The following is a 56,263-nucleotide window of genomic DNA, read 5'->3' as shown; positions in this document are numbered from 1 at the left end:
GTGTGGACCTCCTTGGTAGGAGACCCGCTCGGGGCAACCGCTCAAACTTACCCGGTCGGCCCCGCAAGCGCAAGACCCAAGTCCTCCGCCGCACCGCCCAAGTTTTTCCGCGCTGAAGCCACCCTCAGCGGGTGGATCGTGTCGGATGGTCCCGCAGGCCGCCCGGAGATCACTCGGTGATCGATCCGCTCGGTTCCCCGCGAACCCGGTAAACCTTACCCGGTCGTTCTCGCTGGCGCAAATCGTTGTTCCGCTTCGCGTCAACCTCGCCCGGTGCCCCACAGCTTAGCGCTGCGGCAAGCGTGCCTCCGGCGACTCGTCAGATCGGCGACTTTCGTCCCCGTTCCTCCCGGTTCCCCGTGGGCAGAGAGAAAGTTACGTGGTCCCCCACCCGAAACGCAAATCGGCTCCCGTCCCGGTAACACGCACGAGCCCCGGGCCGTGCCAGAGTTGCAGGCATGGCCGGTGACCACACGTACGCAGCGGATGCGCTCTTCGACCAGCTGATGCCGCTGTCTCAGCTGGTCATCGGCGTTCTGGTGCTGGTGGCCGTCATGGTCTCGGTGCTCCGCCTAGCCCGGCGCGGCCCCTCCCGGATGGGCGGCGCGATGCTCCTGGCCGCCGGCGCTGTGGTGTGCGTCGCAGTCGTGAGCTACCTGCTGCAGACCTACTGAAGCCCCGCGCAGAGCTGAAGCCCGCGCAAGAGGCCGAAGCCCGCGCAAGAGCTGAAGGCCGCACAAGAGGCCGAGGCCCGCAAAGGAAGCCAAGCCCGCGAACGAAGCCAAGCCCGGGAACGAAGCGAAATCCCACAGCCGGACCTCCAGCACGCGGACGAAGCGGAAGACGAAGACCCCTACAACCGCCGGTTCGCCAAACTAGGCACCGTCGTCCGAATCTCCTCGACCCGCCCCAGATCCAGATCCGCGGTGACGACCCCCACGGTGTCCGGCGCCTGGGCGACCACCGTCCCCCAAGGATCAATGATCATGCTGCGCCCGAAGCACGTACGCCCCGGCTCATGGTCCCCGATCTGCCCCGCCGCCACCACGTAGCACTGGTTCTCGATCGCCCGCGCCCGCAGCAGCACCTCCCAGTGGTCCCGCCCGGTGTGCAGCATGAAGGCGGCCGGCACCACGAGCACCTTGGCGCCGGCGATGGCCAGCTGCCGGTACAGCTCCGGGAAGCGCAGGTCGTAGCAGATCGACAGCCCGACCGGCACCCCGTCCACCGCGGCGACGACGGGCGAGTCCCCCGGCGCCACCGTGCGGGATTCCTGATAGGAGACGCGCCCCGGGATCTCCACGTCGTACAGGTGGATCTTGCGATAGGTCGCCGTCAGCTCGCCCTGCGGGTTGAAGACCAGCGACGTGTTCCAGGTGCGCTCGGGGTCGGGGCCCGCCTCGTGGAAGGAGCCCGCGTGGACCCAGATGCCGAGCTCCCGGGCCGCACCCGCGAAGAAGGCGGCGAACTCCCCGTCGACGGTTTCCGGCTTCGGGGCGTCGGCGCCCGGGCCGAGATAGTCGACGTACTCCGGGAGGACCGCGAGGGTCGCGCCCGCTGCGGCGGCTCGGCCCAGAAGGTCCCGGGCCACGGCCAGATTGCTTGTACGGTCCTCGCGAGCATTCAGCTGACACACCGCAACACGCATGGCACCACCCTAAGACCGCGCAGGGGCGCAAAAACAGCACCACCGCCACGCGCGGGTGCGCGGGCGGTGGTGTCAGGGCACAGGACGGCTCAGGCCGACTTCTCCTCGCGCTCGCGCCGGGGGCGCCGGCCGCCGAACTCGCGCGGGACGATCGTCGGGATGACGTTCTCCACGACGACCTCGCGGGTGATGACGACCCGGGCGGCGTCGGGGTTGCTGGGCACCTCGAACATCACGTTCTGGAGGACCTCCTCCATGATCGCGCGCAGGCCGCGAGCGCCGGTGCCCCGGAGCATGGCCTGGTCGGCGATGGCTTCGAGGGCGCCCTCGTCGAACTCCAGCTCCACGCCGTCGAGCTCGAAGAGCCGCTGGTACTGCTTCACGTACGCGTTCCGCGGCTCGGTCAGGATCTTGATGAGCGCCTCGCGGTCGAGGTTGCGCACCGTGGTGATCACCGGGAGCCGGCCGATGAACTCGGGGATCAGCCCGAACTTCAGCATGTCCTCCGGCATGACCTTGCTGAAGATGTCGTCGGTGTTGCGCTCCGAGACCGAGCGGAGGTGGGCGCCGAAGCCGACGCCGCTCTTGCCGACGCGCGACTCGATGATGCGGTCCAGCCCCGCGAAGGCGCCACCGACGATGAACAGCACGTTGGTGGTGTCGATCTGGATGAACTCCTGGTGCGGGTGCTTGCGTCCGCCCTGCGGCGGCACGTTGGCGACCGTGCCCTCCAGGATCTTCAGCAGGGCCTGCTGCACGCCCTCGCCGGAGACGTCGCGGGTGATCGACGGGTTCTCGCTCTTGCGGGCAATCTTGTCGACCTCGTCGATGTAGATGATGCCCTGCTCGGCGCGCTTCACGTCGTAGTCGGCGGCCTGGATGAGCTTCAGCAGGATGTTCTCGACGTCCTCACCGACATAGCCCGCCTCGGTCAGGGCCGTGGCGTCCGCGATGGCGAAGGGGACGTTGAGCATCCGGGCGAGCGTCTGCGCCAGGTGCGTCTTGCCGCAGCCCGTGGGGCCGATGAGCATGATGTTGGACTTGGCCACCTCGACGTCGCTGCCCGCGCCGGGCGCGCCGTTCGACTCGGCCTGGATCCGCTTGTAGTGGTTGTAGACGGCGACGGAGAGAGCCTTCTTGGCGTTCTCCTGCCCCACCACGTAGTTGTCCAGGAACTGGCAGATCTCCATCGGCTTGGGAAGCTCTTCCCACTTCACCTCGCCGGTCTCGGCCAGCTCCTCCTCGATGATCTCGTTGCAGAGGTCGATGCACTCGTCGCAGATGTAGACCCCAGGGCCCGCGATGAGCTTCTTGACCTGCTTCTGCGACTTACCGCAGAACGAGCACTTCAGTAGGTCGCCACCGTCGCCGATCCGTGCCACCTACATACTCCCTGCGCTCATAGGCCGGCTCGCACCGGCCCTCGGCTGAGGACGATCTTCCTCGTTGCCAAATCATCGTCTTGCACAGTTCATCGTCTGCCGACGTGCGTTACTGAGGTTGCCGACTCGACGTTACCCGCAAAAGGGCTGTTCTCCGACCCCCCAAAACGGGCGTGTCAGGGGCCAGTCAGTCTAGCTTGCGCCGCGGAGGGCTCCGCGCTTGCTCCCGCTGGACCAGAACACGGCTCCGGCGGGCAGGTGGTTCAACGGATCGGGGCCCTTCACCCGCGGCGGGCGTCTGCAACACCCTACCCACGGAACGCCGACGGTGCCCGGGCCGGAACCCGGGCACCCGACGGACGAACGGCGACAGCTGTCGCGACCTGCGTCAGCTGCCGACGCCGGCGGCCTGCAGGCTCTTCTTGCGGGTGGCGAGCACCGTGTCGACGATGCCGTACTCCTTGGCCTCGGCGGCCGTCATGATCTTGTCGCGGTCGATGTCCTTGCGGACCTTCTCGATCGGCTGACCGGTGTGCTTGGCGGTCAGCTCCTCGAGCTGGGTGCGCATGCGCAGGATCTCGCGGGCCTGGATCTCGATGTCCGAGCCCTGACCGTAGCCGCCCTCGGTGGCCGGCTGGTGGATGATGATCCGCGAGTGCGGGAGCGCCATCCGCTTGCCCGGCGAGCCGCCGGCGAGCAGCACCGCCGCCGCGCTGGCCGCCTGGCCCAGGCAGACCGTGCTGATGTCGGGACGGATGTACTGCATGGTGTCGTAGATCGCCGTCATGGCCGTGAACGAGCCACCGGGCGAGTTGATGTACATGATGATGTCGCGGTCCGGGTCGGCGCTCTCCAGCGTCAGCAGCTGGGCCATCACGTCGTTGGCCGACGCGTCGTCCACCTGGACGCCGAGGAAGATGATCCGGTCCTCGAACATCTTGTTGTACGGGTTCGACTCCTTCACGCCGTACGACGTGCGCTCGACGAACGAGGGCAGGACGTAGCGGTTGTGCACCGGTGCGAACCCGGGAGGCATCGTCAGGTCTGTCATTGGTCAGCTCCTCAGTTCAGCGTTCCGGCGCCCTCGGGGACCTGCGTCGCCCCGGTGATCACCTTGTCGATGAAGCCGTAGTCCTTGGCCTCCTGCGCCGTGAACCAGCGGTCCCGGTCGGAGTCGGCTTCGATGGTCGCCTGGTCCTGGCCGGTGTGGTGGGCCACCCGCTCCTGGAACATGCGCTTGGTGTAGAGCATCTGCTCGGCCTGGATGGCGATGTCGGCCGCGGTGCCACCCACGCCGCCGGACGGCTGGTGCATCATGATCCGCGCGTGCGGGAGCGCGTAGCGCTTGCCCGCCGTGCCGGCGCAAAGCAGCAGCTGGCCCATCGACGCCGCCATGCCCATCGCGACGGTCGAGACGTCGTTGTCGATGAACTGCATGGTGTCGTAGATCGCCATGCCGGAGTAGACGGAACCACCCGGCGAGTTGATCCAGAGGTTGATGTCGCGCTCCGGGTCCTCCGCGGAGAGCAGCAGCAGCTGGGCGCAGATGCGGTTGGCAACCTGATCGGTCACCTCACTGCCGAGGAAGATGATCCGCTCGCGCAGCAGGCGGTTGTAGACCGAGTCGTCCAGGTTGCCACTGAGGGAGTCACCACGCAGCGTGGGACTCGCAGGGATGTGCAGATCGGTCATGGCAGCCCTTCACAGCTGACTGTGTCGGCCGAGCTTCCGGCCGGCAGGTTGTCCGTCGTACGACCAACCTAACCGGTCCTTTGCGCATCAGCTTCCCGCTCGGGCAGGTGTTCGCTGACAGCGCACCAGGGGTCCGGCGCCGTCACGAAGACGGAAAAGGCCGCCACATCACGCGGCGGCCTGCTCCGGAGGAAGATCAGTGGTTGTGACCGGCGTGGTCGTCGCTCGCCTCGCGCAGGTCGTCGAGGGTGAGGACGGTGCCCGCGGTGTCCTTCATCTCGACCTGCTCCATGACGCTGGCCAGCGCCTTGCCCCGGCGCACGTCGCCGAAGACGGCCGCGGCCGCACCCGACTGCACCAGCTGGTCGTAGTACTGCTGGGGCTGCATCTGGGCCCGCTGCGCGCGGTGCACGATCTCGTGCCCGAACTCGTCGTCGCTGACCTGGATGTCGTCGCGGTCGGCGATGGTGTCCAGCAGCAGCTGAATCTTGACGCCCTCGGTGGCGGCCTCGGTCAGCTCGGTGTCGATCTGCTCCTCGGTCTTCTCCTCGGAGGCGAGGTAGTCCTCGAGGGTCGCGCCGATCCGCTCCAGCTGGTCGGTCATGGCCTGCTTGCGACCCTCGACCTCGTCCTTGACGATGCCCTCGGGCGCGGGGATCTCGGCCGCCTCGACGAGCTGCTTGAGCGCCTCGTCCCGGGCCGCGTAGATCTGCTCGACCTTCTTGACCTTGCCCAGCCGCTCCTTGAGGTCGGCCTTCAGCTCGTCGAGGGTGTCGAACTCGCTCGCCATCTGCGCGAACTCGTCGTTGATCTCGGGGAGCTGCTTGTCCTTGACCGAGCGGACCTTGACCTCGACCTGCGCGTCCCGCCCGGCGAAGTCGCCGCCCACCAGCTGCGTGGTGAAGGTCGTCTCCGCGTCGGCGGACAGGCCGACCAGGACCTCGTCGAGACCCGGGAGCAGCTGCTTGCTGCCGACCTCGTGCGAGATGTTGGTGGCCGAGCCGCCCGGCACCTCCTCGCCGTCGACCGTCGCGCGCAGGTCGAGCTGGACGTAGTCGCCCTCCTCGGCCGGCCGCTCCACGGTCTTCAGCGTGGCGAAGCGCTCACGCAGGCCGTTGATCTGCTCGTCGATCTCGTTGTCGCCGATCTCGACGGCCGGCACCTCGACCTTGATCGCCGACAGGTCCGGGATGGCGATCTCCGGGCGGACGTCGACCTCGGCCGTGAACTTCAGCGGCTCGTTGTCGGCGAACTCGGTGATCTCCACCTCGGGACGGCCCAGGGTCTTCACCTCGTGCTCACGAACCGCGGCCAGGATCTGCTGCGGGATCGCCTCCTGCACGGCCTCGTTGAGCACCGCGCCCCGGCCGACCCGCTGATCGATGACGGCCGACGGGATCTTGCCCTTGCGGAAGCCGGGGATCTGGATCGAGGACCCGATCTCGCGGTACGCCTTCTGCAGGCTGGGCTTCAGCTCGTCGAACGGCACCTCGATGGCCAGCCGCACCCGGGTCGGACTCAGAGTCTCGACGGTGCTCTTCACAGGCGTACTCCTTGGATGGATCTCTTCGTATAGGTGAAAGTCGGGGTGGCGGGATTTGAACCCACGGCCCCTCGCTCCCAAAGCGAGTGCGCTACCAAACTGCGCCACACCCCGGAGGCCGCAGGCTAGTGTATGCGGTCGGCCCCGTGGCGTGTGCCTCGGCGTCGCCCGATGCGCCACGCGGGGGAACCGGTTAGCCAACCGCCCGAAGATTCAGTAGTCTGGCGGCGGCCCCGAGCACCGCTCGGGGCCACGCGGGCGTAGCTCAATGGTAGAGCCTCAGTCTTCCAAACTGATTACGCGAGTTCGATTCTCGTCGCCCGCTCGTTGGTGGGTTGGCCCTGTCCGCGGAGAGCGCGGACGGGGCCAACTCGCATTTTGCCGGGGGGCCGAGCCCCCCGAACCCCCACGGTGCGGTTGCTTGCGCTTGGCGCGGGGAGGTCTGGCGGTCACTTCACTGGTACGCGTTTCGGGGTGGGCGTCGTTGGTGGGGACGGGTGGTCCGACCCGAGTGGGTTGCTTGCGGCCCGGCGCGAGGAGAGCCCAGTGGGCCGGACCGGCGACGCGGGGCGAGCCGACGCGGGCGATACCGGACGAGGCGGGCGACGTGGGCGACACCGGATGAACCGACCCGGGCGACGCGGGCGAGCCGACCCGGGCGACGCGGGCGAGCCGACCCGGGCGACGCGGGCGAGCCGACCCGGGCGACGCGGGCGAGCCGACCCGGGCGAGACGACGCCCGACGAGACGACGCGGGGTGGGTTAGCTGACGGGTTTGCCGCCGGTGATGCCTAGGACTTCGCCGGTGGTGTAGCTGCTTTCGTTGGTGGCGAAGTAGACGTAGGCGGGGGCCAGTTCGGCGGGTTGGCCGGCTCGGGCCAGGGGGGTGTCGGAGCCGAAGGATTTCACTTTCTCCTCGGGCATGGTGGCCGGGATGAGGGGGGTCCAGATGGGGCCCGGGGCGACGGCGTTCACGCGGATGCCCTTGGTGGCGAGCTCCTCGGCGAGGGCCTTGGTGAAGGCGACGATGCCGCCCTTGGTGGTCGCGTAGTCGAGCAGCGAGTACGAGGACTGGTACGCCTGGATCGAGGCGGTGTTGATGATCGTGGCGCCCGGCTCGAGGTGGGGGACGGCGGCGCGGGAGAGCCAGAACATCGCGTAGAGGTTGGTCTTCATCACGCGGTCGAACTGGTCGGTCGTGATGTCCTCGATGCCGCCGGGCTGGGCCATCTGGTAGGCGGCGTTGTTGACGAGGATGTCGATGCCGCCCAGGTCGGCCACCGCCCGGTCGATGATGGCCTGGCAGTGCGCCTCGTCGCGGATGTCGCCGGGGACGCGGACCGCCTTGCGCCCCGCCTTCTCGATCAGCTGCGCCGTCTCGAGGGCGTCTTCCTCCTCCTCGGGCAGGTAGGAGATGAGGACGTCGGCGCCCTCCCGGGCGTACGCGATGGCGACGGCGCGGCCGATGCCGGAGTCGCCGCCGGTGATGACCGCCCGGCGTCCCGTCAGCCGGCCACTGCCCCGGTAGCTCTCCTCGCCGTGGTCGGGACGGTCCGGCATGCCGCCGGTGAGGCCGGGGTGATCCTGGTCGCCGCCGTCGAGCTCGGGCTTGGGGTACTGGCTCCGCGGGTCCTGACGCGTGTACTGGTCCTGGGTCATGGACGAACGCTTGCCCGGGCGCGGGGCGACTAATCGCTTACGCTGCGTTGACGTCTTGACCACGTCCGGGTGATGTGTCGTGGATAACTCCATGGATCGATCGCCTACGGGCAATCGCGGTCCGTGAGTGGAGCAGAGATCGGCGTGGTAGTCATCACCTGGAACCGGCGCGACGAGGCACTCGCAGCGGTGGAACGGTTGTGCGCGCTGCCCGAGCGGCCACCCGTGGTGCTTGTCGACAACGGCTCCACCGATGGCACAGCCGACGCGGTCCGCTCCCGGTTCCCCGAGGTGGACGTCGTCGCCCTGGGCGAGAACCTCGGGGCCGTCGGACGGACCGTGGGCGTACGCCGGCTCGAGACGCCCTATGTGGCCTTCTGCGACGACGACACGTGGTGGGAGCCCGGGTCGCTGGAGCTTGCCGTCAAGCTGCTCAAGGCGTACCCCCGGATCGCGGTCCTCAATGCCCGCATCGTGGTCGAGCCGTCCGGGATCGAGGACCCCGTGGTGGCCGAGTTGCGGGACTCCCCCGTGCCGGCGCCGCCGTGGCTGCCGGGGCCCGCCCTGGGCAGCTTCCTGGCCGGCGCGTCGGTCGTGCGGCGTGACGCCTATCTCGCGTGCGGCGGCTTCAACGCGCGGCTGTGGCTGGGCGGCGAGGAGGAGCTGCTCGCCACCGATCTGCTGAGTGCGGGCTGGGAGCTCTGCTACAGCGAGGAGCTGGTGGTGCATCACCAGGCTTCCCGGGTACGCGACTCGCGCCTGCGCCGCCGCAACGGCCTCCGCAACACGTTGTGGTTCACGTGGTTGCGCCGCCCGCTCGGTCCCGCGCTGCGCCGGACCGCCTTCCTCGCCCGGACCGTCCCCCGCGACCGGACCTCCGTGCTCGCCGCCTGGGACGCCGCCCGCGGACTCCCGTGGCTCGTGCGCGAGCGCCGGCCGCGCCCCCGCACCGTCGAGCGCCGCCTCCGCCCCCTCGACGAGGCGCAACGCCGCTCGGCAGCCCGCAAGTACGTGGGCTGACCCGCGCATTTCCGGCTTGATGCGGGGCCTTTCGCGGGAGAATGCGCACTATGTCCTACACCTCGGAGCACGAGCCGTTCCCCGCGCCCGACCCCGCGCGCAAGCCGGACTCGCCGCCGCTGCCCGACGAGCTGGCGCAGACGCTCGCCGGCCTCGGCCCCGCTGGGGATGCGCCCGCTCCCCGCAAGGCGCAGGTCCCGTGGACCCGGACGAGCGCCGTGTGGGCCGGCGTGTGGGCAGGTGTCGCCGTACTCGTCCTGCTCATCATCTTCGTGGCGCAGAACACCGGCGGGGCGCGCATCAGCTTCCTGTGGATGGAGGGCCAGATCCCGCTCGCGCTCGCCCTTCTGATTGCCGGCGTCGCGGGTGCCGTCATCGCCATGGCCGTCGCCGCCGCCCGGATCATCCAGCTGCGCCGCCTGGTGCGCAAAGGCCGCTGACGTAGCCCGCCCTCCCGGGGCGGGCTTTTCTCAACCTTGACATGTGACCTTTTGGTCACCTAACTTAGCGTCATGGTAGACGACGACAGGGTGTTCAAGGCGCTGGCCGACCCCACCCGGCGTCTGCTGCTCGACCTGCTGTTCGCCCGGGAGGGCCGCACGCTCACCGAGCTCGAGTCCGAGGTGACGATGAGCCGCTTCGGCGTCGCCAAGCACCTGAAGGTGCTGGAGGAGGCCGGGCTCGTGGTCACCCGCCGATCGGGCCGGGAGAAGCTGCACTTCCTCAACCCCGTGCCGATCCGGCTGATCCACGACAGGTGGATCGACAAGTACACCGAGCGTCACGTGACGGCGCTCGTCGACCTCAAGACAGCACTGGAGGACGAGCCATGACCGAGCCGCTGACCACCCAGGTGTTCCGGGTCTGGATCCGGAGCACCCCCGAGAAGATCTGGACCGCGATCACCGACCCGGAGTGGACCGTCAAGTACGGCTACGCGGCGCCGGCCTACTTCGAGCTGAAGCCCGGCGGGTCGTACAAGTCGGTGCCCACCCGGGAGATGCGCGACTTCGCCAAGGAGAACGGCTGGCCGATGCCGGACGTCATCGTCGACGGCGAGGTCCTCGAGTCCGACCCGCCCCGGCTGCTCAAGCAGACCTGGCGCATGCTCATGGACCCGGCGACGGCGGGCGAGCCGTTCACCACGCTGACCTACCTGATCGAGGAACTCAAGTCGCAGCCGGGCGTGTGCCGGCTGACGCTCACGCACGAGCTGACCGGGGCGCCGGCGACGTCGACGATGGTCGCGGGGTCGCCGCTGGACGAGGCCGGCGGCGGGGGCTGGGCCTGGGTGCTCAGCGACCTCAAGTCGCTGCTGGAGACCGGCACCGCCATGAGCGGCCGAGGCTGACCCACGCGTCCGGAGCTGAGCTGCTCAACCTGGGCAGACGCGCGCGGCCGGGACAAAGCGGCGCGGCCCGGGCTGAGCGCCGGGACTGAGCTGAGCGGCCGGGACTGACTCCCGCGCCGGGGCTGGCTCGCGCGCCGGGGCTGGCTTGCGCGGCCGGGGCTGGCTTGCGCGGCCGGGGGTGATCCGCGCCGGCGGCTTCGTGGGAGCACGGGCTCGCGGAAACGGCGACGGCGCACCGGATGTGATCGGTGCGCCGTCGTTGCGGGAAGGCGGCTGGTTGCGGGAAGGCGGCTGTCAGCCGAAGAGGCCGGTGACCCAGTGAACGGCGTCCATGACCCACTCGGTCTGCTGCAGGTGGGCGATGCCGACGCCGACCAGGAAGACCCCGGCGACGATGTGCGAGCCTTTAGCCGTGTGCCGCTCACGGCCCAGCTGGCGCTCGAGCACGATCCGGCCGATCAGCCGGGCCAGCGCGAAGACGCCCACCGCCACCAGCAGCGCCACGATGAAGGTGATGATCGGCGAGGTGAAGTCGCCGGTGTTCGTCGAGATGGTCCAGATGCCCCAGCAGACGAAGTCGAACAGCAGCCCGGCGAAGCTCCACTCCCCGCCGCGGCGCAGCTGGCTCAGGTGCCAGCCGAGCGGACGCTGCGGGCGCGGGGCCTCGGCGTCGGGCCAGCCGGTGCCGGTCGGCTCGTGCTCGGCGACATTCTCCTGCGGCCGGGACCGCGGCGTCACCGAGGCCCGCCCGCTCGAGAACGGCGACGGCGGCACGGGCTGCTGCGGCGCCACGCCCGGATAAGCGCCACTGCCCCCGAATGCCGCGGTGCCTTGCGGACCGCCACCCGTCAGCGGCGCGGTGCCCTGCGGACCGCCACCGCCCTGCAGCGGCGCGGTGCCCTGGTGCGGCGGCGCGCTGCCCGGATGGATGGCGGTCGGATCGGCGGACGCGCCACCGAAGCCGGACGCGGGACCGCGGTCCGAGCCCGGAGCGCGACCGGAGGCGGCCGAGCCCGGAGCACGACCGGAAGCAGGACCGCCGTCGAAGCCCGGAGCACGACCGGAGGCGGAGGCGCGGCCCGAGGCGGGAGCACGGCCCGAGGCGGGAGCGCCACCGGACACCGGCGCGTCGCTCGCACCCCACACGCGGGTCTTGGGCTGCTGCTCACCGGCGGGGCGCGGCTGCTGACCGGCGGAGCGCTGCTGCTGACCTGTGGGGCGCGGCTGCTGGCCGGCGGGGCGCGGCGGCATGTCCGTCGTGGGCGGATCGGCCCACGGATCCTGCGGCGGCATGTCGAGCGTCCGCTCGGGCCACTGCGGTTGCTCCGGCATCATTCCCCTCCCCCGGCACGGCCGTGCGCCGCCCTGCATCGAGAGTAACGAGCAAACAAATCGCTCGCCGCCGCGCGCGCCGTCCGTTACACAAACAGCATGGATGCCTCCGACATAGTGATCAGGGCGGGCACCGCGCAGGACTGGGACGCGATCTGTGATCTGCTGACCGGTCTTTTCCACGAGTCGTGGTCGCAGGAAACCCGCGACGCCGAACAGTCGGTCTGGGAGCCCGGGCGCTCCCTGGTGGCCGAGGACGGTGACGTGGTCGCCGGGCACGCGGCCGCGTACACCAGAGAATTGACCGTGCCCGGGACGATCGTGCCCGCCGCGCACATCTCCCTGGTCGGCGTCGCGCCGACCCATCGCCGCCGGGGGTTGCTCACCCGGATGATGCACCGCCAGCTCGGCGAGATCGCGGCCGCCGGGCGCGAGCCGATCGCGGTCCTGTGGGCCAGCGAGACCAAGATCTACCCCCGATTCGGGTACGGCCACGCCGCTCAGCGCCTCCGGCTGAACATCGCCACCCCCGAGGTACGTCTCCCCGCCGCCGATGCGGCCACGTCGGCCAAGGGCCGGCTCCGGGCAGTCGACCCGCGGACCGGGTACGCCGATTTCGCCGCCGTGCGCGACCGGTTGCGCGCCGAACGGACGGGCTGGTCGGGGCGGGACGACACGTGGTGGAAATTCGTGCTGTTCGACGACGAGTCCCAGCGCGGCGGCGCCACACGACTGCACGGCGTCGTACGGGAGACGCCGGAAGGCCCGACCGGCTACGCGCTCTGGCGGGTCAAGCGCGGCTGGACCGAGAAGGGCCCGGACGGCGAGGTGCACCTCCAGGACCTCGTGGCAGCCGACCCGGAGACATGTCTCACGCTGTGGCGCTTCGTGCTCTCGCTCGACCTCGTGCGCCGCGTGACGTACGGCATGGCCGCGCTCGACGACCCCCTGCTGCACCTCGTCGACGAACCGCGCCGGCTGGGCGCCGAACTCGCCGACGCGCTGTGGATCCGGGTCGTCGACGTGCCCGCCGCGCTGAGTGCCCGGCGCTATTCGGCGCCGCTCGACGTGGTGCTGGACGTCACCGACCGGCTGCTCGACGCGAACCAGGGACGCTGGCGGCTCACGGTCGCCGAGGACGGCACGGCCACCTGCACCCGGACCGGCGCCCCGGCCGATGTGGCTTGTGACGTGCTCGATCTCGGGGCGACGTACCTGGGTGGGGTCTCCCTCGCCGCGCTCGCCGCCGCCGGCCGGGTGCGCGAGCTGACCCCGGGAGCGCTGCGGCGCACGGCGGTGGCCTTCGCGTGGCACCGGCTGCCGCAACCGGCCGAGGTGTTCTGAGTGGGCCCGGCGGCGGTAGGTTCGGCGGTATGGGCGATCCACCCGAACGCCGGCGCCGCCGCCTGCGTCCCCCCTCGGCGGCCAAGGCCGCGACCGCCGCGCGGCCCGACCCGGCCCCGCCGAATTACGCTGTGACCGCACCGCCGGGCCCCGTGGACCCGGACTCCGTGGAGACGGCCTCTCCGGGCCATGATGCGACCCCGCCGGAGCCGGTCGCGACAGGGACGGGTGAGATCGCGGCGGAGACCGCCCCGGTGCACGACCCGGAGGAGACGCCGGCGCCCAAGCCCGCGCCTCCCCCCAACGGCGGCGACAAGCTTCCGGCCAAACCGGTGGCGGGAGCCGGGCGACAGGCCCGACCGGCGACAGCACAGGCCGGGCGGCCGTCGGGACAGGCGACGCGAGGTGCGACCCCGTCGGGACAGGCGACGCGAGGTGCGGCGCCCGCGGGACAGGCGACGCGCGCCGCCGGGGCCTCAGCGCAGGGCGGACGGCAGGCGGCGCAGGGCACCCGCCCAGCCGCGGGAACCGGGCCCGGCGGCGAGGACCAGGCCGAGCGTGGTCTGCGCGGCCTGGTCGGCTCGGGCTCGTCGCAGGTCAGCGTGACCGCGGCGCTGCGGGCCCGGGACGCCGCCCGGCCCACCGACGAGGACATCGCCGCCGCCGAGGCCGGGCTGACGATCGTCCGGCGCAACTGGGTGCCCCGCGAGGACCTGCCCCGCCGCTGACGCTGACGATCGTCCGGCGCAACCGGGTGCCCCGCGAGGACCTGCCCCGCCGCTGACGGCCCCGAGCACCGCAGCACCGCAGCACCGGCAGGCGCAGGACCGCGCAACGCCAGCCAGGTCGGCGGGCCGGCGCGCGACAGTCACGGGAGCGCCCAAGCGCGCGACGGTCAGGAGGCGGGCAGCTCCGGCAGCTCGCGGCTCTGCTCGTACTCGGCGAGCTGGGCGATCCGGCGGGCGTGCCGCTCGTTGCCCGAGAACGGCGTGGTCAGGAACGCCTCGGCCATCGCGGACGCCTCGTCGAGGGTGTGCTGGCGGGCGCCGATCGCGAGGACGTTGGAGTCGTTGTGCTGGCGGGCGAGCTGGGCGATCTCGACCTTCCAGGCCAGGGCGGAGCGGACGCCGGCGATCTTGTTGGCGGCGATCTGCTCGCCGTTGCCCGAGCCGCCGATGACGATGCCCAGGCTGCCCTCGTCGGCGACCACCTTGGCGCCGGTGTTGAGGCAGAACGCGGGGTAGTCGTCCTCGGGGTCGTAGACGTGGGGCCCGACGTCGACGACTTCGTACCCCTGCTTGGCGAGGTAGTTCACGAGGTGACTCTTCAGCTCGTAGCCGGCGTGGTCGGAACCGAGGTAGACGCGCATGTCCGCAGTCTGTCAAACCCCGATCAGAACGTCAGCGCGGCCCGCAGACTGACCGCGATCTGGTCGGCCGCGGCCCGGGCGGCGTCGAAGATCGCGAGCTTGCGGGCGAAGCCGTGGTTCACCCCCTGGTAGCGCACGTGCACGACCGGCACACCCGCGCTGAGCAGGGCGTCCGCATAGTCGGCGCCCTCGTCGCGCAGGGCGTCGTACTCGGCGGTGATGATCAGGGCCGGCGGCATGCCCGTGAGGTCCGCCACCGCCAGGGGTGCGACGTCCGGGCTGAACCGCGAAGCGGCGGATGGGACGAACGTCTCCCAGGCCAGTTTCATGGCGGCGCGGTCCAGGCCGTACTCGCCGACCTCGTCGTACGACGAAGAGGCCAGCATCGGATCGATCGCCGGGTAGATCAGCACCTGGTAGTCCAGCGGGGTGGCCGCATCGCGCTGCCGCCGGGCGGCGACGGTGGCCAGCTGTCCGCCCGCGCTGTCACCGCCGATCGCGAGCCGGGCCGGGTCGACCCCCAGGCCGCTTCCCTCTCTCCGCACCCAGCGCAGCACCGTCTCGACATCCTCGAGCGCAGCGGGGTGCGGATGCTCGGGCGCCAGCCGATAGTCCACGCTCAGCACGGCGCACCCCGAGCGGTCGGCGATGCGGCGGCACAGCCGGTCGACGGTCTCCACGCTGCCGTAGCACCAGCCGCCCCCGTGCAGGTAGACGAGGACGGGGGCGCCGGCGCGGCTCGCGTACAGCCGGCAGGGCACGCCGTCCGCGTCCACGTCGACCACCACGGGCAGCGGGATCGCCGGGCCGCACTCGGCCTCGACCGTCTCCTCCATCGCCTTGCGGGCGGAGAGCAGCTGCTCGTAGGGGTCGGCCGCCAGCGCCTCGGCGGGTGGCCGTTCGCGCACCTGCCGAGCCGCGGCGACCTGTGGATGCAGCATCAGAGCTGGGCCAGCACCAGGCCGCCGCGGGCCTTGGGCGTGAACCAGGTGCTCTTGCGGGGCAGCTTCTGGCGTTCGAGGTTCACGGCCACGAAGTCGTCCACGGTCACCGGGGCGATGAGCACGGCCAGGTCGGCGCGCCTGGCGTCCACCTCGTCGCGGAGCCAGCCGGCCGGGTAGTCGCCGCCGACGTACGCGATGCGCTTGTCGCCCGGGTCCAGGCCCAGCGCGCCCCGCAGCAGCACCCGCTCCACGAGCGCGTGGTCGAGGTTGTCGACGGCGGGCGACCCCGGCTCGGCGGGGAGGATCACGGAGTACGACTTGCCTTGGGCGTACAGCTCGATGGTGCCCTTGGCCGGCACCTCCGCGGCGCGCGGCAGCGGATCGACCCGCGCACCGGCCGCGGTGAGGCTCGTCACCAGGTCGTCGACCGGGACGCCGGACACCAGCCGGTTGTAGGGCTGGATCGCCACCGAGCCGGGCGTGGTCACGACGGCCAGGAAGCGCGGCAGGCCGCCGGTCTGCGCGGCCAGGCTGCGGTGGTTGCCGTCCGCGACGACCAGCTCCCCGCCCCCGGCCAGGGCGGTCAGCTCACGCTGCAGCGGCCCCTCGGGCACGACCCAGATCGCATGGGTACGCCCGGACTGGTCCACATCCGTCGCGGCCGGCTCGCCCGCGGCGTCGACGGCGGCGGCGAGCGCGGTGTGCAGCTCGTCACCCTTGCCCGTCTGCAGCAGCAGCACCGGGGACAGCAGCGTGCCGAGGGCCTCGGCGAGTGCGACCCGCTCGCGGACCTTCGCGATGAACACGTCCTCGTTGCGGATCACCAGCCCCGGCTCGTCGGCGCTGGTGGAGATCTGATCGGTGTCGACCATGGCCCAGAGGCCGTACGCGGCCGGCTCGCCCGGCGCGCTGATGCGGTAGAGCACCACCACGTCCCCGGCGGGGGCGTAGCTGCCGTCGGCCTGCTCCTTCGCGAGGCGGGCGGCGGCGTCGGGCAGGCAGTCGAGGAACGCCTTGCCCACGGCGGAAGGGGCCCGGTGGGGCATCTCGATGGCCAGCGCGCTGCGCGGGTTGTCGGCGATGATCTGAGTGATCTCGGCGTCGTCGGCGAACTCGTCGTAGTTCTGGGCTCCGGTGCCACCGGTGGTGATCCAGGCCCGGCTGATCGGGTGCACGACCGTCATGCGCCGAACGGTACCCAGGCCGTCACTTCCCCGCTCGGACGACCCCCGGGCCGTCCCACCAGTCAGGTCGGGCGGGTCAGATCGAGCGGCGGCGGGCGTACCCGGAGGCCGAAGGCATGTTCTTGCGCAGGCGGGCCTCGCGCGCCCGGCGCCGCGGGTCGACCGGCTCGGTGGCCGGGAAGGTGCTCACCGTCACCGGCGGCGCCACCATGGCGGCGACGTCGGCGGGCAGTTGGTCCCAGGAACCACGCTGCACGGCGATGGCGTTGTCGGTCTCGCGCACGGTTTTCTCCGATCGGGTGACGGTTCTCACTCTTCATCCAACGGCCGACGGGCTGCGGATGTGACTGTTTCGGCCGAAGAGCCCCCATCGTGATTTCCCCGACCGCACCACGGGTGCGTACTCCGCACGATGACCACATAGGGTGGCCTTGAGAAAGCTTCGGGCCGGGCGGGCGCCGCCGCGGCCGTCGTGGAGGAGAGTGATCGTGGCCGGAGTTCGTAACCTGACCCAGGTCGAGGCCGCCGAGCGGGCCCGCCTGCTCGAGGTGACGGGGTACGACATCGCCCTGGATCTGACCGACGGGTCGGGCAAGCCGGGCGACGGCACGTTCCGGTCCGTCACCGAGGTCACGTTCCGCTGCGCCGAGCCCGGCGCGACGACGTTCATCGAGGTGGCCGCGGCGTCCGTGCGCTCGGCCGTGCTCAACGACACCCCCGTCGACCTGTCCGGCTGGTCCGCGGAGAAGGGCCTGGCGCTGACCGGGCTCGCCGCGGAGAACAAGCTGGTCGTCGACGCCGACTTCCACTACTCCGCGAGCGGGCAGGGCCTGCAGCGCAGCGTGGACCCGGTGGACTCCGAGGTCTACCTCTACAGCCAGTTCGAGACGGCCGACGCGCAGCGGGTCTACGCGGCCTTCGACCAGCCCGACCTGAAGAGCGTCTTCACCTGGCACGCCACGGTCCCGCAGCACTGGACCGTCGTCTCCAACATGCCCGAGGCGGGCACCGAGGAGGCCGCCGGCGGCGCCAAGACGGTCCACTTCGAGACCTCGCCGACGATGAGCACCTACATCACGGCGCTCTGCGCGGGCCCCTACCACCAGGTGCGCGACAGCCACGACGGCATCGAGCTGGGCGTCTTCTGCCGGGCCTCGATGGCGCAGCACCTCGACGCCGACGACCTGTTCCTGGTCACCAAGCAGGGCTTCGACTTCTTCCACGAGCAGTTCGGCGTGCGCTACCCGCTGCCGAAGTACGACCAGCTGTGGGTCCCCGACTTCAACGCCGGCGCCATGGAGAATTTCGGCTGCGTCACGCACGCCGAGGCGCACTACATCTTCCGCTCGCAGGTCACCGACTACGAGTACGAGCAGCGCGCCAACACGATCCTCCACGAGCTCGCCCACATGTGGTTCGGCGACCTGGTCACCATGCGCTGGTGGAACGACCTGTGGCTCAACGAGTCGTTCGCCGAGTGGGCCAGCCACTGGTGCAACACCCACGCGACCCGCTTCACCGACGCGTGGACCACCTTCCTGAGCATCCGGAAGAACTGGGGCTACCGGCAGGACCAGCTCTCCTCGACCCACCCGGTCTACTGCGAGATGCCGGACCTCGAGGCGGTCGAGGTCAACTTCGACGGCATCACGTACGCGAAGGGCGCGAGCGTGGTCAAGCAGCTCGTCGCGTACGTGGGGCTCGACTCGTTCCTGGCCGGCCTGCGCGCCTACTTCCAGCGGCACGCGTGGGGCAACGCCACCTTCGACGACCTGCTCAGCGAGCTGGAGACGGCGTCGGGTCGCGAGCTGCGCAAGTTCGCGGCGCAGTGGCTCGAGACCGCGCAGGTCAACACGCTGCGCCCGGTCGTGACGATCGGCGCCGACGGGACGTACGAGAGCGTTGTCGTGCGGCAGGAGGCGCCGGCGGCGTACCCGACGCTGCGCACCCACCGTATCGGCGTGGGCCTCTACGACCTCGAGGGCGACCGGCTGGTGCGCCGCGACCGGATCGAGGTCGACGTCACCGGCGAGGAGACCCCGATCCCGGCGCTGGCCGGTCAGCGGGCCGCCGACGTGCTGCTGCTCAACGACGACGACCTGACGTACGCGAAGCTGCGCCTCGACGAGCGCTCGATGGAGACGGTCGTCCGGCACATCGACGGGCTCGACTCGTCGCTGGCCCGCGCGCTGTGCTGGGCCGCCGCGTGGGACATGGTCCGCGACGCCGAGCTGTCCGCCCGTGACTACGTGGCGCTGGTCCGCACCGGCCTCCCCCGCGAGCAGGACATCAACCTGACCACGGCGACGCTGCGGCAGGCCACCACGGCCCTCGCCATGTACGCGGACCCCGCCTGGGCGCCCACCGGATGGGCCCAGCTCGCCGAGACCGCCCGCGCGGCCGTGGCGGCGGCCGAGCCGGGCAGCGGCTTCCAGCTCGCCTGGGCCCGGGCCTACATCGGTGCCGCCCGCGGCGAGGCCGACCTGGCGGTGCTGCGCGGCTGGCTCGAGGGCCGCGACGTGCCGGCGGGGCTGACCATCGACACCGAGCTGCGCTGGTCGCTGCTGCAGGCGCTGTCGGCCCGCGGCGTGGCGGCCGAGTCGGAGATCGAGACCGAACTCGCCGCCGACCGGACGGCGAGCGGCGAGCGCGAGGCCGCGCTGGCCCGGGCGCTCATCCCGACCGAGGCGAACAAGGCGGCCGTCTGGGCCCGGCTGACCGGCCCCGAGAAGCTGCCGAACTGGCTGCACCGGTCGCTGCTGCAGGGCTTCCAGTCGGCGAGCCAGGTCGAGCTGACGGCGCCGTACGCCGCGAAGTTCTTCGAGGTCGTCGACGACGTCTGGGCCGCCTCGGACAGCGAGCCGGCGCAGGAGTTCGTGATGCTGGGCTACCCGGCGTACCAGGTGAGTGCGGACACCGTGGCGCTCACCGACACGTGGCTGGCGGCCGAGGGGCACCCGGCGTCGCTGCGGCGGCTGGTCGCCGAGGGTCGCGACGGGGTGCTGCGCGCGCTGCAGGCCCGGGCGAAGGACATCGCCTCGGCCTGACCGTTCCTCCGGAGCCCCCGCGTCGCCTCGTGCGGCGCGGGGGCTTTCTGTTCGGTTCCGCGCGCGTGCGGCGGGCGGGCCTGCGAGGGGTTCCTTGCGCCACATGGGGAAATCCGGCGCCCGAAACCCGACGGAAACAACCCTGTGTGAGTACGCTGGCACTCCGCGTCGGATACGGGGATCGGCGTCGGCGGAACGGTTTGTCGGGGCGAAGGGGTGGGCGCGTGACGGTGACCGGTCAGAGCGTCGTTCGCCATGCCGCGCCGGACGGGCCGTGGACCGAGCCGGACCTGCACCACTTCCCGCAGGACGGGCACCGCTACGAGATCGTGGACGGCAGCCTGCACGTCACCCCGCCCCAGGACCCGGTGCACGACGCCATCGTCGCCGCGCTGGTCGCCACGCTGCGGGCGGCGGCGCCGGAGGGCTGGTGGGTGTGCGACCGCCTCGGCGTCGCGCTGGGCGCGAGCAACCTGATCCCCGACGTGACCGTGCTCCGCCCGCATTCCTCGGGTGCGAGCTGGGCCGCACCCGGCGACGTGGCGCTGGTGGTCGAGGTGGAGTCGGCGAGCACGCGCAGCTACGACGCGCTGCTCAAGCCGGCCCTCTACGCCCGGGCCGGCATCGGCTGCTTCTGGCGGGTCGTGCCGGGCGCCGACCCGGTCGTGCATGCCCTGGCGCTGAGCAACGCGGGCTACGAAACCCTGCAGACGGCACAGGGCGCCGATCCTGTGCGGATCGACGCCCCTTTCCCGGTCCGGGTCGCCCCCGGAACCTGGGTGTGAGTCTTCGCCTCAGCTGCGGCCGGCGTGGCTGGAGAGCTGGTCGAGCCCGGCCATCACGCCGCCGGCCAGGTCGCCGCCCGCGAAGGCCGCGGCCATCGAGAGGGCGGCCAGCTTGGCGTCGCGGTCGGAGATGCGCTTCTTGGCCAGGGAGCCCGTGACGATCTCCAGGACCCGCTGGTTGGGCGAGGCCGCGAGCAGGACCGCCAGGTCGTTGTTCTTGATCTGGGCGTGCAGGGCCACCGCCGACTCGCGGGTCGGCTCCGCCAGATCGCCCAGGTAGACGCTGAACGCCAGCCCGGTCTGCTCGTTGGCGGTGCGCAGCGCGTGGTCGAGGTGCAGGAGCTGGCGCGTCGTGAAGGGGCCATCGAGGGCGACGCGCTGCTCGGGGGACATGCCCAGCTCGGGGTGCTCGGCCAGGGTCGGCCCGCCCGGGCGGTCGAGCGCCGTCATCGGCTGCTCGCGCTCCTCGCGGCTCAGGGCCTGGGACTCACCAACGGTCACTTGCGCCTCCCACCGTCGCGGGCCGCGTCACCGGGCGGCCCGACGCGTCCAGAGCGGTGCCGGCCTCGATCACCTTCGCCGGCGCGGCCTCGCTGACCTGCTGGGGCGAGGACACGAACCAGATCGGCTCGAAGTCGAAGGGCCGGCCCGGGCGGTAGCGCCGGTCGGGCTCGTGGCGGCGGCTGGTCGCGAAGACGAGCGCCGCGACAAGACCGATGAACGCCACCGGAATCACTGCGAACACCAAAATGGTCTGAAGAATCGACAACCTCAACGCCCCCAGGCGTCATAAGGAACTTGGCCAAGTCACTGTGTGCCCAGTGATCCGAACGTCAATCACGGTAGCGGAGTGTGCCCCGCCACGGAGCGCCGGGTGTCAAGACCCACAAGTGGGATCCCGGCGGCGGCGCGAAAACGGCCCGGAGGTGCGAAAATCACCCTCACGCGCCGTCCGTGCGGTTTCGGCTCCGGACGGCAGGAGGGGGAGATCATGCGCATTTCCGTCCCGGCCGCCTGCGCGGCGCTCGCCTTGGCCACCTCGGGCGTTCTGCTGCCCGCGTCACCCGCCGCCGCAGCCGACGTCTTCCTCGAGATCAACCCCGACACCGTCCGCGCCGGCGACGAGATCGGCCTGCGCGCCAGCTGCGACGACAACCTGAAGGAGGGCTCCGTGGCGGCCGAGCCGATCGGCAACGTCCCGGTCGCCCCCGCCTTCGGCTTCCTCACCGCCACGGTCACCGTGCCGCGCACCACCGAGGCGGGCGACTACCGCGTCGAGCTGACCTGCTCCGACGGCGCCAAGGCGAGCAGCACCCTGCACGTCGTGGCCCGGGTCGAGCCCTCCCGGGGCCCCGCGACGGGCGGCGGCGGCACGGCCCGGGGCGGGGCGGCACCGCTCCTGCTCGGCGGCGGCGGCGCCGTGGTCGCGGCGGGCCTGGCCCTCGGCCTGGTGGCGATGCGCCGCCGCCGGCTCGGCTGAGGCCGCACCGGTGTCCGCGGAGGTCCAGCCGGACCCGTCGGCCTACCCGGGACCCCGGGTCCCCGACGCGGTCCGCAGCCGCCGGCCGGCCGAGATCGTCACCCCGGAGGAGTCACCCGAAGGTCGCACCCTCGACGACGATCTCCTCCCCTTCGAGGACGACGACTACGACGCGGAGGACGACTACGACGCGCAGGACGACTGGGGCGGCCGCCGCGACGAGCCGGGGCCCGAGAGGGACGATCCAGGGACGGCCCGGGCGGGCCGAGATGGACGACCCGCCGACGAAGCGCCCCCGGTCGCCGGAGCCCGGCCGGGCACCGAGCCGTGGACGACCTCGGGGGCGCGGTCGACGGCGCCGCCGCGGGGGCGGGCACGGCCGGTGACGCGGCGCAACGGGAGCCAGCTGCCCGCTCCACCGCCGGTGCGGGGGCGACCGGTCCTGCCGCTCGGGCTCATCGCGGCGGCGTTGGTCTTCGTGGGGCTGTTCGTGGTGTGCATGGGGGCCGGCGCCATGACGGGCTTCGACATTCGCGACGTGTTCAAGGGGCCCGACGAGCCGCCGCCGCGGTCCTTCCCGGTGCTGGAGCCGAGCCGGCCGACGAAGGTCAGCATCCCGGCCCTGGACATCGAGGCGCCGATCCTCGACGTCGGCCTCGCCGCGGACGGCTCGGTGGCCGTGCCGCCGCTGGACCGGCACAACGAGGCCGGCTGGTTCGAGCAGGGGCCCACGCCCGGCCAGTTCGGCCCGGCGCTGATCGTGGGGCACGCCGACACCCGCACCGGGCCGTCGGTCTTCCACGGGCTGGGCCGCTTGAAGCCGGGTCAGGAGATCCGGGTGAAGCGGGAGGACGGCGACACGGCGGTCTTCAAGGTGAACTCGGTCGAGCACTTCGGCAAGCAGAAGCTCCCGATCAAGCGGGTCTACGGCGACTACTCCCGGCCGTCCCTGCGCCTCGTCACCTGCGGTGGCACCTGGCTGGGCGGCCGCCAGGGCTACAGCGACAACATCATCGTCTTCGCCAGCCTGGTCGACGCAGCCCTGACGCACCGACACGCGACGCGCAGAGCAGCGACGTACAAAAAAGCCGAGCGCGCGCTCTATGCGGCCTCGGCGACTTCGGTGACAGGGGCGGGCAGGTCCAGCCAGTCCGCCCAGCGGGGATCGGGGGTGCGGTGGCCCAGGACCCGCCAGGCCACGCCGCGTGGTGCCGCGGGCGCCGTGTGCAGCCGCCACCCCAGCTCCGCCGGTGTCTTGTCGCCCTTGCTGTGGTTGCACTTGGCGCATGCGGCGACCACGTTGTCCCAGGCGTGGAGGCCCCCGCGGCTGCGCGGGAAGACGTGGTCGATGGTCTCGGCCGAGCCGCGGCAGTAGGCGCAGCGGCCGCCGTCGCGGGCGAAGATCGCGCGGCGGGAGAGGCCGATGTGGGTGCGGTAGGGCACCTTCACGTAGCGGGTGAGCCGCACCACCGACGGGACCGGTAAGTCCTGGTGGGCGCTGTGCAGGATCCCATCTCCGTCGGAGACGGGCTCGGCCTTGGCGGTCAGCACCAGGATGGTCGCCCGACGCACCGATACGACGCACAGCGGCTCGTAGGTGGCGTTCAGAACCAACGCGGATGAGCCCACTGAGGGTCGTATGTCAGGCATCGTGTTCACCCTTCGGTGTAGGTGCTGGTGGCGCTCCCGGTGTGGTTGTCGTCTCAGGCGAGGTCGGCCGAGCCCCGCGCGGGTGGCGTAGCTCGCAGGCCAATAGTCCCTGATGGAAGACGAATTGGCGAGCACTATCTGTGGCGCGGACGTAAACGTCTGAGGACGGCCGGGCGGATGCCGGGTGCGGAAAGCCCGGTACGGTCGGGACCCGTGACCCTGCTAGCCCCCACCCCGTCGCCCTCGTCGTCGACCGACGTCTTCAACGGGCCGACCATCACCGAGCAGTGCAAGACCGACGCGTTGTGCACGTGGATCTTCAACGAGACGCACAACCAATGGCTCGCCAACAGCGGTTATGTCTTCTTCGTCAAGCCGGTGCGGATCCTCGCGATCATCCTGATCGCCATGCTGGTGCGCTGGGCGCTGCGCCGGGCCATCAGCCGGCTCACCCACACCACCTCCCGAGCGGCCATGCCGGCGCTGCTCAAGCCGCTGCGCGAGCGCGCGGACAAGCAGGACGACGCGACCGCCGCGCAGTTCATCCCCGAGCGCCGGCGGCAGCGGGCCGAGGCGATCGGGTCGGTGCTGCGCAGCTTCGTGACCGCGGTGGTCTTCTCGATGGCGGCGCTGCTCGTGATGGGCGAGCTCGGCTTCAATCTGGGGCCGCTGCTGGCCAGCGCGGGCATCGTCGGCGTCGCGCTGGGCTTCGGCGCCCAGAGCCTGGTCAAGGATCTGATCGCGGGCCTGTTCATGCTGCTGGAGGACCAGTACGGCGTCGGCGACTCGGTCGACCTGGGTGACGCGGTCGGCGTGGTCGAGACGGTCGGGCTGCGGGTGACGACCGTGCGGGACATGCGGGGCGTGCTCTGGTACATCCGCAACGGCGAGATCATCCGGGTCGGCAACAAGAGCCAGGGCTGGGCGATGGTGGTCATCGACATCCCGATCGGCTTCGTCAACTCCGAGGAGGCGACCACGGTGCTCCGCGAGGCGGCCCTGGCGCTGGCGGAGGAGCCGGAGCACGCGACCGAGTTCCTCGAGCCGCCGGACGTCGTGGGCGTCGAGCAGCTCACCGTCGACGGCGCGGTCATCCGCACGATCGCCAAGACGACGGCGGACGGCCAGCCGGTCGTCCAGCGCGAGTTGCGGCGCCGGCTCACCGAGGCGCTGGAGACCTCCGGCATCGCCGAGCGGATCGCCGTGTCGCGCATGCTGCCGCGCTCTGCGGTGCCCCCATACCCGCAACGGGCGTCGATGGAATCCGAGCCGGCCGCGGGGCCGGGAGGAGCCACCTGAGCTGGGATTACTTCGTCCGGGGGATGTCCGTAGTCGACCGAATGGCCGATAATCGGCCCGTACGCCCTAGCCACCGCTCGGCCTTTCGGGCAGAATCGCGTGCAAGAAGCATCTGCACTTGCAGCGTCACGTTCGCGGGGCCGAAACCACCGGGTCAGCCGCGCTCGTGACCGGCCGCCGTCGGCGATCCCGCCGGCCGTCGCGATCGATGGAGGGCCCGGGGTGTCCGACGACCGACCGCCCGCACAGCCCGGCGCCACCGCCGGAGATGCGGAGCCGGATCGCAGGCCCACGTTCTCCGACGTGCTGGCGGTCGGCGAGTTCCGCGCCCTCTTCTTCTCGACCGTGGTCAGCTGGATCGGCGACTATCTCGCCCGTGCTGCCATCATCGTCCTCGTCTACCAGGAGAGCCAGTCCGTTTCGCTCTCCGCGGCATCCTTCGCGATCAGCTATCTGCCGTGGATCCTGGGCGGGCCGGTGCTGTCGGCCATCGCGGAGCGCTATCCGTACAAGCGGGTCCTGATCACCGCGGACCTGGCCCGGGCCGTCCCGATCGCCCTGATCGCCCTGCCCGGCGTGCCGGTGCCGCTCATCCTGATCCTGCTCTTCGTCGCGATGCTCGGCGGCCCGCCCACCCAGGCGACCGTCTCGGCGCTCATCCCCCAGGTGCTCGAGCGGCGGCTGCTCGTCACCGGGCTCGCCCTGCAGTCCTCGATGCTGCAGGGCACGCAGGTCTTCGGCTATCTGATCGGCGCGACGCTGGCCGCGAGCCTCAACCCGCGGGTGGGCCTGGCCCTGGACGCCGTCTCGTTCCTGGTGTCGGCGCTGATCATCGCGAGCGGCATCAAGCCCCGGCCGGCCGCCAACGACGGGGCCGAGCGCCGGCACCTGCTGCGCGAGACCGGCGAGGGCTTCCAAGTCGTCTTCGGCACGCCGGCACTGCGGGCGATCGCCATCATGGTCTTCGCGCTGACCACCTTCACGATCCTGCCCGAGGGGCTGGCGGCGGGCTGGGCCGCGCTGTTCGAGCGCGACGCGGAGGCGGCCGGCTTCGACCAGGGGCTCATCATGGCCGCCGGCCCGATCGGGTACGTCATCGGCGGCATCATCATCGGCCGGACCGGCTCCGCCGAGGCCAAGCAGCGGCTGGTCCGCCCGCTGGCCGTGCTGGCGCCGCTCTGCCTCGCCCTGACCGCCTTCGCCCCGAACGCGGTCAGCGTGGCCGTCCTCGTCGCCGGCTCCGGCTTCGCCCAGGGCATGCTGCTCCCCACGCTCAACGGCGCCTTCGTGCTCGCCCTGCCGCACGGTTACCGGGCCCGGGCGTTCGGCGTGATGGCCGGCGGCACCCAGCTCACCCAGGGCGGCGCGGTGCTGGCGACCGGCGTGCTCGCGCAGTTCTCGTCCATCCCGGTCGTCGTCGGGCTGTGGAGTCTCGCGGGGCTCGTGCTCATGGTGACGCTCGCCGCCCGGCAGTCGCGGCGGATCAAGGTGCCGGCCGTCACGGGCACCCCGGAGCACGGCAAGCACGCCGCGCCCGATCCGCCCGCCCCCGCCGGGCCCCCGGCGCCCCGGCAGGAGGACCCGTCCGTGCCGCGGCGGCCCGCTCACGGCGTACCGGAGGGGCAGGGTGACCACCGGCAGGGCGGCAGCGAGGGTTACCGGCCGCGGCACAGCGGCCCGGACATGGGCGCAATGCACATCACACCGGCACCGGGACGGCGCACCGCGGCTGGCAGACTGGAAGCGTGAGCGAGGTCAGCTTCTACGAAGCGGTGGGCGGCGAGCCCACCTTCCGCAAGCTCGTCGACCGGTTCTACGAGGGCGTGGCGGAGGATCCGATCCTCCGCCCGATGTACCCGGAGGAGGACCTGGGGCCCGCCGCCGACCGGCTCACGCTGTTCCTCATGCAGTACTGGGGCGGGCCGAGCACCTACCAGGCCACCCGCGGGCACCCCCGGCTGCGGATGCGGCACGCGCCCTTCGTGGTCGACGCCGCCGCCCGCGACGCCTGGCTGCTGCACATGCGCGCGGCGGTCGACTCGCTCGAGCTGCCGGCCGAGCAGCACGCGGTGCTCTGGGACTATCTGGAGCGGGCCGCCTACTTCATGGTGAACAGCATGGACGCGCATCCCGGGGGGCCGCCCGCTCGTTGATCGGGTGACCCGTGCCCCGACCCCAGGAGCCGCTCCGATGCGACCCCGACCGTTCGCCGCCGCCCTCAGCGCCGCCCTGCTCTGCATCCCGCTCAGCGGCGCGACACCCGCCGCGGCGGACCCCTATCAGCCCCGGCTCGTCTCGGCCGACCCGGTCGACCACACGCCGCACGTGCTGGACGGGACGGTGTGGGCGCTCGCCGTCGTCGGGGACACGGTCGTGGTCGGCGGCACCTTCACCAAGGTGCAGGACAGCTCGCGCAAGCACACCTACGAGCGCAAGAACATCTTCGCGTACGGCCTCCGCGACGGCGCCGTCCGCTCCTTCGCGCCCACCGTGGACGCCGCGGTCTACACCCTTGCCGCCGGCGCGAACGACACGGTGTACCTCGGCGGTGCCTTCAAGACGGTCAACGGCACCGCCCAGCGGGGCCTCGCGCGCGTCTCGGTCGAGGACGGCTCCCGGATCTCGTCCTTCGGCGCCAAGATCGCCTTCGGCGACGTCCGGTCGGTGGCCGTCCGGGGCACCCGGCTCTACGCCGGCGGCACCTTCTCCTCGGTCAGCGGCGTCCGGCGCACCGCCCTCGTCCGCATGAACAGCGCGACCGGCGCCGTCGACACCGGCTTCGACGCCAGGCTGTCCGCCCCGGGCCTCGCCCGCGCCCGCGTCGAGCACTTCGACATCACGCCGGACGGCTCGCGGCTCGTCGCGGTGGGCGCGATCCGGCGGGCCGGCACGGCGCCCCGGACGCAGATCGCCATGTACGACGTGTCCGGCGGCTCGGCGGCGCTGATGAGCTGGTACACCGACGCGTACGAGGCGGAGTGCATGAAGGGCTTCGACACGTACCTGCGGCAGGTGAAGTTCTCCCCGGACGGCACCTACTTCGTCGTGGCGGCGACCGGACGCGCCTCCTCCCCCGTCAAGCTGTGCGACTCGGCGGCCCGCTTCGAGACCGGGGGCGGCGGCCGGCACAACCCGACCTGGGTCCAGCGTACGGGCGGCGACTCGCTCTACGCGGTGGCCGTCACGGGCAGCGCGGTCTACGTCGGCGGCCACCAGCGCTACCTGGACAACCCCTACGGCAGCGACGCCAAGGGCCCCGGCCCAGGCGCCGTGCAGCGCGTGGGCATCGGCGCGGTCAGCCCGACCACCGGCCGAGCCCTCCCTTGGAACCCGTCGCGCAAGCGCGGCGTCGGCGTCCGCTCGTTCCTCGTCGTCCCCGGCGGCCTGATCGTCGGCTCCGACACCGACGAGCTCGGCAAGGAGTACCACGGCCGCATCGGCATGTTCCCCTTGAACTGACCCGCCGCCACGGGTTTTGACCTTCGTGATCGCCCGGCGATGAGTTGGGCCCGGTTTTTCGGCGTTCGCGGGGTGTGCAAACGCCGAAAAACCGGGCCCAACTCATCGCCTCAAGGGGGCGATCACGCCGACGAGCGAAGCGAGTTAACCCCTTATAACAGAGCGCCTTCGTCGTGGAGCCAGTCGACGAAGGAGGTGGCCACCGCGGCGCCGCAGTCGAGCATCTCGGCGAGGAGGGCGTCGTGCGCGCCGGACGCCAGCGGCACCTGGAGCTCCGCGTAGATCGGCAGCTGCCCACGCTCGGTCGGGTCGCCGATGTAGGCCTTGCAGAAGCGGCGCGTGTGGTTCCACTCGTTGACCACGCGGTAGGCGCGGTCGGCCCAGTCCGGCGGGACCGTGGCGTGCGGGCGGGCGCGCATCACCAGGATCTCGTCGTCGGGGCCCTCGAGGGTGAACAGCACCGCGTGCCGCTCCCACATGGCCAGCAGGCTCCCGCCGCCGTCGGCGAGGAAGCGGATGTCGAGCAGGTCGAGGGCCTTGCCGATCCGGGTCAGGTCGACCGGGGCGACCTGCTCGGGCTCGTCGGCCGAACACAGGCCGGCGGAGGAAACCGACAAGCGCTCGGGTTCACGCTGCGTAGGCACGCCGACGCGGACGCTGCTCTGCAGCGCGACCTCGCCGCCGTTCTCGGGTTCGTTGTCTCCGGATGATCCGGGACGCCATGACCACCACGGCATCGTTGTGCACCTCACTCCCCAGCAGGTCAACCGCCGGACGTAGCGGTGGACCCGGGGGCGACGGTACCCGTACAGGTCGCGAAGGTCAGCCCCTCAAAGGGTGGGCGCGACCGGTCGACCGAGGCGGCATCACCCTTTCGGGTGACCCCCTACAGGCATAACGGTCAATTCTTGGACCGGCTGTAGCCAGGCGACTCCATATGGTGCAGAAATTCCCACCCAGCGTCCCGCTACGCACACGCGGGCGCTCGGCGCCTCGCTTCCGGCGGGCCCGAGGAAGCCCATGCGCGAGATCGCCTGGACGAGCCGCTGCGAGACCGGAACCGGGTCCCCGCCGGGCGGCGTCACCACCAACGCAACGTGATCGAGAAGGGCGTCGCGCACGGCCCGCTGCCCGACCGAACGGCCCGCCAGACCGCCCGCGGACACCTCGCGCAGCGTCCCCGCGGCGGCCTCGGCCAAGCGGGTCAGCTCGGCGGCGGCGACGGACTCGACCACCTGCACGGCGGCCGGCGGCAACGGCCAGCGCCAGGCGGCGTCGCGCCGGGACGGCAGCTCGGTCCGGCTGGCGGCCAGCGCGGAGAGCAGCTCGGCCGCGGACACGGTCGCATCGCCCGGACCGGCGCCGGCGACCTCGCGGGTCACCAGAACGCCCCAGGGCAGCCGGGCCCAGAACGCGGTGCGGCCCTTACCGGAGCGCAGGCGCACCGGAAGGGCCGGATCGAGCCGGGTCAGCCGCGCCAGGAAAGCCCCGGCGTCGGCGACCCCCTCGATGCCATGGCCGGTCATGGTTCAAGTGCCAGATAGGGAGCCAGGAAGTCCCGCTCCTGCTGCGTCAACCGGCGCGGGTGGCCCTCGGCGAGGTTGTACGGCACGCAGACCGACTTGGCGCGGCTGGCCAGCACGTTGTCGTCGAACAGCTCGTAGGACACGGTGAACGCCGCCGCCCGCAGCTGCGAGATCCACAGCTCGATGCGCACCGGCTCGCCGTAGTCCACCGGGCGCAGGTAGTCGATCTCGTGCCGGGAGATCACGATGCCCTCCTCGAAGGAGGTGAACCCCTCCGCGCGGGCGCCGGTGAAGAACATGGCGACGCGCGCCTCCTCGTACAGGGTGAGGAAGCGCGCGTTGTTGACGTGGCCGTACGCGTCCATGTCGGACCAGCGCACGGCCACGTTGTAGACAAACCGATCAGCCACTTTTTTCTTTCGGTTTTCCGCCGCGGGCCAACTCAGCCACGTTCTTCTTTCGGTTTTCCGCCGCGGGCCAACTCAGTCACGGGTGAGCTTGCGGTAGGTCACCCGGTGCGGACGGGCCGCCTCGGCTCCGAGCCGGTCGATCTTGTTCTTCTCGTACGCGTCGAAGTTGCCCTCGAACCAGAACCACTTGTCGGGGTCCTCCTCGGTGCCCTCCCACGCGAGCATGTGGGTGGCGACCCGGTCGAGGAACATCCGGTCGTGGGAGATGACCACGGCGCAGCCCGGGAAGTCGAGCAGCGCGTTCTCCAGGCTGCCCAGCGTCTCGACGTCGAGGTCGTTGGTCGGCTCGTCGAGCAGGATCACGTTGCCGCCGATCTTCAGCGTCAGCGCGAGGTTGAGCCGGTTGCGCTCACCGCCGGAGAGCACCTTCGTCGGCTTCTGCTGGTCGGGGCCCTTGAAGCCGAAGGCCGCCACATAGGCCCGGGACGGCATCTCGACCTTGCCGACCATCAGGTGGTCGAGACCGTCCGAGACGACCTCCCACACCGTCTTGTCGCCGTCGAGGCCGGAGCGGTTCTGGTCGACGTACGACAGGTGGACGGTCTCACCGATGCGCACCGTGCCCTCGTCCGGCTTCTCCAGCCCGACGATGGTCTTGAACAGCGTGGTCTTGCCGACGCCGTTCGGGCCGATGATGCCGACGATGCCGTTGCGCGGCAGCGAGAAGGACAGGTGGTCGATGAGCGTACGCCCGTCGAAGCCCTTCACGAGGTCCTTGGTCTCGATCACCGTGTTGCCCAGGCGCGGGCCCGGCGGGATCTGGATCTCCTCGAAGTCGAGCTTGCGCGTCTTCTCCGCCTCGGTGGCCATCTCCTCGTAGCGGTCGAGGCGGGCCTTGCTCTTGGTCTGGCGGGCCTTGGCGTTGGAGCGCACCCACTGCAGCTCCTCGTCGAGGCGCCGCTTGAGCTTGGCGTCCTTGCGGCCCTCGACGGCGAGACGCTGGGCCTTCTTGTCGAGGTACGTGGAGTAGTTGCCCTCGTACGGGTACGTGCGCCCGCGGTCCAGCTCGAGGATCCAGGTGGCGACGTTGTCGAGGAAGTAGCGGTCGTGCGTGATGGCGATGACCGTGCCGGCGTACTTGGCGAGGTGCTGCTCCAGCCAGTGCACGCTCTCGGCGTCCAGGTGGTTGGTGGGCTCGTCGAGCAGCAGCAGGTCGGGCGCCTCGAGCAGCAGCTTGCACAGCGCGACTCGGCGGCGCTCACCACCGGAGAGCTGGGTGACGTCGGCGTCCGGCGGCGGGCAGCGCAGCGCGTCCATCGCGAGCTCGAGCTGGGAGTCGAGGTCCCACGCGTTCGCGTTGTCGAGCTCCTCCTGGAGCCGGCCCATCTCCTCCATGAGCTCGTCGCTGTAGTCCGTGGCCATCTGCTCGGCGATCGCGTTGAAGCGGTCGAGCTTGGCCTTGGTCTCCGCGACGGCCTCCTCGATGTTGCCGAGGACGGTCTTCGCGTCGTTGAGCGGGGGCTCCTGCGCCAGCATGCCGACGGTGTAGCCGGGCATCAGCCGGGCCTCGCCGTTGCTGACGTGCTCAACGCCCGCCATGATCTTCAACAGCGTGGACTTACCGGCGCCGTTCGGGCCGACCACACCGATCTTGACCCCGGGCAGGAAGTTCAGCGTCACATTGTCGAGCACGACCTTGTCGCCGTGCGCCTTGCGCGCCTTCTCCAGGGTGTAGATGAACTGGGCCACAGTGCGGCCTACCTCCGTGATCGTGGTTTCCGGTGCCGGAACGACGGACCAATCTTTCCAGGTCGCTCGCCGCCCCCTACAAGAACCCCGGCCGCTTCGCAAGGATTCCCCGCCCGGCTCACTCCTCGCTGACGCCGTGCACCTCGTCCGCCCGGCCGCTTGCGAACTCGATCCGCAGCTCAGTGGGGCTGACGGTGAAGACGTTGCCGTCCGGCGCGACCCCGACGTACGTGTTGCCCTTCTGCTTGACCTTCGGCAGGAAGAGGGCCGTCTCCCCCTCGATCCACTTGGCCTCGTAGCCGCCCTTGTTCGACTGGTAGAAGAGGCTGCCGCTCGGACCGGCGCAGATCCACACCGTGGTGCCGGTGTCGTCCGCGCGCACCCTCAGCACCTGCTCCAGCGGGATGTCGTAGCCCTTGGCCCGCGCGGTCTGCTCCATCTCGTCCGGGCAGCGGACCAGATCGGGCCCCGAGCCGGACGTCGCGCTCGGCACCACGGACTCCGCCGGTGCCGTCGGGCCGGCGGCCGATTGCTGGGCCCGATCGTGCCGGGTGCCCAGCGCCAGCCCCGCCGACATGCCGATGATGGCAAGGAACACGGTGGCGATGACCACAGGAAAGAAGAGCGGCCGCCGCGGCGGGGAATGATCGACCGACAGACTCACCGGCCAAGGATGACAGGCCTCGGCAAGACCCGGCTGCTCACGAACAGTAGGCTCGGCAGCGGGGAACCAGTACGACCCGGAGGTGCTCTCAGCGTGGCCGATCGAAGTTCCTTCGTCGTTGTCGCCAACCGCCTGCCCGTGGACGAGATCGTCGTCGACGGCGAGCGGCAGTGGCGACCGAGTCCCGGTGGCCTGGTCACCGCGCTCCACCCCGTGCTCGTCGAGCACCGGGGCACGTGGATCGGCTGGGCCGGTGGGGACGGCGACGCGCCGGACCCCTTCGAGCTCGAGGGCATCCACATCCATCCCGTGCCGCTCAGCGCCGAGGAGCTGGAGCGCTACTACGAGGGCCAGTCCAACGCCACCATCTGGCCGCTCTATCACGACGCCGTCGAGACGCCCGTCTACAAGCGGCGCTGGCGCGAGGCGTACAGGGTGGTCAACCAGCGGTTCGCCCAGGCGGCCGCGGAGGTGGCGGCCGAGGGCGCGACGGTCTGGGTGCAGGACTACCAGCTCCAGCTGGTGCCGGCGATGCTCCGGGAGATGCGCCCCGACCTGCGGATCGGCTTCTTCCTGCACATCCCGTTCCCGCCGATCGAGCTGTTCATGCAGATGCCGTTCCGCGCGGAGATCCTGCGCGGCCTGCTCGGCGCCGACCTGGTCGGCTTCCAGCAGCGGCTCGCGGCGCAGAATTTCGTCCGGCTGGCGCGGCACCTGCTCGGCCTGCGCTACGAGGGCCAGTCGATCAAGGTGGACGGGCGCAGCGTCAAGGCCGGCGCCTTCCCGATCAGCATCGACACCAAGGACATGGAGCGCCTCGCCGCCGACCCGAAGGTGCAGGCCCGGGCCAAGGAGATCCGCGCCGAGCTGGGCGACCCCGAGACGATCGTGCTCGGCGTCGACCGGCTCGACTACACCAAGGGCATCGAGCTGCGGCTCAAGGCCTTCCGCGAGCTGCTGGCCGACGGCAAGCTCAAGGTGCCCGACGCGGTGATGGTGCAGGTCGCCACGCCCAGCCGGGAGCGCGTCGAGCACTACCAGACGCTGCGGGTCAAGGTCGAGCGCGAGGTCGGCCGGATCAACGGCGAGTTCGGCAAGGTCGGCATGCCCGCCGTGCACTACCTGCACCAGTCGATGAGCAAGCAGGAGCTGGCCGCGCTCTACGTGGCGGCCGACGTGATGATGGTGACCCCGCTGCGCGACGGCATGAACCTCGTCGCCAAGGAGTACGTCGCCTGCCGCGGCGACCGGGGCGGCGCGCTGGTGCTCAGCGAGTTCGCCGGGGCCGCCACCGAGCTGCGCCAGGCGTTCCTGTGCAACCCGCACGACCCCGACGGCGTCAAGGACGCGCTGCTGCGCGCGGTGGCCGCCGAGCCGGCCGAGCTCAAGCGCCGGATGCGGGTCATGCAGCGGCACCTGCGGACCCACGACGTGGCGCTGTGGGCCCGCACCTTCCTCGACGAGCTCGGCGTGCCGGACGACGCACCGGACGCGGGCTCAGAGGAATAGACAGAAGGGATGGCCGGCCGGGTCGAGATAGACCCGGACGTCCTTCTGCGGCTGGTAGCCGGCCTTCGTGGCCCCGGCCTTCTCGGCGTGCGCGCCGGCCTCGTCCAGGTCGGTGACGTGGATGTCGAGATGCACGCTCATCTGCGGGTCGCCGGGGCCAGCCGGCCACACCGGGCGCACGTAGCGCGACTCGGTCTGGAAGGACAGCCCCGGCCCACCGGCCGGGGCGCCCAGCATGACCCAGTCCGGCTTGTCCTCAACGACGCTCCAGCCCAGCAGCCGCTGGTAGAACGCCGCGAGCTCCCGGGCGTCCGGCGAGTCCAGCACCACCCCGGCCACGATCATCTGCGGTCGCTCACTCATGTGAGTGAGCTACCCATTCCTCAGCGTCACTATCCCCGCTCGCCGGCGAAGCGTCGCCATCGCAGCTCGCCGGCGAAAAACCTCGCTATCGCAGCTCGTTGACCACGTCGCCGAGCACCACGACGGCCGGCGGCCGGATGCCCGCCTCGGCGACCGCCCCGGCCACCTCGCCGAGGGTGCTGCGCAGGACGCGCTGGGTGGACGTCGAGCCCTCTTGGATCACGGCGGCGGGCGTGCCGGCGGACTTGCCGTCGGCCACGAGACGCTCGGCGATCTTCGGGAGGTTCTTGAGGCCCATCAGGATCACCAGGGTGCCCCGGGCCCGGGCGAGCGCGGACCAGTCGACCAGGGACAGCTTGCTCTCGGGCGGCACGTGGCCCGAGACCACGGTGAACTCGTGGGCGACGCCGCGGTGGGTCACCGGGATGCCGGCCAGCGCCGGCGCGGCGATCGAGCTGGTCACGCCCGGCACGACCACCACGGGTACGCCGGCCTGCGCGCACGCCACGACCTCCTCGCCGCCGCGGCCGAAGACGAACGGGTCGCCGCCCTTGAGCCGCACCACGAACTTCCCGGCCCGGGCGCGGTCGACGAGGACGCGGTTGATCTCCTCCTGGGCCACCGAGGGGCCGTACGGGATCTTGGACGCGTCGACCAGCTCGACATCCTCGCGCAGCTCGTCCAGCAGCATGCCGGGGACGAGCCGGTCGGCGACCACCACGTCGGCCAGGGCCAGCAGCCGGCGCCCCTTGACCGTGATCAGCTCGGGGTCGCCCGGCCCGCTGCCCACCAGCGCCACCGAGCCCGACTTATCCGACTTTTCGTGCTTTAGCGTGGCGAGCGCCGAGGCGACGGCATCGCGGACAGCCATGGCCTGGCGCCGGTCGCCGCTGTCTGTCACCGCCACCGTGATGTCACCGCTGCGCGCCACGGCGGGGGTCCAGGCTGTCGCGGCGTTGCGGTCGTCCGCACGTACGCAGAAAATGCCGTTCTTATCGGCCTCGACGCTGATCTGTTCCGCGGCTCCGGCGTCGTCCACCGCGACCTGGATCAGCCAGGCGCCGGTCACGTCGGCGGGCTCGAAGCGGCGTGCCGTCCAGGTGATGCGGCCCGCCTCCACGTACGCGTGCAGAGCCGGCGTCAGCTCCGGGGAGACGACGTGCACGTCCGCGCCGGCCGCCAGCAGGGCGGGGAGGCGCCGGGTGGCGACCGCTCCCCCACCCACAACGAGGACGCGCCGGCCGTCAAGCCGCAGCGCCAAGGGGTAGAGATTGCTCACTTCTCCGTGACCCCCGCATCGTCGAAGGTCGAGACCTCGCGGAGCACCCGCACCGCGCTCGACACGATCGGCAGCGCCAGCACGGCGCCCGAGCCCTCGCCCAGCCGCATGCCGAGGTCGAGCAGCGGGGTGAGGCCGAGGTGGTCGAGGGCGACGGTCGCGCCCGGCTCGGCCGAAAGGTGCCCGGCGACCATGGCGGCCACCGCGTCCGGGGCGAACGCGGCCGCCACCAGCGCCGCCGACGCCGCGATGACGCCGTCCACCACGACGGGCACCCGGCGGGCCGCCGCGCCGAGGATGAAGCCGGCGAGGGCCGCGTGCTCCAGACCGCCGACGGCGGCCAGCGTGGCGAGCGGCTGGGCGGGGTCGGGGCGGTGCAGCTCGAGGGCGCGGGTGATGACGTCGACCTTCCGGGCGTACGTGTCGTCGTCGATGCCCGTCCCCCGCCCGGTGACCGCCGCCGGGCTCGCCCCGGTGAAGACGGCGATCAGGGCCGCGGCGGGCGTGGTGTTCGCGATGCCCATGTCGCCGGTCACGAGGCACTTCGCCCCGCCCTCGACGAGCGCGCCGGCGACCGAGATGCCGACCTCGAGCGCGGCCTCGGCCTCCGCCTGGGTCATCGCGGGCTCGACGGCGAGGTTGCGGGTGCCGCGCCGGATGTTCGCGTCGAGCAGGGTGTCGCCGCCGTGCAGCGGGATGCCGACGCCGACGTCCACGACCATGAGCGAGGCGCCGGCCTGGCGGGCGAGGGCGTTGACCACGGCGCCGCCGGCCACGAAGTTGGCGACCATCTGCGCCGTGACCTCCTGCGGCCACGGGGTGACGCCGGTGGCATGCACGCCGTGGTCCCCCGCGAAGACGGCGATCGCGGCCGGCTCGGGCACCGGCGGCGGGCAGGCACCGGCCAGGCCCGCCAGGCGTACGGACAGCTCCTCGAGCACCCCCAGCGAGCCGGCCGGCTTGGTCAGGCGGTCCTGCAACTCCCGGGCGGCGGTCATGGCCTGCTCATCGGCGGGCGCGACGGCCGCGAGCGTCGACTCGAGGGGTGTCAATGGTGCTCCTTCAGAACAGCTTTCAACGTATCCAGGAACGCGTCGGTAGTGGCAGTGTCGCGCACGGCCACGCGGAGCCAATCGGCGCCCAGCCCGGGGAACGTGTCGCCACGGCGCACCGCGTAGCCACGTCTGCGCAGCTCATCGCGTACGTCCCGGGCCTTATGGATTTTGATTGTCACGAACGCGGAGGCCGGCTCGCCCGCGATCGTGATCTCCGGCACTTCTCGCAGGGCGTCGACCAGGTGGCGGCGCTCGGCGGCCAGCTCCGCCGCGATCTCCCGCTCGGCGGCCACCGCCGTCGGGCCGGCGCAGGCCTCGGCGGCGGCCAGGGCCGGGGTGGCGACGGCCCAGAGCGGCTGCGCCCTGCTCAGCTGCGTGATCACCTCGGGCGCGGCCAGCGCGTAGCCGATCCGCAGACCCGCCAGCCCCCACGTCTTGGTCAGGCTGCGCAGGACCAGCAGGCCGGGCAGGTCCCGGCGGCCGGCGAGCGACTCGGGCTCGTGATCAACACCCGGGCGGAAGGTCGTGTCGGCGAACGCCTCGTCAACCACGAGGATCCGGCCGGGGCGGGCGAGCTTCGCCACCTCGGCGGCCGGGTGCAGGACCGAGGTCGGATTGGTCGGGTTGCCGACGAAGACGAGATCGGCCTCCTCGGGCACGAGCGCGGCGTCCAGCCGGAAGCCGTCCTCCTCGCGCAGCAGCACGCGCTCGACGGCGTGACCCGCGTTACGCAGGGCGGCCTCGGGCTCGGTGAACTGCGGGTGCACCACGACCGCCCGCCCTTGGTATGTCTGCGCGATCAGGACGAAAGCCTGGGCGGCGCCCGCGGTGAGCAGCACCTCACCGTCGCCGCGACCGTGCCGGGCCTGCACCGCGCGGGTCGCGGCGGTCGCGTCGGGATAGGCGGCCAGCTCGGTGAGCGTCGCGGCGATCGGGCCGGCGAGCCAGGGCGGCATCGGCTGACGGCGAACGTTCACGGCCAGGTCGACCAGCCCGGGTGCCACCTCCGCGTCGCCATGGTGGTGCAGATCCATCTCCACGGGCCCAGCATGACTGACGAGCTTTTTTCACCGTGGCCAGGGCCGCACTGCCCGTTTTGTCATACCTTCAAGAGGTGACGAAGACGATCTCCCCCCTCATCCGCGCGGGTCTCATCTCCGGGGTCGTCGTGGCAGGTCTGATCTTCCCGCTCGTCGCGCTCGCCGGCGTCGGCGCCAAGACCGGCGCCGACGCGCTCGCCAACATGCCGGAGCAGCTGACGGTGGTGCCGAACGCGCAGTCCACCTACGTCTACGCGAACGACGGCAAGACGCTGCTCACGATGTTCTACGAGGAGCATCGCAAGCCGACCGACCTCGCGGACATGTCGCCCTACGTCACTCAGGCGATCGTCGCGTCCGAGGACACCCGCTTCTACGAGCACAACGGCGTGGACGCCAAGGGCGTGGCCCGGGCCTTCGTCGCCAACCAGCAGGCCGGGGGCGTCTCGCAGGGCGCGTCCACGCTCACCATGCAGTACGTCCGGATGGCCCTGCGCGACGGCGCCCGGACGCCCAAGGAGGCCCTCGAGGCCACCGAGCAGACGACGGCTCGCAAGCTGCGGGAGATGCGGCTCGCCATCGAGCTCGAGAAGCGCGTGTCGAAGCAGGAGATCCTCGAGCGTTACCTCAACTCGGCGTACTTCGGGCACCGGGCGTACGGGATCTTCGCCGCGTCGGAGGTGTTCTTCTCCAAGACGCCGGAGCAACTGACGCTGACCGAGGCGGCGCTGCTGGCCGGGCTGGTCAAGGCGCCTTCCGCGTACGACCCGGCGGTGCACAACCAGCGCGAGGCGACCGAGCGCCGCAACTACGTGATCGACCAGATGGTCAAGATGGGCTCGATCACGGCGGCGCAGGGGCGGGCGGCGCAGCGTACGAAGATCAAGCTGAACCTGACCACCCCGCCCAACGACTGCGTCTCGGTGCCGAAGAAGCACAACGACTGGGGCTTCTTCTGCGACTACCTGCGCAACTGGTGGATGGAGCAGCCGGCCTTCGGCGCCAACGCCCAGGAGCGCCTGGAGAACCTGCGCCGCGGCGGCTACAAGGTCGTCACCACGATCGACCCCCAGATCCAGGCCAGCGCCATGGAACACGTACTGGACAAGGAGAAGCGCAAGAGCGTCTACGCCCACGGCGAGGTCGTCATCGAACCCGGCAGCGGGCGGATCCGGGCCATGGCCGTCAACCGCCGCTACTCCCTGGACCAGAAGAACAACGGCGAGCACAGCGACCGGCGCAAGCGCGGCGACATCCTCGGCAACTACCCCAACACCGTCAACCCGCTGCTCGGCGGCGGCGACATGGCGGGCTACCAGGCCGGATCCACGTTCAAGATCTTCACGATGCTGGCGGCGCTCGAGGAGGGCATGCCGCTCTCCACGTCCTACTACGCACCGCCGCAGTTCGTCTCCAAGTACATCGTCGAGCCGGGCCCCGCCGCGTGCGGCATCCGCTGGTGCCCGAAGAACTCCAGCAAGTCGATGACCGGCAACCAGACGATGTGGAGCGGGTTCGGCAAGTCGGTCAACACGTACTTCGTGCAGCTGGAGCAGAAGGTCGGCGCCCAGAAGGCCGTGCGGATGGCCGAGCGGCTCGGGCTCAGGTGGCGCACGACGGTCGACAAGGAGCTGTCCGCGCCGGACCGCGCCAAGGGGTGGGGCGCCTTCACGCTGGGCGTCAGCGCGGCCACGCCCGTCGAGATGGCGAACGTGGTGGCCACGCTCGGCGCCGAGGGCAAGTACTGCGAGCCGATCCCGGTCCAGGTGATCAACACGCGGGACGGGGCCAGCCTGACCTACGAGGACAAGAAAGTCGCCGGGCCGCGCTGCCACCAGGCCGTGGCGCCGGAGATCGCGCAGGCCGCCACGGACGCGGCGCGGTGCGTGACCGGCTACGGCGCCGCCCGGGGCAGCTGCGGGGGCTGGGAGACGTCGCCGATGGTGCACGCCACGATGCGGCGGCCCGTGGCGGGCAAGAGCGGGACCACCGACAGTAACCGGAGCGCCTGGTTCATCGGCTTCACGCCGCAGCTGGCGGCGGCGGCCTTCGTGGCGGACCCGGACAACCCCGAGAACAAGGTGGGCACGAGCCGGGGGGCGATCTCGAAATACACGGTGGCGGAGACGCTGCGGGACGCCTTGAAGGGGCGGCCCAAGATGAAGTTCACGCCGCCGCCGGACAAGATGGTGCACGGCTGAGCGTTTCAGCTTCTGCCTCCCCCGGGCCCTGGCGCTTCGTCGCCGGGGCCTGGTTGCTTTCGGTCTTGTCGCTCCCGCAGCTGGTACGCTCCCGCGGCTCCTCACCTCCGCGGCTCCTCACCTCCGCGGCTCCTCACCTCCGCGGCTCCTCACCTCCGCGGCTCCTCACCTCCGCGGCTCCTCACCTCCGCGGCCGGGCCGGGCGGTCAGTGGGCGGAGGTGAGCGGGCGCCAGTGCGGGTCGCGGCCGGCCAGGGCGACGGCCTGATCGAGCAGCGACGCCTCGTCGCCGGCCGGGACGCGCGGGCCGAAGAGGCCGGGGCTGCCCTGCTCGGGCTGCTGCGACAGGAACTCGATCAGGTGCTCGAGCAGCCGGGGGTCGGCGGCATACTCCTGACCGGTGGCGCGGGCGAGATCCCAGCCGTGCATCGTCAGTTCGTTGACCGCGAAGGAGCCCATCGCGGCCGCGGGCAGCGTGACCCCGCCCACCGTGGTCGTGCCCTCCCAGGCAGCCGGCACCTTCCAGGCGTTGGACAGGTCGACGAGCACCTCGGGCAGCCGCACGCGCCAGTGCGGGGGAAGATCGGCGGCGGAGGGCTGCGGCGCGGGGTCGCCGGCGCTGGGATCGGTGCGTTTGCGGGCCCCCTGGCCGAAGGCCCGGCTCAGGCTCAGCAGGTGGGCGAGCAGATCGCCGACGCTCCACGCCGGGCAGGGCGTCGGCGCGGTGAGATGGTCGTCCGTGATGCCCAGCAGCAGGCCACGGATCCGGCGCACCGGCGGGTCGAAATCGAGCGGCACACGGTCGGCCACGGCGGGTCTCCCTCCTCGCGGTCCCCTCACCGTACGGCCACCCACCGACAAAAAGCGCCCCCGGAGATCCCTTCTCAGCCCGGCTGCTGGTGGTGCACGGCGGAGAGGGACAGGGTGGCCTCGTCCTGATCGCTCGCCGGCCCCGCGGAGTGCGGCGCGAAGCTCGCCGGTTCCGACACGCCCGCCGCCGGGAAGCTCGCCACGCCGACGGATCCGTCCGGAGCCGGCGCGCCCGGCACACGGGCCGATCCGGCCGCCGGCGACACGGCCTCGGGGGCGCCGTCGGCGTACCCCTGGTGGTTGCCCGGGCGGGCCGGACCGCTCGCCTGGCTCGGCACCGCGGCCTGGGCGCCGCTCAGCGGGACCGTCGCGTGCCCGGGTCCACCGTGCGACGGCGCGCTCTGCCCGGGAACGTACTGCGGCTGGCCGGAGCTCTGCGGCGCGCCGACCGGCGGGGTGACAGGCGGTGTGACAGGCGGGGTGACCTGAGTCGCGGTGAGCGTCTGCGTGGTCGCCGCCGACGCCGAGCCGAGCGTGCCCGCCACCGCCGCGGCGACGACCCGCCGGGCGATCTCCGGGGCACCGGCCCAGTGCAGGCCGAGCTGCGAGGCGTGCACCTGACGCCAGACGAAGCCCTCCGGGTTGCCGCCCGACCACGTCCACGCCGGAACGTGCCCGGCGCGCGGGGACACGATCGCGCGGTGCTGCTTGTAGCCGGTGATGCGGGCGCCGGCCGGGGCGAGCAGGTTGGTCGACGGGGCGGTCGCCTCGCGGTAGCCCGCGACCGTCTGCGTGCCGGTCGTGGCCGTGGCGTCGATCACGCCGCACATCGGCCGGCCGTCGAAGTCGCGGGTCAGCCACGGCAACCCCACGCCCTCGGCGATGACCGGACCGCCCTCGTGCGCGAGCTGCGCGACGGCGGCGCAGAGGCGGCGGTTGGCGGAGAGCTCCTCGGCGTACCCCTCGGGCAGGCCGGCGCCGATCATCAGGCCGCGCGTCCCCGGCGGGAGCGCCTCGTCCCGCAGCGGGTCGAACACCGCGACGTCCGCGCCGGCGGCGGTGAGCAGCTCGGCCGTCTCGACATAGGTGTACGGGGCGCCGGGGCCGCCGGCCAGCGCGATCACCGGGCGTTGCACCGGCAGATCGGGGCCCTCCAGCGCGTCGGCCGGGCTCCACGGCGCCGCGGGGACGGCCGGCGCGGTGCCCGCGAGGGCCATGATGCGGTCGAGATCGAGCGCGCCGGCGACGGCTTCACCCAATCGGCGTACGGCCCGAGAGGCCTCGACCGTGCGATGCGCCACCGGCACGGGGCCCTGCCCGCGCGCCGGAAGCACGGCGGGCAGATCACCGCGGCGCAGGGCGCCCAGCACCGGCATGCCGATGTCGTCGAGCGCTGTGCGCAACATCTCCTCGTGCCGCGGCGACGCGACGCGGTTGAGCACGACACCGCCGAGGTGCACCATCTCGTCGAACATCCGGAAGCCGTGCACCAGCGCCGCCAGCGAGTGCCCCATCGCGGCCACGTCCACGACGAGCAGCACCGGGGCGCGGAGCGCGGCGGCCACGGCGGCCGTACCGTCGAGCTCGGGCTGGCCCGTCAGGCTGTCGAACAGGCCCATCGCGCCCTCGATGACCGACAGCTGGCTGCCCGTCGCGCCGTGCGCGAAGAGCGGCGCGATGCGCTGCGAGCCGACCAGGCGGGGGTCGAGGTTGCGGCCGGGCCGGCCGGCGGCGAGGCCCAGGTAGGCGGCGTCGGTGTGATCGGGGCCGACCTTGAACCCGGCCGCGGGAACGCCACGCGCCGCGGCCGCAGCCAGCAGGCCCACCGCGACGGCGGTCTTGCCGTGCCCGGAGGAGGGCGCGCTCACCACCAGGCGGGGTTGGGTGGACATCGGTGGGGCTCCCTCGTGATCGGTAAGAATTCGCACCCTACCCGCCGGGCGTGGGGTGCCGTCGGCAGCAGGGGTAGCCTCGGTGCGTGTACCGGTTCCTGCTGACCCCGCGCTGGCTGGGTGCCCTGGCGCTGACGGTGGCCGCCTCGGTGGTCATGGTTCTCCTCGGCAACTGGCAGCTCCACCGGTACCACGAGCGCAGTGAAATCAACGAGCGGATCGACGCCGCGGATTCGACCCCGGCCGTGCCACTCACGTCGGTGCTGGCCAAGCCGGTCGCGGCGGGCCAGGCGGGCGCGTCCCCGGGCAAGAGCAGGGCCTGGACGAAGATCACCGTCACCGGCCGCTACGACCCCGCCCACGAGGTGCAGGCCCGCGGCCGCACGGTCGACGGCAACGTCGGCTTCGAGATCCTCACCCCGCTCGTCCTCGCCGACGGCACGGCGGTCCTCGTCGACCGCGGCTGGGTCCCGCCCGCGAGCGGCGACGCGCTGTCCGGCCCGCTCTCCAAGCCTGCCCCGGCGGGCGAGGTCACGGTGGTCGGCCAGCTCCACCTCACCGAGAGCCGCCCGTCCGACGTCATCGAGCGCGACGGCCGCCTCGACACTCGCCGGGTCTCGCTCCCGCGCCTGGCCCCGAAGATCCCCTATCCGCTGTACGGGGCGTACGTCCTGGACAGCGAGCCGGCGCAGGGCTTCTCGGCGATCCCGATCGACCACGAGGACTCCTGGCAGAACGGCGGGTATGCCGTGCAGTGGTGGTTGTTCGCGGTGCTCGCCCTGATCGTGTACGGCTGGCAGGCTCGCAAGGAGGCGACCGGCGACGCCCCGAAGAAGCGCATCGACCGGGTCGCCGCTGCCGACGACCGGCTGGCGGCCTCCTCCGGCGGCGCTTCCCCCGCCTCGCCCGCTTCCTCGCCCTCCTCCTCGCCCTCCTCGCCCTCCTCCTCGCCCTCCTCCTCGCCCTCGCCCTCCTCCTCGCCCTCGCCCTCCTCCTCGTCCTCCACCGACGGCGCTGCTGCTCCTTCGTCGGGCGACGCCGCTGCTGGTTCTTCGTCGGGCGGCGCTGCTGGTTCCTCGTCGGGCGGCGCTTCGGGGGCGGTTGTTCCCGCGGCGCGGCGCGCGGAGTGACCCTTTTCCTGTGTTCCTGAGCGCGGTTAGGGTTTTCCGGTGACGTACCCCGTAGTTCCGCCGCCGCCGGACGACCCCTGGGGTGTGCCGACGCCGCCGCCGGTGCCCGCTGCGCCGCAGCACCCCGCCGCCCCCGGGCCGGTGATCGTCCAGATCGGCGACCTCGGCGTGACCTCGACCGTCGTCCACACCCCCGCCGGCGACATCCCGCTGGCCGGCTCCTCGTGGACGGTCAACGACTACTGGCACCACCAGTCCAAGATCCCGACCTGGGCGATCCTGGCGGCGATCTTCGGCTTCTGCGTGCTGACCGTCTTCAGCCTGCTCTTCCTGCTGGCGAAGACGACCGTCACCACGGGCACGGTTCAGATCACGGTGACGAACGGCACCCGCCACTACGTCTCCCGCATCGCCATCACCGACCAGTCCCAGCTGACGGCCATTCACCAGCAGATCAATTACGTACGCTCCCTCGCCGCGCTCTGAGTGATCACTCCTCCTGCGCGGCGGGGCCCTGGCTCGCCGCGCTGTGAGTGATCAGCCCTCCGGCTCGGCAGGGGCCTGGCTCGCCGTGCTGTGAGTGATCAGTCCTCCGGCTCGGCGGGGGCTTGGGCGCCGATCGTGCGTACCGTGTCGATCGTGTCCGCCTCCTCGGCCCGCTTGTCGTCGCGGTAGCGCAGCACCCGGGCGAAGCGCAGCGCCACGCCGCCCGGATAGCGCGGAGACGTCTGCACCCCGTCGAAGGCGATCTCGACGACCTGCTCCGGGCGCACGGTGACGACCCAGCCGTTGTCGCCTACCGCCAGCGCGCGGAAGCGCTCGGTCTGCCAGCGCAACAGCTCGTCGGTGAGCCCCTTGAACGTCTTGCCGAGCATCACGAAGCCGCCCGTCTCCGGGTCGCGCGCGCCCAGGTGCAGGTTCGACAGCCAGCCCTTGCGGCGGCCGTGGCCCCACTCGACGGCCAGCACCACGAGGTCGAGGGTGTGCCGGGGCTTGACCTTGACCCAGGCGGAGCCGCGGCGGCCGACGTCGTAGGGCGCCTCCTGCGCCTTGATGACGACGCCCTCCTGCCCGGCGGCGATCGCCTCCGCGAAGGCGGCAGCGGCCTCCTCCTCGGTCGTCACCGTGCGGCGGCCGACGATCAGATCGCCCGGCAGGGTCTCGGCGAGTGCCGACCAGCGCACCCGGCCCGGCTCGTCGAGCAGGTCGGCGCCGTCCACATGCAGCAGATCGAAGAAGTAGGGCACCAGCGGCGGGCCGCCGCTCGCGCCCCGGGTGGCCGCCCTGCTCGACGTCTCCTGGAACGGCCGGGGCCGCCCGTCCGCCCCGAGCGCCATCGCCTCGCCGTCGAGCACCACCTCGGAGACCGGCAGCGCCCGCGCCGCGGCGACCACGCCGGGCAGCCTGGCCGTGATGTCGTCGAGGCTGCGGGTGAAGACGGCCACCTCGTCGCCGGAGCGGTGCACCTGGATCCGGATGCCGTCGAGCTTCACGTCCACCGTGGCGGGCACCCCGGTGCTGAGCAGCGCCGCCCCGACGTCGGGCGCGCTGGCGGCCAGCATCGGCGTGAGCGGCGTGCCCACCCGCAGGCTGATCCCGGCGAGCGCCTCCGCCCCGCCCGCGAGCGCCGCGACGGCCACCTGCTTGAGGTCGCCCGACAGCAGCAGCGCCCGCCGCACCGCGGTCATCGGAACCTCGGCCGCCTTGGCCACCGCATCGGCCAGTAGCCCGGCCTGCGCCCCCTGCCGCAGCTCGCCGCCGAAGAGCCCGACCAGCAGCCGCTGTTCGTCGGCCGTCGCCCGCCCGAACAGCTCCCCCACGAGCTCCCGTCGCCGCGCCTGCGACCCGGCCCCGGCGACCACCGAGATGTCGGCGATCCGGGCGTCCACCTCGCGCACGGTCAGCACGGCCTCGGCGGCGGGCGCGGGAAGATCCCGGAGCCCCGCATAGCCGACTCCGGTCTGCCGTTGCCGCAGCTCCCCGGCCAGGTAGGCCGATCCGGCGGCCACCTCGTCGGGCTCAAGCTGCCGGAGCGCACCGGCGAGCAGCTCCACCTTGGCCTTCCGCCCGGGCACAGCACTCACGGCGGCCGAGGTGGCCGCGAGGTCGAGGAACAGCACGCCCTCATCCTGGCAGCCCCCTCCGACATTTTCCGGCCGCTCGCTGCCGCTCCCCCGGACGGACCGCCGCCGCCGAGCCCCGCCCAGCGCGCCACCCGTCATCAGCTGCCCAGCGCACCCGAGCAAAGATCAGCCGATGGCCGGGCAGCCGCAGGCCCGGCATCACGCGGCGGCGGGCGGCGGGCCGTCAGGCGGCGGCCGGCGGCGGCTCGGCCGTCAGGCAGGCCGTCAGGCGGCGGCTGGCTCGGCGATCTGCAGGCCGCGCGCCCGGACGGCGTCGGCCACCCGGCTCAGCTGGGCGTCGAGCTCACACAGCGCCGCCGACAGGTCGGCAAGACGATCGGAGAGGGCGGAGTCGTCCCACCCGGAGACGTCGACGTCCCCCAGAGCACTACCGGCGGCGCGCAGCGCCTCGATGGCCTCGTTCGAACTCATGTTCGAATCCTATCAGGACTGATCACCGATCGGGCAACAGGCTCGCCGGGCTGTCACCCGCCGGAGCCCAGGTTGTCGCCACTCCACCCCGCAGGCATCGCCCGCCGGAAGACCTCGGCCGCCGAGCCCGGGGCAGCCGCGGCCGCCACGAACCCGTCCGACCGGACGAGGTAAAGCATCCCGGCCCGCAACGCCGTCTCCGGCGGCGCGGCGGGGAACACGTGCACGGGCAGGCCCAGCTCGGGCAGCGGTCCGTCGATGTCTCCGTACTGGTGAACCTGCCAGACGCACGTGCGCAGCACCGCGTAGTTGTCGCCGGCCCACGGCAGCCGCCGGCCGACGACCGGGTCACGCGGCGACTCGGGCAGCATCGGATAGCGGATGCGCACCTGGGAGACGTACTGGAACAGGCGTGTCCCACCCGACGACCCGGGCGCAAGCCGCACCGCCAGCGGCGCGAGCACGGGCGCCGCCGCGCGCCGGACCAGCCGGGCCAGTCGCTTCTCGGAGGTGATCAGGCCGAACAACCGGTCGGTCGTTGCCACGAGGGTACGGGCGACCGGCCGGCGCTCCGCCTCGTACCGCTCGAGCCAGCCCGCGTCCGCCCGGCCCTGGATGACGTCCGCCAGCTTGAACGCGAGGTTGTGCGCGTCCTGCAGTCCCGTGTTCATGCCCTGCCCGCCGACGGGCGAGTGGACGTGCGCGGCGTCACCGGCCAGGAAGAACGGCCCGTCCCGGAACCGGGCAGCCACCCGATGGTGCACCTTGTACGTGGCGAACCAGCGCGACCGCCCGTACGTGACCGCGAAGAGCCGCCGGATCCGGGAGCGCGCATCCTCCTCGGCGACCTTGCCGTCCCCGTCGTCGTCGCGCACGACGCCGATGAGCCGCCAGTTGCCGCGCCCGGTCATCGGGAAGCCGATCAGGAAGTCCTCGCCGGCGGGCCGCACGTTGATCGCCCCGCCGACCATCCCGGCCACGCCGATCGCGTCGATCACGAAGAAGCGGTGCGGATTGGTCGTGCCCTCGAACGCGATGTCCCGGGACCTGCGGACAATCGAATTCGCCCCGTCGGCGCCGACGCAGAACCGAGCCCGCACAGTGCGACCGCCGACCACCGCGGTGACGCCCTCCCCCTCGGGTTCGACCGACGTGATCTCCTCGCCCCAGCAGACCTCGCCGCCGAGGGCGCGCAGGTTGTCGTGCAGGATCTCCTCGTTGCGGCTCTGCTCCAGCACCTCGATGTACGGGTACGGCGTGACGCCCGCCCCGATCCGGCCGAGCGGGATGCGCCCGTAGGCGCGGCTGCCGAAGCCCGGCGCCAGCCCGTCGGCCCGGTTGGCCGCCGCGAGCACCTTGCCGGCCAGGCCGAGCTGGTCGTAAGCCTCGATGCTGCGTGCCTGCACGACCAGCGCCCGGGACTCCCGGGTGGGACCGGGCTTGCCGTCGGCGACGACGACCCGGACCCCGAGCTTGACCAGCCAGTTCGCCAGCATCAGGCCCGTGGGCCCGGCGCCGGCCACCAGAACGTCGCAGTCGAGATCCGGGCGCGTCATGTCAGTCGCCCAGCTCGGCCACGTTGCGCAGCAGCAGCGCCTCGGCCAGGCACACCCGGGCGAACTCCCCGAGGTGCAGGCTCTCGTTGGGGCCGTGCGCGGCGGAGTACGGGTCCTCGACGCCCGTGACCAGGATCGCCGCCTGCGGGAACAGCTCCTGGAACGTCGCGATGAACGGGATCGACCCGCCCACGCCCATGTCGACCGGCGCGGCACCGTCCCAGGCGCTGGTGAAGGCCGCCCGCGCCGCGTCGTAGGCGGGACCGGTCGCGTCGATCACGCACGGCGCGCCCAGGCTCTCCAGCGTCACCTCGACCTTCGCGCCCCAGGGCACGTACTTCTCGAGGTGGGCCTTGATCGCCGCGTAGGCCGAGGCGGGGTCGTCGCCGGGCGCCAGGCGCACGCTGATCTTCGCCTTGGCCTTGGGGATCAGAGCGTTGGGCGCTCCGCCGGTCGCCGGGGCGTCGATGCCGAGCACGGAGGCCGTCGGCTTGGTCCAGATCCGGTCGGTGATCCGGCCGGTGCCGATGAGCTTGACGCCGTCGAGGATGCCGGCCTCGTGGCGGAAGCGCTCCTCCGCATAGTCCACCTCGGCTCCCTCGCGGCCGACGAGCCCGTCGATGGCGACGTCACCCTCCTCGTCGTGCAGGGTGGCGATCAGGCGGGACAGCACAGTCAGCGCGTCGGGGACGGCACCGCCGAACATGCCGCTGTGCACCGCGCTGCCCAGCGTGCTCACCTCGACGAAGCAGTTGACCAGGCCGCGCAGCGACGTGGTGAGCGCCGGCTGCCCGATGTCCCAGTTGCCCGAGTCGGCGATGACGATCACGTCGGAGCGCAGCAGCTCCTGGTGCTCGTTGATCAGCGCGTCGAGCGAGTCGGAGCCGAACTCCTCCTCGCCCTCGATGAAGAGCGTCACGCCGACGGGCAGGTCGTCGCCGAACGCCCGCAGCGCCGCCACGTGCGCCAGCACGCCCGCCTTGTCGTCGGCGGCACCGCGGCCGTAGAGCCGGCCGTCGCGCTCGACCGGCTCGAACGGGTCGCTCGCCCACAGGGCCGGGTCACCGGCGGGCTGCACGTCGTGGTGCGCGTAGAGCAGCACGGTCGGCGCACCGGCCGGCGCCGGCTTGTGCCCGATCACCGCGGGCTGCCCGCCGGCCCGGGCGATCTGCACCTCCAGGCCGCACCCACGCAGCAGCTCCGCCACGGCCTCGGCGGAGCGCTCGACCTGGGAGTGGTCGAAGCCGTCGAAGGCGATGCCGGGAATGCGGACGAGACGTTCGAGGTCGGCGCGGACGCCGGGCAGCTCGCGCTGGATCGCAGCGCGCAGATCATCTTCGGTGAGGGCCATGGACCGATCCTAGGCCCCTGGAGGCCGGGGAAAACCAGTCGCGACCGCGCCTGTGGATAACTACTCGGCGTCGCGGTTTCGTCCGCTTCCCGAGGCCCAGTCGCGGGCCCCGCGCGCCGCCGACCCGGCAAGGTCCGCGGCGCTTCCGCCCACCTTGCGCAGCAGCCCGACCAGCGGGTCCTGCGACTCGTTGAAGGTCTGCCTGTACGAGTCCGCGGCCGCCTTGACGTCCTCGGTCACCGAGGCGTCGCCGTCCGAGTCCCGTCGCGGGTAGTCACCGCCCAGAATGCGCGCGTATTCGCCGGAGTCCACCCACTTGCGCAGCTCCGAGGCGCGCGCGACGGGCACGGGGTGGGTGCTCCACGCCGTCATCCCGAACTTGTGGATGCTGTCGCGCAGGTCGCCGCCGCTCTCGTACTCGGCGGCCTGCTCGAGGAACGCCGCGGTGTCGATCTGCGTGAGGTCGCCGCCGCCGGCCAGCTTCATCAGCAGCCGCGTCGACGCCGCCGGGTCCTGCCCCGCGAGCAGACCGGCGCGGTCGGCGGACAGCTCGGCCTTGCGCCACCACTCCAGCATCGCGGCGATGATCCCGCGCAGCGCGAGGGCCCCGATCGGGATCCAGCTGATGTTCGCCGCCCACCGGGTGAGGATCATCATGATCGTCTTGTAGAGCGCGTGCCCGCTGCGCACGTGCCCAATCTCGTGGCCGAGCAGCGCCCGCAGCTCCTCGTCGTCGAGCTTCTCGACGGCCGCGGTGGTGATCACGATGAACGGCTTGTCCAGCCCGATCGCCTGACCGTTGATCACGGGCGCCTGGGTGACGAAGAGGTCCGGCAGCTCCGCCACGTCGAGCGTCGCCGCCGCCTCGGCGAAGAGCTGGTACACCCGGGGGTACTGCCGGTGGTCGACGCGGATGCTGCCGGCCAGGTACTGCAGCCGGAAGCCGCGCTCGTTCCACATGCCGAAGAACGCCTTGACCACGTCGTCGAAGCCGCGCAGCTCCCGCAGGGCGGTCAGCGCTCCGCGGTCGGCCGGGTGCTCCCAGGCCCGCGAGCTGATGCCGGTCAGGGTGACCCGTCGGCGCGCCGGGCGCGCCTGGTCGTCGGTCGTCATCGTCCGTCCCCGTTCCCGCTGCCTCACACAGCTGATCGTGGCTCTTCCGGCGGCACGGCCCGCAGTGTCACGAAGCGCTCCGCGTCGCCCTCCGCCGCCCCGTCGACCAGCAGATCGACATGCGCGGCGGTGGCTTCCGCGGCGAAGTGCGCCTGTTCCGCGATGTGCCAGCGCTCAAGGTACTGCTGAAACGCAACATCGTGTCCACCGTCACGGGAAACGGCACGCTCCCGGCGCAGCTCCGGCGGCGCGTCGACGAACACCGAGAAGGACAATTCCGGCCGGATCACCCGGCGCGCGGACGTCACACCCTCCAGCACTACGGCAGCCGCGGGCGCGACTGTCACCGGTTTCCCGCCGAACTTGCCGCGATGCCACAGATAGCGCTCGTACGTGGCCGGCCGTCCGCGCCGCAACGGACCGAGCACCTGTTCCTCGAGCCGCGGCCAGAAGGTGAACTGGTCCTCCCAGCCGTCGAGCAGGTCGTCGGTGTGGACCACCGGCACCTGCGCCGCGCGGGCCAGATGCCGGGCGAACCACGTCTTGCCCGCGCCGCTCGGCCCGTCGATCGCCACCAGACGCACCGGGCCGAGCCTCGGCTCGGTGGCCAGAATGCGCCCGGCGAGGTCAGCGAAGCGGGGCACCCGGTGCTCCCGGCGGCACGAACGGCAGCCCGGTCGGCGGGCCGTCCTCGATCAGGCGCCACAGGGCCTCGGTGTCCAAGTGCTCCTCGACGAGGTCACCGAGCGTGTCGAGCGCCCGTTCCCGGACGGCGGCGAAACGTGTGTCCGGCGCCACCGCGAACCCGTGGCGGCCCGCCTGCTGCGCCGCCCGGGTCAGGAACCACCGCCGGAACTCGTCGGACTCGAACGCGCCGTGCCAATGCGTGCCGTAGACCGCCCCGGAAACGGCGCCCTCCGGTGTGCCGTCCGAGTAGTGCAGGAGTGGCTGCGGAGCCTCGCCCCGGGAGACGTACCCGTGATGGATCTCGTAGCCGCCGACCGGCACCCCCTCCGCAGCCGTGCCATGCGGCCTGGCCAGGGTCTTGCGCTCGCCGAACGTGATCTCCAAGGGCAGAAGACCCAGCCCCGGCACCGTGCCCCGGCGGCTCTCGACGTCGTCGTGGATGGCATCGGTCAGCATCTGATAGCCGCCACAGATGCCGACGAGCGGCTTGCCCGCCGCGGCGTGCACGCTGACAGCATCGGCCAGCCCCGTCTGCCGCAGCCAGGCCAGGTCGCTGACGGTCGCCTTGGAGCCGGGCAGGACGACCACGTCCGCGTCGGCGATCTCGGCGGGCTCGACGGTGAGGCGCACCTGCACGCCCGGCTCGGTCGCCAGCGCCTCGGCGTCAGTGGCGTTCGAAATGCGCGGCAGGCGCACGACGGCGACGCGCAGCCACTCGCTCCCGCGCGGCGTGCCCGGACGGCCCAGCATCCGCCCGTACGCCAGTGAGTCCTCCGCATCGAGCCAGATGTCCTGATCGAAGGGCAGCACCCCGAGCACCGGACGCCCGGCAGCGGCCGTGATCATGTCGAGCCCGGGGCGCAGCAGCCCGAGATCGCCCCGGAACTTGTTGATGACGAACCCGCTCACCAGCGCCTGGTCCTCGGGACTGAGCAACGCGACCGTGCCGAACAGCGCAGCGAACACCCCGCCACGGTCGATGTCGCCGACGACGACAGCCGGCAGCCCGGCCCGCCGGGCCAGCCCCATGTTCACGAAGTCGCCGTCGCGCAGGTTGATCTCCGCAGGGCTGCCGGCGCCCTCGCAGATCACCACGTCGTACTCCGCTCGCAGCTCCGCCAGCGTCGCGAACGCGGTCTCCGCCAGCCGCGGCCGCAGCGACCGGTAGTTGCCGGCCGTCACCGTGTCGATGGCCTCTCCGAGCAGCACGACCTGGCTGGACAGGTCGCTGCCCGGCTTGAGCAGCACCGGATTGAACCGGATGTCGGGCGCGATCCCGCAAGCCGCCGCCTGCATGGCCTGCGCCCGGCCGATCTCCCCGCCGCGCCCGTCGGCCCCGACGACCACCATCGAGTTGTTCGACATGTTCTGCGCCTTGAACGGCGCGACCTTGACCCCGCTCCGGTGCAGCCAGCGGCAGATCCCGGCGGTCAGCACGCTCTTCCCCGCGTCGGACGTGGTACCCGCGACGAGTAGTCCCCCGCTCATGCGGCTCCCCTTCCGTTGCTGCTCCACCGCACTGCCCGGCAGAGCGCCAGGCCCGCGCCGATCACTGCCGCTGCCGCGCCGACCGCCCCGGAGACACGCGCGGCCCTGCCCAGGTGCGACGCGGACGGTCGCGGTCCGTCGCCCAACAGCGGCCTGACCTCCGTACGCCCGAAGTAGACGTTCCGCCCCCCGAGCCGCACCCCGAGCGCCCCCGCCATCGCCGACTCGCACTGGCCCGCGTTGGGACTGGGGTGATCGTTCCGGTCTCGGCGCCACACCCGGAGGGCCTCCCGGGGCGACCCACCCGCCACCGGCGCCGCCGCGATGGTGAGCAGACCGGTGAGCCGGGCCGGCACCAGGTTGAGCAGATCGTCGAGCCGTGCGGACGGCGTGCCGAAGCGGGCGTACCGCTGCGACCGGTGTCCCACCATCGCGTCGAGCGTGTTCGCGGCCCGGTAGCCGAGCAGCCCCGGAAGCCCCGCGACCCCGCCCCAGACGAGCGGGGCCACCACGGCGTCGGACGTGTTCTCGGCCACGGACTCGACGGTCGCCCGCGCCAGATCCGGCTCGTCCAGCTGCGAGGGATCGCGCCCGCACAGGTGATTGAGCCGCCCCCGCGCCGCCGCCAGATCGTCCCGCTCGAGGTGCCCCGCCATCACCCGCGACTCGCGCCGCAACGTCCGGCCGCCCAGCACTGTCCAGGTCGCCGCCGCCACGAGGACGCCCCGCGCGACCGGCCACCGCCGCGTGCCCGCCGCCAGCGCCACCCCGGCAGCCACCGGGGCGCCGACCGCCACCGCGGTGAAGAGGGCTCCCGAGCGCCGCCGCGGCTGGTACACCCGCTGCTCCAGAGCACCCGCCAGCCGCCCAAATCCGGCAACGGGGTGGAAGCGCCGCGGATCGCCCAGCCACGCGTCGAGTGCATACCCAGCCGCGATGCCAGCGGCATCGGCCACGGCACCTCGCCTACCGATCTTTCCCATTGCACCCACCCTAGTGAGGTCTCCCCGGGCCGGCCGCCGGCCCGTGCGAGCCGGCGGCCGGCGGATTTCGGCCCACCCCGGACCGGGCGCGGCGGTCCGGGGTGGGGTGCCCCCGCCGCCGACGGAAACGGCGGGGGCGCGGGCGGGCTGCGGTCATCGCCACCTGACCAGAACGCCCGCCCGCGGGTCGTGGGCCCCGGGCGTTGCTGCGACACACCCGGGGACACCGCGACCCGGCGGCAGGAGACGGGAGGGCTCTCGCTGCCGCTGGTCGAGGGGCCCGGCCGCCGTCCCTCGCGGCGGACGACGGCCGGGCATTTCGCCACCCGCGCGTGCCCGTCACGCGCGGCGCCTGGCCATGCAGCCCACGGCTGATCTGCACGGCCCGCGCGCGCTCACGGGCGCACCGGATGGCTATGCCGTCCCGCACGCGCCGGCGACAGGCGACGTGCGGGACGGGCCGGCTCCGTGGCGTCCGGCCGGGCGCCACGGTCCGGCTGCCCGCCCCTGCTCCCCGACCGGGTAGCCGCCGCACGGCCGCCGCGGAGGATCGGCGCCGTGCGCGGGAGCACGAGCGGGCTGCTCACCTCAGGCGGCCACCGGCTGGCGGCGCGGGCTGCGGGCGCGCGTCCGGCGCGGGCTGACCACCGACATCACGTCGGCCGGCGACGCCTCGGGCACCTCGACGGGCTCGGCGGGCGCCTCCTCGTCGGAGTCGTCCGCGTCCTCCCCGCCGGCGGCATCCCGGGTCAGGCGCGTGTCGAACGGCTCCAGCCCGCCGCCGGCCAGGACCGGCAGCGCCTCCTCCTCGTGGCCGAGCTGCGGGAACGACTCCGCGAAGACCGGCACCTCCGCATCCGGGACGCCCTGGCCGTACGTCGCCGGGGCCTCGTCGTCCGGGACCATGTCGGCGGGCTCGCCGCGTACCTTGTCGTCGGTCTCGGGAACATCGGCCGTGACCAGGCCCAGGTGCTTGTTGCGGTAGAACCGGGCACGGCCCCGGGAGAGGTCGTGCCCGACCGCGTGCGCATCCATCTCGTACGTCGTGCGGCGCTGACCGTCGGCGTCGGTCCAGTCCCGCGTGGCGAGCCGCCCGCTGACCATGATCGGATCGCCGACCTTCACCGAGGACGCCACGCCCTCCGCGAGCTTGCGCCAGCAGGTGACCCGGATGCGGAACTGGCTGCCATCGGTCCAGTTGCCGCTCTCGCGATCGAAGCGCCGCGAGGTGGAGGCCACCCGGAAGTTCGCCACGAGGGTGTTGGAATTGTTCGTGCGGCGCCACTCCGGGGCTGTGAGCACATTGCCGATCACGACGATGGTGGTATCGAACATCGCTTCTCCTGAGTCGTCGAATCCGGACGAGAGCCGGTCGTACGTCGTGGGGAGGAGACTGCCGCGTCCGGCGAGCCGGTGCCCGGGGCCCTGTGGACAGCCGAGCGATGTGGAAAACGCCGGGGGCACCCAGGCCGATGTGGTAGCCCGCGAAGATCGCTACGCGCGGGTAACGTGTCGGTGTGGAGACGGACGTCCTCGGCCCGCCGTACGAGCGGCACACGATCGACCTGGGCACCGACGACGAGGGGCCCGTGGTGGCGACCCTGGTCAGGCGCCGGGCCGCGGCCCCCGCCCGGCGCGCGGTGCTGCACGTCCACGGCTGGAACGACTACTTCTTCCAGACCCACCTGGCCGACTTCTTCGTCGAGCGCGGCTGGGACTTCTACGCCCTCGACCTGCGCAAGTACGGCCGCAGCCTGCTGCCCCACCAGACGCCCAACTTCACCCGCAGCATCACGGAGTATTTCCCCGAGCTCGACGAGGCCGCCCGCATCATCCGGGACGAGGACGGCCACGACCAGCTGCTCCTGGCCGGCCACTCCACCGGCGGCCTGATCACCTCGCTGTGGGCGCACAGCCGCGGGCCCCGCAAGCTCGTCGACGGCCTGTTCCTCAACAGCCCGTTCTTCGACTTCAACGTGCCATGGGTGCTGCGCCGGCCGCTGCTCAACCTCATCGGGCGCACCAGCGGCAAGAGCCCCTACCAGATCCTGCCGATGAACTCCGCCGGCCTCTACGGCCAGAGCCTGCACACCGAGCACCGCGGCGAATGGACCTACGACCTGGCCTGGAAGCCGGTCGAGGGCTTCCCTGTCCGCACGGGCTGGCTGGAGGCCATCCGCCGCGGCCAGGCCCGCCTCCGCGCCGGCCTCGCCATCAACGCACCCATCCTGGTCGCCTGCTCGACCCGCACCTTCCGAGGCCGTGCCTGGGCCGAGGACGTCCGCGCCTCCGACGCCGTCCTCGACGTCGACCACATCGTCCGCTGGGCGCCCGGTCTAGGCCCCCGCGTCACCATCGCCCGCTTCGACGGCGGCATGCACGACCTGACACTCTCCGGCCCCAAGGTACGCACGGAGCTCTTCCGCGAACTCGGCCGCTGGGTCGACGCCTTCGTCCCCCCGCCGGGCACGCCCGACGAGAAGGTCCCGCCCGCCCCGGAGGACACGCCGGAAGCCCCGGCCATCGCCGCAGCCGAAGCGGGCATCACCAGCGCGAATACGACCCCGGCCCCGGCGAGCGACAAAACGGGCACCCCGACTGCCTGACATCCGGCTCGCCACGAGGCCGACGGGACTCTAGTATGTGCTGGCCAGGCGCTCGTAGCTCAGTGGATAGAGCAACGGACTTCTAATCCGTCGGTCGTAGGTTCGAATC

Annotated in this window: 52 protein-coding genes, 2 tRNA genes and 2 pseudogenes; 21 read left to right on the top strand and 35 right to left on the bottom strand. The window is 72.0% G+C overall.

Features of this window, described 5'->3' with window-relative positions; all coding sequences use genetic code 11:
* The first annotated feature begins 458 nt into the window (after positions 1 to 458).
* The gene (locus tag RBH18_RS16955) at positions 459 to 674 is read left to right on the top strand and encodes a hypothetical protein (protein WP_306208771.1); all 216 of its coding nucleotides are present in this window, start codon (positions 459 to 461) and stop codon (positions 672 to 674) included.
* A gap of 179 nt (positions 675 to 853) precedes the next feature.
* Here RBH18_RS16955 and RBH18_RS16950 read toward each other — a convergent pair whose 3' ends face one another.
* The 6 genes from RBH18_RS16950 to RBH18_RS16925 form a co-directional block, all read right to left on the bottom strand.
* Positions 854 to 1,648: a carbon-nitrogen hydrolase family protein gene (locus tag RBH18_RS16950; protein WP_306208770.1), complete on the bottom strand. Its 795-nt coding sequence runs from the start codon at positions 1,646 to 1,648 to the stop codon at positions 854 to 856.
* An 89-nt stretch (positions 1,649 to 1,737) separates the two neighbouring features.
* Positions 1,738 to 3,030 carry an ATP-dependent Clp protease ATP-binding subunit ClpX gene (gene clpX, locus RBH18_RS16945; RefSeq protein ID WP_305789088.1) on the bottom strand — a complete coding sequence of 431 codons (1,293 nt, stop codon included), beginning with the start codon at positions 3,028 to 3,030 and terminating at the stop codon, positions 1,738 to 1,740.
* 388 nt (positions 3,031 to 3,418) lie between these two features.
* Complete coding sequence (locus RBH18_RS16940) at positions 3,419 to 4,081, bottom strand: ATP-dependent Clp protease proteolytic subunit (protein WP_306208769.1); 663 nt, start codon at positions 4,079 to 4,081, stop codon at positions 3,419 to 3,421.
* 11 nt (positions 4,082 to 4,092) lie between these two features.
* Entirely contained in the window at positions 4,093 to 4,722 is a 630-nt protein-coding gene (locus RBH18_RS16935; protein WP_306208768.1) for an ATP-dependent Clp protease proteolytic subunit, read from the bottom strand.
* A gap of 196 nt (positions 4,723 to 4,918) precedes the next feature.
* Positions 4,919 to 6,265: a trigger factor gene (gene tig / locus RBH18_RS16930; RefSeq protein ID WP_306208767.1), complete on the bottom strand. Its 1,347-nt coding sequence runs from the start codon at positions 6,263 to 6,265 to the stop codon at positions 4,919 to 4,921.
* Positions 6,266 to 6,305: 40 nt separating this feature from the next.
* Positions 6,306 to 6,379 (bottom strand) — tRNA-Pro (locus tag RBH18_RS16925).
* 140 nt (positions 6,380 to 6,519) lie between these two features.
* Between RBH18_RS16925 and RBH18_RS16920 the strand changes: the two genes are divergently transcribed.
* Positions 6,520 to 6,590: transfer RNA gene (locus RBH18_RS16920), tRNA-Gly, on the top strand.
* Positions 6,591 to 7,027: 437 nt separating this feature from the next.
* Here RBH18_RS16920 and RBH18_RS16915 read toward each other — a convergent pair.
* A complete protein-coding gene (locus RBH18_RS16915; RefSeq protein ID WP_306208766.1) occupies positions 7,028 to 7,924 on the bottom strand; it encodes an SDR family oxidoreductase in 897 nt (298 codons plus the stop codon).
* 123 nt (positions 7,925 to 8,047) lie between these two features.
* Here RBH18_RS16915 and RBH18_RS16910 point away from each other — a divergent pair, with 123 nt between their 5' ends.
* The 4 genes from RBH18_RS16910 (at position 8,048) to RBH18_RS16895 (ending at position 10,295) form a co-directional block, all read left to right on the top strand.
* Positions 8,048 to 8,944, top strand: coding sequence for a glycosyltransferase family 2 protein (locus RBH18_RS16910; protein ID WP_306208765.1), 897 nt, complete (start codon positions 8,048 to 8,050; stop codon positions 8,942 to 8,944).
* Positions 8,945 to 8,994: 50 nt separating this feature from the next.
* The gene (locus RBH18_RS16905; protein ID WP_306208764.1) at positions 8,995 to 9,384 is read left to right on the top strand and encodes a lipopolysaccharide assembly protein LapA domain-containing protein; all 390 of its coding nucleotides are present in this window, start codon (positions 8,995 to 8,997) and stop codon (positions 9,382 to 9,384) included.
* A gap of 72 nt (positions 9,385 to 9,456) precedes the next feature.
* On the top strand, positions 9,457 to 9,777 hold the full coding sequence (locus RBH18_RS16900; protein ID WP_306208763.1) for an ArsR/SmtB family transcription factor: 321 nt from the start codon (positions 9,457 to 9,459) through the stop codon (positions 9,775 to 9,777).
* Complete coding sequence (locus RBH18_RS16895; RefSeq protein WP_306208762.1) at positions 9,774 to 10,295, top strand: SRPBCC domain-containing protein; 522 nt, start codon at positions 9,774 to 9,776, stop codon at positions 10,293 to 10,295. The genes RBH18_RS16900 and RBH18_RS16895 overlap by 4 nt, the downstream gene beginning before the upstream one ends.
* Before the next feature lie 294 nt (positions 10,296 to 10,589).
* Here the strand turns inward: RBH18_RS16895 and RBH18_RS16890 are convergent, their stop codons facing one another.
* Positions 10,590 to 11,627, bottom strand: coding sequence for a DNA-directed RNA polymerase II (locus RBH18_RS16890; protein ID WP_306208761.1), 1,038 nt, complete (start codon positions 11,625 to 11,627; stop codon positions 10,590 to 10,592).
* Positions 11,628 to 11,726: 99 nt separating this feature from the next.
* On the opposite strand from RBH18_RS16890, the gene RBH18_RS16885 reads away from it, so the two are divergent.
* Entirely contained in the window at positions 11,727 to 12,971 is a 1,245-nt protein-coding gene (locus tag RBH18_RS16885) for a GNAT family N-acetyltransferase (RefSeq protein WP_306208760.1), read from the top strand.
* Between the two features lie 131 nt (positions 12,972 to 13,102).
* On the top strand, positions 13,103 to 13,699 hold the full coding sequence (locus RBH18_RS44135; RefSeq protein ID WP_372338927.1) for a hypothetical protein: 597 nt from the start codon (positions 13,103 to 13,105) through the stop codon (positions 13,697 to 13,699).
* 167 nt (positions 13,700 to 13,866) lie between these two features.
* Here the strand turns inward: RBH18_RS44135 and RBH18_RS16875 are convergent, their stop codons facing one another.
* The 4 genes from RBH18_RS16875 to RBH18_RS16860 form a co-directional block, all read right to left on the bottom strand.
* Positions 13,867 to 14,340, bottom strand: a complete 474-nt coding sequence (locus RBH18_RS16875; RefSeq protein ID WP_305789100.1) for a ribose-5-phosphate isomerase — start codon at positions 14,338 to 14,340, stop codon at positions 13,867 to 13,869.
* Positions 14,341 to 14,363: 23 nt separating this feature from the next.
* Positions 14,364 to 15,281 carry an alpha/beta hydrolase gene (locus RBH18_RS16870; protein WP_306208759.1) on the bottom strand — a complete coding sequence of 306 codons (918 nt, stop codon included), beginning with the start codon at positions 15,279 to 15,281 and terminating at the stop codon, positions 14,364 to 14,366.
* On the bottom strand, positions 15,281 to 16,468 hold the full coding sequence (locus tag RBH18_RS16865; RefSeq protein ID WP_306208758.1) for a DUF1015 family protein: 1,188 nt from the start codon (positions 16,466 to 16,468) through the stop codon (positions 15,281 to 15,283). The genes RBH18_RS16870 and RBH18_RS16865 overlap by 1 nt, the downstream gene beginning before the upstream one ends.
* A 76-nt stretch (positions 16,469 to 16,544) precedes the next feature.
* Positions 16,545 to 16,751 carry a hypothetical protein gene (locus RBH18_RS16860; RefSeq protein ID WP_306208756.1) on the bottom strand — a complete coding sequence of 69 codons (207 nt, stop codon included), beginning with the start codon at positions 16,749 to 16,751 and terminating at the stop codon, positions 16,545 to 16,547.
* Positions 16,752 to 16,956: 205 nt separating this feature from the next.
* On the opposite strand from RBH18_RS16860, the gene pepN reads away from it, so the two are divergent.
* On the top strand, positions 16,957 to 19,515 hold the full coding sequence (gene pepN, locus RBH18_RS16855) for an aminopeptidase N (RefSeq protein WP_306208755.1): 2,559 nt from the start codon (positions 16,957 to 16,959) through the stop codon (positions 19,513 to 19,515).
* A gap of 224 nt (positions 19,516 to 19,739) precedes the next feature.
* A complete protein-coding gene (locus tag RBH18_RS16850) occupies positions 19,740 to 20,300 on the top strand; it encodes a Uma2 family endonuclease (RefSeq protein ID WP_306208753.1) in 561 nt (186 codons plus the stop codon).
* A gap of 9 nt (positions 20,301 to 20,309) precedes the next feature.
* Here the strand turns inward: RBH18_RS16850 and RBH18_RS16845 are convergent, their stop codons facing one another.
* Both RBH18_RS16845 and ctaJ read right to left on the bottom strand, forming a co-directional pair.
* Entirely contained in the window at positions 20,310 to 20,693 is a 384-nt protein-coding gene (locus tag RBH18_RS16845; RefSeq protein WP_306208777.1) for a DUF5130 family protein, read from the bottom strand.
* 94 nt (positions 20,694 to 20,787) lie between these two features.
* Entirely contained in the window at positions 20,788 to 21,045 is a 258-nt protein-coding gene (ctaJ, locus tag RBH18_RS16840; RefSeq protein ID WP_306208751.1) for an aa3-type cytochrome oxidase subunit CtaJ, read from the bottom strand.
* Positions 21,046 to 21,291: 246 nt separating this feature from the next.
* Between ctaJ and RBH18_RS16835 the strand changes: the two genes are divergently transcribed.
* Both RBH18_RS16835 and RBH18_RS16830 read left to right on the top strand, forming a co-directional pair.
* Positions 21,292 to 21,780 carry a hypothetical protein gene (locus RBH18_RS16835; RefSeq protein WP_306208748.1) on the top strand — a complete coding sequence of 163 codons (489 nt, stop codon included), beginning with the start codon at positions 21,292 to 21,294 and terminating at the stop codon, positions 21,778 to 21,780.
* 499 nt (positions 21,781 to 22,279) lie between these two features.
* A pseudogene (locus RBH18_RS16830) lies at positions 22,280 to 22,753 on the top strand (class F sortase); the annotation flags it as partial.
* Between the two features lie 128 nt (positions 22,754 to 22,881).
* Here the strand turns inward: RBH18_RS16830 and RBH18_RS16825 are convergent.
* Positions 22,882 to 23,430 (bottom strand): HNH endonuclease, encoded by a 549-nt coding sequence (locus RBH18_RS16825; RefSeq protein WP_306208746.1) that lies wholly within the window; start codon positions 23,428 to 23,430, stop codon positions 22,882 to 22,884.
* A 213-nt stretch (positions 23,431 to 23,643) separates the two neighbouring features.
* Here RBH18_RS16825 and RBH18_RS16820 point away from each other — a divergent pair, with 213 nt between their 5' ends.
* The 4 genes from RBH18_RS16820 (at position 23,644) to RBH18_RS16805 (ending at position 28,188) form a co-directional block, all read left to right on the top strand.
* Positions 23,644 to 24,729: a mechanosensitive ion channel family protein gene (locus RBH18_RS16820; RefSeq protein WP_372338926.1), complete on the top strand. Its 1,086-nt coding sequence runs from the start codon at positions 23,644 to 23,646 to the stop codon at positions 24,727 to 24,729.
* A 222-nt stretch (positions 24,730 to 24,951) separates the two neighbouring features.
* Positions 24,952 to 26,478 (top strand): MFS transporter, encoded by a 1,527-nt coding sequence (locus RBH18_RS16815; protein ID WP_306208744.1) that lies wholly within the window; start codon positions 24,952 to 24,954, stop codon positions 26,476 to 26,478.
* Positions 26,475 to 26,882, top strand: a complete 408-nt coding sequence (locus tag RBH18_RS16810) for a globin (protein WP_306208742.1) — start codon at positions 26,475 to 26,477, stop codon at positions 26,880 to 26,882. Before RBH18_RS16815 ends, RBH18_RS16810 begins: the two co-directional genes overlap by 4 nt.
* Before the next feature lie 37 nt (positions 26,883 to 26,919).
* On the top strand, positions 26,920 to 28,188 hold the full coding sequence (locus RBH18_RS16805) for a delta-60 repeat domain-containing protein (protein WP_306208741.1): 1,269 nt from the start codon (positions 26,920 to 26,922) through the stop codon (positions 28,186 to 28,188).
* Positions 28,189 to 28,340: 152 nt separating this feature from the next.
* Here RBH18_RS16805 and RBH18_RS16800 read toward each other — a convergent pair whose 3' ends face one another.
* The 5 genes from RBH18_RS16800 to RBH18_RS16780 all read right to left on the bottom strand — a co-directional run bounded on the left by RBH18_RS16800 (position 28,341) and on the right by RBH18_RS16780 (position 32,537).
* Positions 28,341 to 28,856, bottom strand: a complete 516-nt coding sequence (locus RBH18_RS16800; protein WP_372338928.1) for a type III secretion system chaperone family protein — start codon at positions 28,854 to 28,856, stop codon at positions 28,341 to 28,343.
* A gap of 198 nt (positions 28,857 to 29,054) precedes the next feature.
* Entirely contained in the window at positions 29,055 to 29,714 is a 660-nt protein-coding gene (locus tag RBH18_RS16795) for a serine/threonine-protein kinase (RefSeq protein WP_306208737.1), read from the bottom strand.
* A complete protein-coding gene (locus RBH18_RS16790; protein ID WP_372338925.1) occupies positions 29,711 to 30,124 on the bottom strand; it encodes an acyl-CoA thioesterase in 414 nt (137 codons plus the stop codon). The genes RBH18_RS16795 and RBH18_RS16790 overlap by 4 nt, the downstream gene beginning before the upstream one ends.
* A 72-nt stretch (positions 30,125 to 30,196) precedes the next feature.
* The gene (gene ettA, locus RBH18_RS16785; protein ID WP_306208734.1) at positions 30,197 to 31,873 is read right to left on the bottom strand and encodes an energy-dependent translational throttle protein EttA; all 1,677 of its coding nucleotides are present in this window, start codon (positions 31,871 to 31,873) and stop codon (positions 30,197 to 30,199) included.
* Positions 31,874 to 31,991: 118 nt separating this feature from the next.
* Positions 31,992 to 32,537, bottom strand: coding sequence for a hypothetical protein (locus tag RBH18_RS16780; protein ID WP_306208733.1), 546 nt, complete (start codon positions 32,535 to 32,537; stop codon positions 31,992 to 31,994).
* A 93-nt stretch (positions 32,538 to 32,630) separates the two neighbouring features.
* Here RBH18_RS16780 and RBH18_RS16775 point away from each other — a divergent pair, with 93 nt between their 5' ends.
* Positions 32,631 to 34,046, top strand: a complete 1,416-nt coding sequence (locus RBH18_RS16775; protein ID WP_306208730.1) for an alpha,alpha-trehalose-phosphate synthase (UDP-forming) — start codon at positions 32,631 to 32,633, stop codon at positions 34,044 to 34,046.
* On the opposite strand, the gene RBH18_RS16770 is transcribed toward RBH18_RS16775, so the two are convergent.
* The 4 genes from RBH18_RS16770 to cobC all read right to left on the bottom strand — a co-directional run bounded on the left by RBH18_RS16770 (position 34,035) and on the right by cobC (position 37,777).
* Positions 34,035 to 34,409, bottom strand: a complete 375-nt coding sequence (locus RBH18_RS16770) for a VOC family protein (protein WP_306208728.1) — start codon at positions 34,407 to 34,409, stop codon at positions 34,035 to 34,037. The genes RBH18_RS16775 and RBH18_RS16770 overlap by 12 nt on opposite strands.
* Positions 34,410 to 34,494: 85 nt before the next feature.
* Positions 34,495 to 35,688, bottom strand: a complete 1,194-nt coding sequence (gene cobA, locus RBH18_RS16765) for a uroporphyrinogen-III C-methyltransferase (RefSeq protein WP_306208726.1) — start codon at positions 35,686 to 35,688, stop codon at positions 34,495 to 34,497.
* Positions 35,685 to 36,740 (bottom strand): nicotinate-nucleotide--dimethylbenzimidazole phosphoribosyltransferase, encoded by a 1,056-nt coding sequence (cobT, locus tag RBH18_RS16760; RefSeq protein WP_306208724.1) that lies wholly within the window; start codon positions 36,738 to 36,740, stop codon positions 35,685 to 35,687. Before cobT ends, cobA begins: the two co-directional genes overlap by 4 nt.
* Positions 36,737 to 37,777, bottom strand: a complete 1,041-nt coding sequence (gene cobC, locus RBH18_RS16755) for an Rv2231c family pyridoxal phosphate-dependent protein CobC (RefSeq protein ID WP_306208773.1) — start codon at positions 37,775 to 37,777, stop codon at positions 36,737 to 36,739. Before cobC ends, cobT begins: the two co-directional genes overlap by 4 nt.
* A gap of 80 nt (positions 37,778 to 37,857) precedes the next feature.
* On the opposite strand from cobC, the gene RBH18_RS16750 reads away from it, so the two are divergent.
* A complete protein-coding gene (locus RBH18_RS16750) occupies positions 37,858 to 39,984 on the top strand; it encodes a transglycosylase domain-containing protein (protein WP_306208722.1) in 2,127 nt (708 codons plus the stop codon).
* A 206-nt stretch (positions 39,985 to 40,190) separates the two neighbouring features.
* Here the strand turns inward: RBH18_RS16750 and RBH18_RS16745 are convergent, their stop codons facing one another.
* Together RBH18_RS16745 and RBH18_RS16740 are read right to left on the bottom strand one after the other, a co-directional pair.
* Complete coding sequence (locus RBH18_RS16745) at positions 40,191 to 40,793, bottom strand: TIGR03086 family metal-binding protein (protein WP_306208720.1); 603 nt, start codon at positions 40,791 to 40,793, stop codon at positions 40,191 to 40,193.
* 74 nt (positions 40,794 to 40,867) lie between these two features.
* Positions 40,868 to 42,685, bottom strand: coding sequence for a cobyrinate a,c-diamide synthase (locus tag RBH18_RS16740; protein WP_306208719.1), 1,818 nt, complete (start codon positions 42,683 to 42,685; stop codon positions 40,868 to 40,870).
* 86 nt (positions 42,686 to 42,771) lie between these two features.
* Between RBH18_RS16740 and RBH18_RS16735 the strand changes: the two are divergent.
* Both RBH18_RS16735 and RBH18_RS16730 read left to right on the top strand, forming a co-directional pair.
* Positions 42,772 to 43,545: pseudogene (locus tag RBH18_RS16735) on the top strand (SURF1 family cytochrome oxidase biogenesis protein); the annotation flags it as partial.
* A gap of 309 nt (positions 43,546 to 43,854) precedes the next feature.
* Complete coding sequence (locus RBH18_RS16730; protein WP_306208714.1) at positions 43,855 to 44,301, top strand: hypothetical protein; 447 nt, start codon at positions 43,855 to 43,857, stop codon at positions 44,299 to 44,301.
* A gap of 98 nt (positions 44,302 to 44,399) precedes the next feature.
* Here RBH18_RS16730 and RBH18_RS16725 read toward each other — a convergent pair whose 3' ends face one another.
* From RBH18_RS16725 to RBH18_RS16685, 9 genes are all read right to left on the bottom strand, one after another.
* A complete protein-coding gene (locus RBH18_RS16725; RefSeq protein WP_306208712.1) occupies positions 44,400 to 45,935 on the bottom strand; it encodes an ATP-dependent DNA ligase in 1,536 nt (511 codons plus the stop codon).
* A 228-nt stretch (positions 45,936 to 46,163) separates the two neighbouring features.
* On the bottom strand, positions 46,164 to 46,370 hold the full coding sequence (locus tag RBH18_RS16720; RefSeq protein ID WP_305789127.1) for a hypothetical protein: 207 nt from the start codon (positions 46,368 to 46,370) through the stop codon (positions 46,164 to 46,166).
* 53 nt (positions 46,371 to 46,423) lie between these two features.
* On the bottom strand, positions 46,424 to 47,926 hold the full coding sequence (locus RBH18_RS16715; protein WP_306208709.1) for an FAD-dependent monooxygenase: 1,503 nt from the start codon (positions 47,924 to 47,926) through the stop codon (positions 46,424 to 46,426).
* A gap of 1 nt (position 47,927) precedes the next feature.
* Positions 47,928 to 49,277, bottom strand: a complete 1,350-nt coding sequence (locus RBH18_RS16710; RefSeq protein WP_306208707.1) for a dipeptidase — start codon at positions 49,275 to 49,277, stop codon at positions 47,928 to 47,930.
* A gap of 60 nt (positions 49,278 to 49,337) precedes the next feature.
* Positions 49,338 to 50,390 (bottom strand): M48 family metallopeptidase, encoded by a 1,053-nt coding sequence (locus tag RBH18_RS16705; protein ID WP_306208705.1) that lies wholly within the window; start codon positions 50,388 to 50,390, stop codon positions 49,338 to 49,340.
* 23 nt (positions 50,391 to 50,413) lie between these two features.
* The gene (locus tag RBH18_RS16700; RefSeq protein ID WP_306208702.1) at positions 50,414 to 50,965 is read right to left on the bottom strand and encodes a uridine kinase family protein; all 552 of its coding nucleotides are present in this window, start codon (positions 50,963 to 50,965) and stop codon (positions 50,414 to 50,416) included.
* A 52-nt stretch (positions 50,966 to 51,017) separates the two neighbouring features.
* Positions 51,018 to 52,565: a cobyric acid synthase gene (locus RBH18_RS16695; protein WP_306208700.1), complete on the bottom strand. Its 1,548-nt coding sequence runs from the start codon at positions 52,563 to 52,565 to the stop codon at positions 51,018 to 51,020.
* Complete coding sequence (locus tag RBH18_RS16690) at positions 52,562 to 53,548, bottom strand: cobalamin biosynthesis protein (RefSeq protein ID WP_306208698.1); 987 nt, start codon at positions 53,546 to 53,548, stop codon at positions 52,562 to 52,564. Before RBH18_RS16690 ends, RBH18_RS16695 begins: the two co-directional genes overlap by 4 nt.
* A gap of 588 nt (positions 53,549 to 54,136) precedes the next feature.
* Positions 54,137 to 54,883, bottom strand: coding sequence for a single-stranded DNA-binding protein (locus tag RBH18_RS16685; protein WP_306208696.1), 747 nt, complete (start codon positions 54,881 to 54,883; stop codon positions 54,137 to 54,139).
* Positions 54,884 to 55,065: 182 nt separating this feature from the next.
* Between RBH18_RS16685 and RBH18_RS16680 the strand changes: the two genes are divergently transcribed.
* A complete protein-coding gene (locus RBH18_RS16680; protein WP_306208694.1) occupies positions 55,066 to 56,154 on the top strand; it encodes an alpha/beta hydrolase in 1,089 nt (362 codons plus the stop codon).
* Positions 56,155 to 56,263 lie beyond the last annotated feature (109 nt).

The organism is Actinoplanes oryzae, from assembly GCF_030757795.1.
In the GTDB taxonomy this organism is placed as follows: Bacteria; Actinomycetota; Actinomycetes; order Mycobacteriales; family Micromonosporaceae; genus Actinoplanes.
The sequence above is the reverse complement of the archived record's forward strand: the minus strand, read 5'-3'. Positions and strand labels throughout refer to the sequence as shown.

Bases quoted from the DNA above. Each gene is read 5' to 3' on its own strand.
- RBH18_RS16955 (WP_306208771.1), top strand. From the start codon at position 459: ATGGCCGGTGACCACACGTACGCAGCGGATGCGCTCTTCGACCAGCTG.
- RBH18_RS16950 (WP_306208770.1), bottom strand. From the start codon at position 1,648: ATGCGTGTTGCGGTGTGTCAGCTGAATGCTCGCGAGGACCGTACAAGC.
- RBH18_RS16940 (WP_306208769.1), bottom strand. From the start codon at position 4,081: ATGACAGACCTGACGATGCCTCCCGGGTTCGCACCGGTGCACAACCGC.
- RBH18_RS16935 (WP_306208768.1), bottom strand. From the start codon at position 4,722: ATGACCGATCTGCACATCCCTGCGAGTCCCACGCTGCGTGGTGACTCC.
- RBH18_RS16915 (WP_306208766.1), bottom strand. From the start codon at position 7,924: ATGACCCAGGACCAGTACACGCGTCAGGACCCGCGGAGCCAGTACCCC.
- RBH18_RS16905 (WP_306208764.1), top strand. From the start codon at position 8,995: ATGTCCTACACCTCGGAGCACGAGCCGTTCCCCGCGCCCGACCCCGCG.
- RBH18_RS16900 (WP_306208763.1), top strand. From the start codon at position 9,457: ATGGTAGACGACGACAGGGTGTTCAAGGCGCTGGCCGACCCCACCCGG.
- RBH18_RS16895 (WP_306208762.1), top strand. From the start codon at position 9,774: ATGACCGAGCCGCTGACCACCCAGGTGTTCCGGGTCTGGATCCGGAGC.
- RBH18_RS16890 (WP_306208761.1), bottom strand. From the start codon at position 11,627: ATGCCGGAGCAACCGCAGTGGCCCGAGCGGACGCTCGACATGCCGCCG.
- RBH18_RS16885 (WP_306208760.1), top strand. From the start codon at position 11,727: ATGGATGCCTCCGACATAGTGATCAGGGCGGGCACCGCGCAGGACTGG.
- RBH18_RS16875 (WP_305789100.1), bottom strand. From the start codon at position 14,340: ATGCGCGTCTACCTCGGTTCCGACCACGCCGGCTACGAGCTGAAGAGT.
- RBH18_RS16870 (WP_306208759.1), bottom strand. From the start codon at position 15,281: ATGCTGCATCCACAGGTCGCCGCGGCTCGGCAGGTGCGCGAACGGCCA.
- RBH18_RS16865 (WP_306208758.1), bottom strand. From the start codon at position 16,468: ATGACGGTCGTGCACCCGATCAGCCGGGCCTGGATCACCACCGGTGGC.
- RBH18_RS16845 (WP_306208777.1), bottom strand. From the start codon at position 20,693: ATGTCCCCCGAGCAGCGCGTCGCCCTCGATGGCCCCTTCACGACGCGC.
- RBH18_RS16835 (WP_306208748.1), top strand. From the start codon at position 21,292: ATGCGCATTTCCGTCCCGGCCGCCTGCGCGGCGCTCGCCTTGGCCACC.
- RBH18_RS16825 (WP_306208746.1), bottom strand. From the start codon at position 23,430: ATGCCTGACATACGACCCTCAGTGGGCTCATCCGCGTTGGTTCTGAAC.
- RBH18_RS16805 (WP_306208741.1), top strand. From the start codon at position 26,920: ATGCGACCCCGACCGTTCGCCGCCGCCCTCAGCGCCGCCCTGCTCTGC.
- RBH18_RS16795 (WP_306208737.1), bottom strand. From the start codon at position 29,714: ATGACCGGCCATGGCATCGAGGGGGTCGCCGACGCCGGGGCTTTCCTG.
- RBH18_RS16770 (WP_306208728.1), bottom strand. From the start codon at position 34,409: ATGAGTGAGCGACCGCAGATGATCGTGGCCGGGGTGGTGCTGGACTCG.
- cobC (WP_306208773.1), bottom strand. From the start codon at position 37,777: ATGGATCTGCACCACCATGGCGACGCGGAGGTGGCACCCGGGCTGGTC.
- RBH18_RS16740 (WP_306208719.1), bottom strand. From the start codon at position 42,685: ATGTCCACCCAACCCCGCCTGGTGGTGAGCGCGCCCTCCTCCGGGCAC.
- RBH18_RS16720 (WP_305789127.1), bottom strand. From the start codon at position 46,370: ATGAGTTCGAACGAGGCCATCGAGGCGCTGCGCGCCGCCGGTAGTGCT.
- RBH18_RS16715 (WP_306208709.1), bottom strand. From the start codon at position 47,926: ATGACGCGCCCGGATCTCGACTGCGACGTTCTGGTGGCCGGCGCCGGG.
- RBH18_RS16710 (WP_306208707.1), bottom strand. From the start codon at position 49,277: ATGGCCCTCACCGAAGATGATCTGCGCGCTGCGATCCAGCGCGAGCTG.
- RBH18_RS16705 (WP_306208705.1), bottom strand. From the start codon at position 50,390: ATGACGACCGACGACCAGGCGCGCCCGGCGCGCCGACGGGTCACCCTG.
- RBH18_RS16695 (WP_306208700.1), bottom strand. From the start codon at position 52,565: ATGAGCGGGGGACTACTCGTCGCGGGTACCACGTCCGACGCGGGGAAG.
- RBH18_RS16690 (WP_306208698.1), bottom strand. From the start codon at position 53,548: ATGGGAAAGATCGGTAGGCGAGGTGCCGTGGCCGATGCCGCTGGCATC.
- RBH18_RS16685 (WP_306208696.1), bottom strand. From the start codon at position 54,883: ATGTTCGATACCACCATCGTCGTGATCGGCAATGTGCTCACAGCCCCG.